Origin of the sequence: Bacillus cereus group sp. BfR-BA-01408 (genome assembly GCF_022663305.1) — a bacterium.
Lineage (GTDB): Bacteria > Bacillota > Bacilli > Bacillales > Bacillaceae_G > Bacillus_A > Bacillus_A pacificus.
Map to the genome: position 1 here is coordinate 115,344 of NZ_JAKUFF010000003.1, position 57,671 is coordinate 173,014.

Here is a 57,671-nt window from a genome sequence, read left to right on the forward strand (position 1 = left end):
AATTCCATCTAAATTATCAACCGTTTGCAGTATTGCCTGATGTTAATAAACTTGTTGACCATGCTGTAGATAATTCATTTCCTAGTGACCATACGATTCTCTTTTTTTCAATTTGTTTTTCGTTTTGGCTTGTTCGTAAAAAAACTGGATGGCTATGGCTTATACTTGCACTTTGTATAGCGATCTCTCGTATTTGGGTAGGGGTTCATTATCCTTTTGATGTTGCAGTAGGGGCTTTAATAGGGTGTATTTCAGCGGTAATTTCGTATTGGTTAGTACCGAAATTCTCTTTTATTAGGCAATTACTTACTCAATATGAAAGAGTAGAGAAACAAGTTTTACCATTCAAAAACAAATCAAAGGAACTTTGAGTATACAAGTATAAAAAAGACGTTATCCTTTCCTAAAATTCTACAGAAAGGATAACGTCTTTTTCGTTTTATCAATATTGCAAAATATTAGATTGATAATGATGTATCGGGACCCCATAGTTAAATATAAGTTTCTTCAACTCTATCCAACCATTCAAAAAGCTTATTTTTTTTAACCTTTTAAAATGACGTGATTTCTATGTTTATCGTGTAGAAATTGCACAATAAATATATTTTTCATGTTACATACATTAAATTAAACTTAACCTCCTTTTCTTTTTCTATAAGTCCCTTAAATGGACAAACTTCTTACCGATATTCAAAACCGTTTACGCTTTTGGATTGTTTTTTCGGTTTTTCTTGATTAGGCCAATTAATAACTACACATAAACTCCTTATATCTCTAGATAAACTACCGATTAGCTCCATATAGACTCTAGATAACATATATAGAATACAAGTTATCAAGGAGGTAAGAAAAAATGAATTTTATAAAACGTGCAATTCTCAGTATGAAAAAAAGAATAGGAACATCATTAATTTTGATGGCAGTTTTTCTAATTGTTACAAATTTGGTTCTTTCAGGGTTCACAATCCAAAATGCATCAAAAAAAGCAGCTGATGCTGCAAGAAAAAAACTAGGTGCAGATGTTACTTTAGGTCTTGATTTTGACAAATTAGGTCAAAAAGCTAGAGAAACTGGAGAAATGCCAAAACCGCCGCAGCTCAATATAAAAGAAACAGATCAATTAGCGAAGTCAAAATATGTAAAAGACTATAATTACATAACTAACACTTTCGGAATTTCTGATGGACTTAAACTAGTAGGAGCCTCAGATGAAGAAGAAGGGAAAGGTAAAGTGGGAATGGCAGCTGTACGAGGCGGTTCAAGCTCAGGTACAGAAATAGATATGAATGCATCTTTTACGATTGAGGGAGTTCGCAAGACAGCATTACAAGAAAGCTTTAAAAATGGAAAAAGTAAAATCATAGATGGAAAACCAATTACAGAACAGATGAAAGATCAGAATGTAGCTTTAATGGAAAAACGATTAGCGGAATTAAACAATTTGAAAGTAGGAGACAAAGTAAAAGTGCAATCAGGGGATAAGAAGGAAACCCTCGAGATTGAAATTATCGGTATTTACGAAACGAATGAGCAAGCAATGGGTCAACAGGCCCCTCCTATAATGGATCCAGCTAATAAACTATATATGCCGCATTCAACTATGAAAAAATTAGAAGTAGATCAGGGTATAAATAGTGTTCAAGTCGTTTATTTCTTGAATGACCCACAATACATTGATGCATTTAAAAAAGAAGCAAAAAAATCTAATATTGATTTTAATTATTTTAAATTAGATGCACATGATTCATTGTACAAACAGATGATTGGTCCTATCGAAAATATCTCTTCTACTTCTCAAATGATTATTTATATTGTATCGATTGCAGGTGCGATTATATTAGGGTTAATCATTATGCTATCAATTAAAGGGCGTCGTAAGGAAATGGGGATTTTGTTATCTATTGGAGAGAAAAAGTGGAAACTGATGGCGCAGTTCGTAGTAGAAGTAGTATGTATCGCTATTTTAGCATTTGGATTATCCATAACAACAGGAGCCAAAGTTTCTCAATTTATAGGGAATAATTTACTTTCGAGTGAAATTGCTACTGCGAGCGAAGAAACAGATACCCCGCAACATGGTACTGTAATGATGGCTGGGCCTGGTGGCACATTACAAAATCAAAAAGAAAATCCAATTGATAAAATTGATGTAAGTGTAACAGGAGAAGATGTAGGGAAAATGGGTGGAATTGGACTAGCTATTGCTATAATTGCAACACTTCTTCCGGCATTATCTATTCTACGTTTAAATCCAAAACAAATTCTTTTAAAAGATGAATAAGGAGGCGCGATATGGAAACGATTTTACAATTTAAAAACTTGGATTATTATTATGAAAGTAATGGAAAAAATGTAGCGATACTAGACAATGTTAACTTTTCTTTTCAAAAAGGTCATTTCTACACAATTTTAGGACCATCCGGATCTGGAAAAACCACAACTCTAAGCTTAGGTTGTGGACTGGATGTCCCTAAAAATGGTTACGTACTGTATAATGGCAAAGATATTCGAAAAATTGGTTTGGATCGATACCGTAATCAAAATGTATCTGTAATTTTCCAATCTTATAATTTGATTACCTATATGACTGCTCTTCAAAATGTCCTAACAGCAATGGAAATTACAGGTGTCAAAGTGAAAAATAAGATGGTAAGGGCATTAGAATTATTAGAGAAAGTAGGACTCACAGAAGTTGAAGCGAAACGAAACGTCCTGCAACTAAGTGGCGGGCAACAACAACGTGTAGCAATTGCTCGAGCGTTATCTTGTAATGTTGATTTACTTATTGCAGATGAACCGACAGGAAACCTCGACGAAGAAACGGCAATGGATATTATAGAACTGTTTCAAGAACTTGCACATAAAGAGAATAAATGTATTATTGTTGTAACGCATTCACAGGAAGTTGCTAAAAAATCAGATCGTGCAGTGTATTTAAGTAAGAAGAAGTTGGTCGTAAACCAAATCTAATACAAACATCTTAGCTTTTTAATTCACATAATTTTCAAATATCACTCATTTCAAAAGCTTATATTTGATATATAATAAAATCAAGCCATAATCAAAATGGTCTCCCTGTATTGAATGTTAAGATATTTTGTTGTTTCCTTTTTAACTAAATTTGAAAAAGAACTTGTAGGATATTCTACAGGTTCTTTTTGTTATGATCAGTTACCTATATTATTGAAGAATTACTGTCCCGTTTAACTGTTTATCTGCATAGTTATTGAAGAATTAAACCTATTATCATAATTAAACTAAATACTATCATCCAGCCAAATGCACAATAGCCGAAGAGTCTAATCCATTTAGGTAATTGATTCATGTTAATTTTATTTGTGGGAACTCCTTGCATAGAAAACATCATTTTTTGATCTCTATCTCTATTATTTTGTTGTTCATACATAACATCATCACCTTTCTAGAACTATTGTGTTTATAGTATACCTGCCTAAAAAAATTATGTATAGAATAGAAGGAGCTAGCTTACATCTAATGTGAAAAAAAGTTTAATTGTCCATGTCTCTAAGTGCTAACCATTTGGAATAAAGAAGTAATGTATCAGTTATACTATGTAATATTTCTTCATTACTAAATATGGTGGTAAGTATGAATAAGCAAACAATTACTTTATTTCAAGTTTCTATGATACTCATTGGTAGTATTGGGATAATTAATCATGTCATTATGATTCCTATGTTATTAGATACATCAGGTAGAGATTCGTGGATCTCTATCATATTAGTAAGCATCCTATACTTGCTTTGGATTTCAATAATATTCATCATATATAAAAACATAAAAAATGAACATTTGTTTTTGTGGCTAAAAAATAATTTCGGGAAATTCAGTGTATATCCAATCATATTCATAGTTGCACTTTATTTAATAACGATTGGTGTCGTTGCACTAAAAGAAACCTTAACCTTTTTCTCTTTTTATTTACCAGAAACACCTCACTTTGTATTAGGAATACTTTTTTCGTTGATTTGTCTCTATAATGCTACAAAAGGAATTCAATCTATTGCACTTACAACAGGTGTTTTGTTACCAATTGTATTTTTACTTGGTTTTTTTGTAATGTTTGCAAATGTTCCACATAAAGATTATTCTTTACTTCAGCCAATGATGGAAAATGGAATGAACCCAATATTTAGGGGAATGGTTTATCCTGCAGCAGGATTTCTAGAATTAATTTTTATTCTTTTTTTACAGCATCATATTTGTTCAAAAGTAAAATTATATCAATTGATTGCTTTAGGTATTGTTATTATTGGTATCACAATAGGCCCAGTTATGGCAGCTATTATAGAATTTGGTCCTTTCGCAGCAGCAAACCAACGATATCCAGCATTTGAAGAATGGAGACTTGTGTCAATAGGAAGGTACATTGAAAATTTAGACTTTCTCTCCGTGTATCAGTGGCTTGTAGGGATCTTTATTCGTCTATCGCTTGTTGTTTTTCTCATTCCAGATTTGTTATCAATTACAAATCGGAAAACAAGAAATCGGGTTATGTTTGCAATACTTTCATGTATTTTAGTAATAAGTATACTACCCATCAGTGACTCTAGTTTCTATTGGTTTGTATCTCAAATTGTTTTGCCAGTTTCAACATTAGGACTATTTTTGTTTTCTATATTACTAATGGTGTTTGTATGGGTTGTTAAATTTAAAAAAAGCTCTTGAAAGAGTATGAGTATATAATTTATATGAGGTTGCTGAGTTTGAAGGAGACAACGTAGATGAACAAACGAGTAGAATTAAACGAGAAGGTAATACTAGAGTGGTTTGAAGGATGCAACGATGTAAAAATAATAAAGCATAAATTGGATGAGGAAGAAAAAACGAGGTCAGTATTGTTTATGTATTGTCAAAACTTAATTGATAATACAAAATTAAAACAAGCCACATCATCTCAAGTTTGCAAAAAGCTTTTAATTAATTCTATAGAAGAATTTAACCTTTCAACATTAATTCCTCAGTTATCAGTAAAAAAATTAGATATAGTAAATTCGAATGAAACTATATCTAAGATTATATTTGAAGGTAACCTCCTCATTATTTTTGAAGAATATAAACAAGGGTATATAGTTGATATTGCCCAAATACCTACAAGATCAGTTGAGCAAACAAATACAGAGATGACCATTCGTGGTGGACGTGATGGATTTGTTGAAGAGTTAAACACAAATATAGGATTAATTAGAAAAAGGCTAAAAACAAGTTCTCTTAGTTATGAAGAATTTATTATTGGAGAAAGAACACAAACTAAAGTAGCCCTCTTGTATTTAAAAGATATTGCATCCCAAGATATCATTAATCAAGTTCGATTAAAATTAAGACAAATTAAAATAGATGGGATTGTTTCAAGTGCACAGATTGAAGAATTAATTACAAACAATCAATTTAGTGTATTTCCTTTAGTTGAATATACAGGACGTCCTGATTATGCTGTGAATTGTTTGTTGTATGGGCGTTTTATTTTATTAGTCGAAGGGTCACCGACAGCCACTATTGCTCCAGTTACGTTTCCTTTTTTTGTGAATACATCTGAAGATCAAGATTTTTTCTATATATTCGGTAGCTTTGTACGGCTTGTAAGTCTTTTGGGGATAGCAATTTCTATATTTCTTCCAGGAATTTGGATAGCATTAATTACATATCATCCAGATCAGATTCCCTATACGTTGTTAGCTACATTAAGCTTATCAAGAGAAGGGATTCCTTTTCCTGCTCCTTTAGAAGGGCTAATAATGATGACCTTATTTGAAGTTTTGAGGCAAGCAGGATTGCGTGTTCCTGCGGTATTTGGTCAAACATTATCTGTGGTAGGGGGATTGATTATTGGACAAGCCGCTATTAGTGCTGGAATTGTTTCAGCATCTATGGTCATTATAATAGCAATCTCGGTTGTTTCGACATTTGCTTTAACTAATCAGTCGGTAACAGGAATAATAAGTATATTGCGATATATAGTATTTGTAGTGTCTTCTTTATTAGGTATAGTAGGATTTATCTTCTGTGTTCTTGTGATGGCGATACATGTAGTGAATTTACGATCTTTTGGAGTCCCATTCTTTACACCATATTCACCCCCTGTATTTAAAAGTATGCTAGCAGCCACATTTAGAATTCCTTTCACGTATATGAAAAATAGACCTGAAGAATTGCATACGCAAGATAATACAAGGAAAAGAGAGAGTACAGATGAAGAAAAATAAAAGAATAGTTGTATTTCTTTTTATGATGTGTACGTTTCTAACAGGGTGTTGGGATCAAAGAGAGTTACATCACGTTCTATATATAAATAGTCTAGGTATCGATTTTAAAGATAATAATTATATCATCCGTCCGCAATTTATTAATTTCTCTAACATAGCTAAACAAGAAGGGAGCACTACCCGTAATTATAGCCAGGCCTATATTGGAAAGGGAAAAGGCTTTATTTTAGATGAGGCAGCATTTGATTTTTATAAGGGGGCTCAACAAGAAATATCATGGGAGCATCTCAAAACAATTGTTGTAACAGAGCGATTTTTAAAACATGGTGACATAAATCAATTTAATGATTTTTTCTCTCGTTTTTTTCAATTTCGAGATACTATGTGGATATTTGGAACTAAGGAACCTTTAGAAAATATATTAGCGAACAATAATATTTTAAATATTTCTCAATTATATACAATCATTAATTTACCAAAAGAGATAACCAAGCAATATACAATAATAGATCCTTTACCTTTATATAAATTTCAAAGAAATTATTATGAACCTGGGATGACAACTCGTATTCCTTTCTTAGCTACGACTAAAGCATATTGGAAAAAAGGGCATACATCATTTCCAATGTTAAAATTTAGTGGTTATGGTTTTATAAGTGATAAATCCTATATAAATCATTTAAACAGCCATGATATTGCTGGGATTCGCTGGACGGATGGAAATACGAAACGAGCTCCATTACTTTTAAAATTTAATCAGAAAATTATTGGACATATAGTATTGAAAAACCCGAAGATAGATACAAAACATTTTGTGAAAAATGGAAAGTTACGCATACTTATGAACATCCATTTCGATGCTGATATTTTTCAATTAATACACTCTATGCCTGTAAATGATATTAAAGAAATTGCAGAGGCCCAAGTTGAAAAAGAAATTAAAACAACGTACCGAAAAGGAATCGAAAGAGGGATTGACACGTATCAGTTATCACATTCTTTATATCGTCAGAATAATAAATTATGGAAAAAACACAAAAAAGAGGGAGGGGTATTTCTTCAAAATAAAGAATTAGATTTAAATGTCTCGATTAATATAGCTACAAATGGAAAATCTAAAAATAAGCGTAATATGATTGAGCATTAGAATGGTTGAAAGTGAAAGGAAACATAAAATATTAACTCTAAATAAGAGATTCGAACGTGAAAGACCATTCTGTATTTTCTTGTTTGGTTTGTTTCGATGGTTCGGATTGAATATTACTATTAGAACAGCCTATAAGCGTTACACATGAAAGTAATACTACAGGTAGTATCTTTTTATAATGTGCAATGTGAAAAAATTTCTTTGAAACTATCATATATTTTCAATTTCTTTCAAGAATATATGGATTTTGTATAGGTTATTACATACCTATACAATTAACAAATGCACTGGATAGCACTCCTCTTGTACAAAATGAGAGGACTACCAAGAACACCTTTTTTATACGTAATAGACAATCTTAGTAACACATTTGTTCCATTTATGATTAAGCTTTTTAATATATCTATTATCTTTGTTTTTAAGCATTGCAAACTCCATTTTTTTGAACTCCACTTAATTTAATATGGATTTAGAGTGAGTTTTTCTTGTAACGGGAATTTCAATTGGATAGCGCATATATAACAACCTCGTCTCGGATAGAATAAGGAATAACAACTACTGATTTCATTTTAAAGTTGGATGGTAGAAATAAAGAGCTTAAAAAACGAAAAGTCCCCCTAATTGATTCCTAATAAGATTATACTTGCTACAAAAACAAACAAACTCGCCCTACTAAGAGGGGAGTTTGTTTGTTTGTTTTTTAGATAAAGGAATGTTCATGCAAAATTGCACACTATGTTCCATATTTTTTATAGTATACTTTATATTTAGCGTTTCAAGAATTTGTTTAACAATATATAGTCCCAAACCACTTCCCCCAGTATTTCGATTCCTTGATTTTTCAATTCGATAAAATGGTTTGAAAATTTGTTGTATATCTTCATCTTTAATATTGACACCTGTATTTATAATTTGCATTTTGATTTGACCATGTTTAGAATCATTATTTAACTTGATATAGACTTTTTCATCATGTGGTGAATACATAACTGCATTATGGATAACATTTTTACATGCTTTTTCAAATAGAACACGATCTGTATAAACAGAAAAGTCAGAGTCAATTTCTTTTATTATTTGGATGCTTTTTTGAGAAGCGAAAAATTCGAGATCTTTTGTGATTGTACCTAATAACTTTGAAAGATTAACTTCTTCTATTTTTAGTTTAAAAGTGTGTTGTTCTAACTTTGACATACTTAAAATTTCACGAACTAATTGTTGCATACTTTCAATAATTTGATGATTTTTCTTTAAATATTGATCACGATTTTGATAAGGGCCAATATTGTATATCATCCCTTCTAAGTACCCTTTCATTACAGTAAGAGGGGACTTTAATTCATGTGCTACAATCGCAAAAAACTCTCTTCGTTTTGTTTCTATTTCTCTTTCTTTTTCAATATCATTTTTTAATTGTTTATTTGCTTTTTTTAAATCAAACATAGCTTGTTGTAAGTTAATAGACATGTCATTCAAACTATTAGATAATTCTCCCAACTCATCTGCAGAGCGAACCTCAATTTTTTCGGAGAAATCCAAATTTGCCATCTTTTGTGCACCCTCATTAATATAAATAAGTGGTTTTGTAATAAACCTGGAATAGAAATAAGCACTCCCTATACCAATTATGAGCACAATGATACTAATATAGGGGAGAAAACGCACTAATACCTGCGAAGCTTCATCAATTGGTTGAAATGTTGCGAACACTACAAGTGTTAAGCTACCATCTTGGAATTGAATTGGTTCCGTAACATTATATGAATTACTAATGGTACCTGCATTCTCAAATCGTGTGGCTTTAGTAACTACTGTTGTTTGTGTACCACTTTGAATAAAAGAAAATGAAGGCGAGTAAATAATTACTCCTTCTTTATTTTGAAGCGAAAGCATCGCGTTATTTTTTTTTGCGTATTCATCAAAAAGTGGTATCGCATCTTGAAACGTAAGATCTTTGGACTTATCAATTATTTCTTTTATCCCTGTTTGAAGTTGATCTGTTTTGTATTGCTCATAAAACGTAGGAAGAAAGAAGTATAAAGTTAAATAAATCAACACTGCAAAGGATAACAAAATGAGAGATGTAGTCATAAAGAGTTTATAAGTAATTCGCTTCATCTTCATGATTTTTAAAATTTTATTCATCAACTTTATAACCAATACCCTTTATTGTTTTAATGTAGGGGATAGCTAGTTTTTTACGTAGATTTTTAATATGTGTATCAATTATTCGTGTTTCTCCAAAATAATCGTATCCCCAAACTTTCTCTACGATATTTTCTCTTGTCAGTACTTTTCTCTCATTTTGAAATAGTAGTTGTAGAATTTCGAACTCTTTTGTCGTTAAGAAAATTTCAACATCATCTACATATACTCGATATGCATCAACATCAATGCGTACTTCTTTAAATATCAAATGATTATTTACATTGTTATCATAACTTCTTCTAAGTACAGCTTCGACTCGTCTAATCAAAACATGAAACGAAAAGGGTTTTGTTATATAATCATCAATCCCAAGATCGAACCCTTTCATTTGATCTTCCTCTTCTTCTAACGCAGTTAGCATAATAATTGGTATGTTTGACTGACTTCGAATCATTTTAGCAACTTCAAATCCATTAAGATTGGGCATCATTACATCTAGAAGAACTAAATCAAAGGATTGCTTATTAAATTGTGTCATACCCTCTAGTCCATCTGAAGCAACTACCACTGTATACTGTTGTGTCATTAAAAATTGTTTAATTAATTCCTGAATTTCCTGATCGTCCTCAACCACGAGGATATGATAGTTTTTCATAATATCACCTCTGGTAGTCATTATAGCCGTACTATCTGTAGTTTATGTGGAGATACAGTAGGAAACTTCATAGGACGTTTAACTTATTAACTCCATTTTCAAGATTGTGTATTCTCCGTAAAAAGGATTATTACCGATATTCCTTTTTTATGTAGGAATATTTGTGTGCTTGAAAAAACTTATCATATAAAAAGTTGAACGATTAATATTTACGAAAAACTAATGTATAATAATGTAAACTACATGTAGTTTTTTAACTGTTTGAAAATACACTTTCGATACTTTACTAGAAGGGAGAAAGGGAGATGAATTTAAATATAAAAGAAGCAAGCGAAATTCTAGAGCGTACGCCACAAACTTTGTAGTTTTTTTGCTAATTTAGTAAAGGCCTAAGGTGCGAACTAAGGATTATTTAAATCATGTGAGAAAGGTTGTGAAATTATATGATGGGTTATAAAGCTATGCTGTTTGATTTAGACGATACGTTACTTAATAGGGATAAGGCAGTAGATGCATTGTTTTTATTTGTTTTAGAAAAGTGTTATGAGGATGTTAGTGGTACAGTCAAAAACAATATGCTACAGAAATTTAAAGAATATGATAAAAGGGAATACGGCATGAGTGATAAAACGATAGTTTTAGAATCATTGTTTGATGAATTTCCGCCGAAGTATAGATTACCACGCAATTACATTGAAGATTTTTGGAATGAAAAATTCCCTAAATGTTTTTCAATAGACAAAAATACTATTCATTTCTTAAATCATATAAAGAAGCACTTTAAAGTTGGAATTATAACAAATGGCTCAAGTCAGAGGCAAAGGGCTAAAATAATTAACACGAATTTAAACAATTACTTTGATACGATCATTATTTCTGAAGAAGTAGGATTTAGTAAACCGGATAAACGTATATTTGAACTAGCATTAAATAAGCTTAATGTGCAACCAGAAGATGTATTATTTGTTGGAGATGACTTAGAAAAGGATATTGCTGGTCCTCAAAATGTAAATATAAAAGGGATATGGTTTAATCCTCATAGAATCACAAATAAGACTGAAATAAAACCGTATTCTGAGATTGACACTTTTGATAGTTTATTAGGTTATATTACTCCGCAATATTTTTATAATAAGTAAAAATATTGCGGAGTAATGAATTTTTATATTCTAAACAAATAATTAAGAAAGATTTCATTTACCGCATTGTAAGTAAAAACAAAGAAACACTTAAATCTCTACTTAAGGGAAGTGACTTTATAGAAACGCTCATTACCGGTAAATGTTTCAGAAATAAATAAATTAACAATATAAGTAAGGAATGTATTCTTAATCTCTCATTGCCCCCGCCTCTCGGGAAGTCATCGCTCCTTGTCCTGCTCTTACATCATTTTGAATTTCTTGTTTTACTTTTTGCGCATCAGTTGTAGCAAAATCTGATTTCATATTAGAAGCAGACCTTATAGCTTTTTTAGGATGTTGCATACAAACCCTCCTCAATTTAATACTTTACAAACTTATTATTTACAAAAATACACTCTTCATCCCACGAATAGTTGAACGCATTTTACTTAAATTAAAGTAATAATTATATCCTGTTATATCCCTTTTCACGTCACTCATGATTATAAAAATTCTATACAATATAGAAGAACTGATGTTTGTGTTAAACTAAGAAATGAATAAAGGGGGAGTTTTTTTGAACAATTTTAATGATACGATTCGAAATTTAAACAATATAGTTTACAAACCAAATAATTTAATGATTTCGAATGTAAAAGAAGAAAAGCAAAACGCAGAATATGCAGGATGTATATTTCACTTAAATAACAAAACCATTCGTTTTAGAAAATCCAAAATTACTCCTAATAAAATTGGTCAATTTGTTTCTTTTTGGGAGAAAGATGACAATATGCAAAATCAAGCGTTTTCTTATGATGCTTCTCCTGATTTATTAGTTATCACTTGTATAGATGATAATAAACTAGGACAATTTATTTTCCCTAAAGAGATTCTTCTTAAGGAAAAAATCTTGAGAACAGAAAACCAAAAAGGCAAGATGGCTATGAGGATTTACCCTATATGGGATAACCCTGTCAGCAATCAAGCTAAAAAGAGCCAACTGTGGCAAATTCAATATTTTGTTGATTTAAGCGATCATAATAATTTACCTATAGACGAACTGTTAAATTTGTATTCGTAGCTTCTTATCTTAAGTAATCTTGTGAGTTAGACTTTTTGTACCGGTACAGTTAAACGAAATGTACATTGTTTCAGTACCCCATCAAAATTACAATCAGCATATACTATTTTAACTTATACATTTTAAGGGGTGCTGACTATGACAAGTCTACAACATAAACTGTTTACAAGATTGAATCTCGCAAAGCGTACTGAAGTGAAATTTGAGGAATTAAATACAATTCTCTTTGCATTTGCACACACTATACCATTTGAGAATTTAGATGTAATAGCACGTAATACGAATGCAATTACTATGGAAAATTTACACAATAAAATTTTAACTCGTTCCCGCGGTGGGCTTTGTTATGAGTTAAATACTCTCTTTTACTACTTTTTAAAAAATTGTGGTTATGATGTACAACTCGCATTAGGTACCGTATATAAAAATGATAGAAACGCATGGGCACTTGAGGATGGACATATAACGATTATTCTAAATTATGATAAAGTACGATACGTAATTGATGTAGGTATTGCTTCATTAGTACCTCTAGTCCCGGTACCTTTTACTAGTGAGCCTGTTTCTTCTAAAAATGGTACGTATCGAGTGATACGAAAAGATACGAGTAAAGGGAATTACGTTCTAGAAAGAAAAGATACGAATGGTGAGTGGAAAGTGTGTCATGCTTTTTATAATCGTATCATTGATGAGGCAGTAGTAAATGATGTTCAAAAAAGAGTGATAGAAGATGAGAAATCTATTTTTAATAAAGGACCGATTGCAGTCAAATTGACGGACTCTGGCCATGTCTCTTTAACAAATACTAGTTTAACTGAAATGATTCATGGTGAAAAAACGAAACGTGAAATTACAGAAGATCAATATAAAGAGCTTTTATATACTTTATTTGCTATTGAGTTATGATAAAACAAATAGCTAGCCGGTTCTTATGAAGAATCGGTTATTTTAATTTAAAACAATTATTAAAGTTTGATTTTCTTAATAGATATAATACACTAGAACAGTATGAAAAAGTATAAACAACGAATTTTGAATGTAAAGGAAGATTTTCATGTCAATTATCGATAAATTGAAACTTAATAAGTATACGAATATGGTTGTTATTAATGAACCAAGTGATTACGAAGTTTTTACAGGAAAAGAAACTGTATTTTCAAAAGAACACGATGCCATTTTTATTTTTGTAGAAACACTGGATGAAATGGTGAAACAAACGAATTATATTATTAGTAATGAAGAATTATTAATTGAAAAAGGATACGTATTCTTCGCATATCCGAAAAAAGGTAATTCTCGCTACAGTACGTTTATTCACCGTGATGAGATGTTTCCAGCATTAAACGTTGGAGAAGATGGATATGTGGGAGAAAGCGATATTAAATTTGCGCGAATGGTAAGTATGGATGATGTTTTTACTGTTGTAGGTTTAAAGCGTGAGAAGAAAAAAGCGACAAAAACGCCTGCAATGAGCCAATGTGTAGCTGATTATGCAGATCGAATTCAAGATGTTGAAGCTTTATTAGCTAATCACCCAAATGAACTTAAGTTTTATCAAAGTTTAACACCTGGATACAAAAAAGATTGGGCACGTAATTTGTTTTCTGTAAAACAAGAAAAAACACGTGAAAAACGTCTTGAGAAAATGATTGAAATTCTTTCGCAAGGATATAAAACAATTGAATTATTTCGTAAAAAGAAAAAGTAAGACTAGGCAATTCACAATGATGCAACAATTAATTGCACTTGGCACATTGAAAAAAGGATTCCTTTCAGTATACTAAAGTATGTTCTTATATTTAAATAATTAGCAAAAGAGAAAAGGTGTTTGAAATGAAATCGTATATTGTAGTTGGAGCGGGTATTTTAGGAGCGTCTACTGCTTACCATCTTGCTAAGGCTGGCGCGAATGTTACTATCGTGGATCGTCAACAAGTAGGTCAAGCAACTGATGCTGCAGCAGGTATTGTCTGTCCATGGCTTTCGCAACGTCGTAATAAAGCATGGTATAAAATCGTTAAAGGCGGTGCACGTTACTATTCTTCGTTAATTCAGCAATTAGAAGATGACGGTGAAACGGACACAGGTTATAACCGTGTAGGTGCAATTAGTTTACATACTGATGAGAAAAAACTTGATCAAATGGAAGAACGAGCGTATAAACGTCGTGAAGATGCCCCAGAGATTGGTGAAATCACTCGCTTATCAGCTGAAGAAACAAAAAAATTATTCCCAGCATTATCAGAAGAATTTAGTTCTGTTCATATTAGTGGTGCTGCAAGAGTAAATGGAAGATTATTACGTAATGCATTAATAAGCGCTGCGAAAAAACATGGTGCAACTTTTATAAAAGGAGATGCAGTATTAGTCCGTGAAGGTAATCATATTACGGGAGTTATAGTAAACGATGAAACTATTTTAGCAGAAAAGGTTATTGTAACTGCAGGTGCATGGGCGAACGAAATCTTAAACCCTTTAGGAATTAATTTCTTAGTTACGTTCCAAAAAGGACAAATTGTTCACTTGCAAATGGAAAATACAGCAACAGAAAATATGCCAGTTGTTATGCCACCAAATGATCAATACATTTTAACATTTGACAATGGTCATGTCGTAATTGGTGCAACACATGAGAATGATACTGGTTTCGATCACCGTGTAACGGCTGGTGGTTTAAATGAAGTATTCCATAAAGCATTAACAGTTGCACCTGGCTTAGAAGATGCTACTATGCTTGAGACGAGAGTTGGATTTAGACCGTTTACTCCAGGATTCTTACCTGTTATCGGACCACTTCCTAACTTCGACGGTATTCTTGTTGCGAACGGATTAGGAGCTTCAGGTTTAACTGCTGGTCCATATTTAGGATCAGAACTCGCTAAATTAGCGCTAGGACAACCAATTGAATTAGATTTAAACGATTATGACGTTGCAGGCGCAATTGAATAACACCAGGTTGAAGAATTAGATAGTTTATGAAAAATAAAATTCTTCACAAATAGAGGGCTGACACCATAAACCTGCATTATTCATGTAGAATTATGATGTCGGCTCTTTATTCATATGTATTTAAAGCCTATTTTCGAGAGGAGGTTAAGCAATGAGAGCACCATATCAAGTATTAATATTTCCTTATATAAAAATTGATGACTCTATTCAATATGCGATTTTCAACCGAAGTGATTATGGTTATTGGCAAGGCATAGCTGGTGGTGGAGAAGACGGTGAGATTCCTATTGAATCAGCAAAACGTGAAGCGTTTGAAGAGGCTGGTATTACAAGAGAATGTTCATATATACAATTAGATTCTGTGTCTTCACTACCAGTAGAGGATGTAGTTGGAGGGTTCCTTTGGGGAGATGACGTTTATGTAATAAAAGAATTTTCGTTTGGAGTTAAAGTACCTACAAAAAACATCCCATTATCTAAAGAACACTTAAATTATAAATGGTTATGTTTTGAGGAAGCCGTAACGTATTTGAAGTGGGATAGCAATAAAACAGCATTGTGGGAATTAAACAAAAGACTATTAAAACAATAAAAGTGTTAGCTAACAAAGATAGTAGTGGAACAAGAATTGAACAATTTAAAAAAACAAATATAGATTTGGCATGACCAATGAACTGAGAGAACTTGCACTTAGAAAAGCCTTATACAGTTGCCTCTGAAAAAATAAAAATAGTTAGAAATATTTTTTATTGTATGGTTTTTGGCTCTGAATAGCGGAATACATATTAAGTATTCAACAGTTCAAATAAAATTCGCTTAGTGTATATTTTCGTTAAAATGTGGGTAAGCCCCTTTTAGCAAAACCGGAGTGGAAACGATGAGTATAAATAGTTTTGTGGGATTGATAAAGGATGAATTATTAAAAGAGGTAATCATAAGAAGTGAGGACGAATTCGAGCCTGTAGTAGTTAAAGATATTCCTAGACTTTGGAAGTGTTTAGGGAAAGGTAATTATGCTGCAGTATTCATGCACAGAGAATTCAAAGATTGGGTAGTGAAAGTTTACGCGCGAGAAGGAGAAGGAATTGAAAAAGAGTCAGAAGTATACCGCAGAATCGGAAATCATCCTTCTTATTCAAAGCTTATATATAAAGGAGAAAATTTCATAGTATTGAAACGTTTAAAAGAAATTACCTTATACGATGCTATTCATAAGGGAATTAAAATTCCTAAGCAGGTAATCCTTGATATAAATAAAGCTTTAGAGTATGCAAGGAAACAAGGATTAACTCCTTGTGATGTTCACGGGAAAAATGTGATGATGGAAAAAGGAAGGGGATATGTAGTCGATGTATCTGATTTCTTAAAAACAAAAGAAGATAGTAAGTGGAGAGACCTAGAAAAGGTATATTTTACATTTTATTTGCCTTTCATTTATAAATTGCCTTTCCCTGTTAAAATACCGTATTTTATGTTAAACATTGTTAGACGTTCGTATAGAAAATATAAGAAACTTAAAAAGAAATTCGAATTGTAAAAAGATCACATACTTATAAGTGGACCACTAGTAAACAAAAGGACCGTACATATTAGACATTTCTAAAATGTACGGTCCTAATCTTATATATTTTTTTATTAGTTATTTCACTATCAATTCCAAAACGGGATATTTTGAATAAATGAAACCGTCAAAATAAGTGTTGATGCGGAACCAGTAGTTAATAACATTACTATTTTTCGTCCATTCTGTTCTTTTGAAGGTTTTATAAGTTCTGTAATCAACACAATCCATATTATTATAGAAACTATAGAAATAATATTTATAGACATATGTAACACATCCCTTCGTGTTTTTACATAAACATTTCTTTTTTTATAAATCAAAAGCAGTGTAACAATAAAATATGTACAGCATTATAAATCAATATTTCCCTGTTAAACCACCTTTTTTAAATAGAAATACGACTGATAAAATAATAACAACAGCCTTCAAACTGCCCCAATATGGATAAATAGCATGATCTGTTAGATTAGCATGCTGAAAAATGTTCTCTAATCCAAAAATCCCAATAATGACCGCTAAAAGAAAAGCAGCTTTTCCAATAGTTGTATTACGATAGAGGGTAAATAAATATAGCGCAAATATAAGTGGTAAGATGATTTGTAGTAAAAGTGTCATAAGTAGCCCCCTAGTTTATTTATAATTACATTATATACAAAAATGTAATAAAAAGGAATGCTACTTATTTGATACTAATAAGATCACTCTAATCATACTCTTCTATTAAAAAGAATATAAAGGGGTGTAAAGTTAATTGACAAAAGTTAAGGTTCATTTACGACCCATTGTTCATAACATAAATTTACCGACTGTCATAAAAACAGCAATACTTCCAGGTGAATCAGTTGAAAGACTATTTATCGCAACCCAATTAGGAGAGGTTTTTTACATAGGAGATGGAGTCATAAAAACATTTTTAAATATTCGTCAACGTATTATTAAATTAGGTACATCTGAAGAAGGTGTTGCTAGTAGCGGCTATGATGAACGGGGATTGCTTGGACTTGCGTTTCATCCACAATTTTATCAAAACGGTTTATTTTATCTTCATTATTCAGTAGCTGGAACTCAAGGACCCGGTGCACTTTCTGAACAATTTAAATCGAATCCTTGTGACCCGAAAACTTTAAATTTAAAGTGGGTTAATAGAAATACGCAATATGATCATATTGATACAATTGAAGAATGGATTTTACAGTCAAACGGGCAACCTCAAAAACGTAGAACATTACTTCATATAAAACGCCCATTTTTTAATCATAATGGAGTAAATACTTTAAACTTTTCTCCAGAGACGGGGAAACTTGTATTTACAAATGGAGATGGTGGGTCGGGGTATGATCCGTTTAATTTAAGCCAAGATGATTTAGAAATAGCAGGTAAAATAATTGAAATCGATGTAAGTAGAGATACATTCATAAATAATCCTCCAGTAGTTACACGCTTTAATGAACTTCCTCTATCGATACAAGAAACACTTACAGTAATTGCGAAAGGCGTCCGTAATATAACCGGTATTTCATTCCAAAGGTTTTATAATCAATATATTAAATATGCAGGTAATGTCGGACAGGATATTGTAGAGTCTATTTTTTCATTTGTTCAATATAAACCAATTCCGGTTACCGAACTTATTAAAATGCATGTAATGAGGTTCACTTCTAATCAAGATGGATTTATTAATTTTGGTTGGAGAGGATGGGAAGGAGAATTACCTACTTCTTTTATACGGCACTGTGCTGATCATCCTACTTTAGATGAGAGAACAATGGTTTATTATGATGAAACAATAGAATTATCCGCAAAGCGTATGCAGCCACTCATTAGTTATTTTCATAAAGACCCGAGACCAGATAAGTTTGGAGGAACTTCACTTACAGGCGTTCAGCCATATATGGGAACTGCAATCCCAAATTTATATGGTAGCGTTGTATTTACTGATCTTGCTAAGAAAGAGGAATCTCGGCCGCCAGTTAAAGGTGTTTTAGCATATACTAGAGCCGGTATAGATGGTAAACATACTGACTTTCATGTTATTGAAACCAATTATGATTTTGGTACGCAAGCAGCTTATTATATGAGTTTAGGAACAAATTTGGATCAAACTAGGTTATATTTAGGAGTTTACGGTTCTATGAAAGTAACTGATTTTAACAAAGGTACCATATTTGAAATTATTCCTTAAAAAGATATACACTTATAGTTTATCCCCTAAAGGTCTTCTTTATAAACGTCTATTGTATTGTGATTAATAATAAGCAGAAAGCAAATCATAAACAACTAGTGTATGAATAATATAGAAAGTGATGAATGAGATATCTTTAGGGGGTATATTGATGAATCGGTTTGTACGTTATTGGTATCAACTTATGATAGAGAATGATGCGAACTTTGTTCATAAAAGAAAATTTTCCCTAGCAAATAAGCTAGTCATTACAGCTTTAATGAGTGCTTTAGCTACCATGTTTCAAGCAGCGGGGAATTTAATTCCTGGTATAGGGTTATTCATTAGTCCTTTTGCGACATTACCAATTTTTTTGGCTATTTGCTACTCTATTCGTGAGGGAGTACTTTCTTATATCCTTACTATTCTCTTATTATTTATTATTGAGCCAAGTGAACTAATTGTTTTCCCCTTTACTACAGGTTTATTAGGTATAGCTTTAGGGCTTTCCTTTATACAATTCAAGAGGAGAATTTGGGTTGTTTCCTTTTCTGCGATTTGTTTACTTATAGGAATTATGATAGTTCTCGATATTTTCCGTTTTCCCGTACTTGGTCCTACTATTCATACAACTATGGATATAAAATTTATTTCATCTATATTTATACTGAGCTTTCTATACTGCTGGATCTATGCAGGGCTTTGTAGCATATTGTTGAATAGAGTATATAAAGCATTGTTTTAACAATTGTATAGAATGGAGATTTAAAACATGCATAACGTTGCAATTAGGAGACCAAATTCGGATGATTTAGAGGAACTTCACTTGTTTTTCCGTATAGTTATTACGAATACATATAAAGACGAAGGATTATCACAACAATTGGATGACATAGAAAATGAAATTAACATGAAAAAGCAATATTTGAAAACAGATTTTGATAGTAACGGAGAAAAACGTTACTTTTTATTAGCAATTGACACAAATAACGATAAAATCATTGGAACAATTGAAGTTGGCCCAGCAAGTACATTGATTACTAGTTGTACAAATGGTGTACTTAAGGATTTGTATGAAATAGGAACTGTATTTATACTTCCGGATTATCAAAGAAAGGGTATCGGGAGTTTACTACTACATACAATGTTTCTTACGTTACTTAGCAGAGGAATAACAGAATTCTGTTTAGATAGTGGATACAGAAAAGCGCAAAGTATATGGACGAAGAAGTTTGGAGAGCCTAGTTATGTACTAAAAGATTATTGGGGAGAATCAAGTGATCATATGATTTGGAAGAAGAGTTTACACGATACACCTATAATATTTGAATTATAAAATGAAATATGCCTATGAACGTAGCTTTTCTTACATATGTATGCTATTATTTATCTTTATAATAAAAGAGGACGTGAATGAACTTGATTAAAATTAGTATCCCTGAAGTTGATGTTACAATTACTGAACGTAAACAAGTTATTAGAGGAGACGAGCCAAGAATTACGCCAATCAATGGTTTTATCGATTTCCACTTGTTCCCTAGAGATAAAGGCGGCATTTTTATGTTTTACAATATTAATGACGAACTACTTTTCGTAGGTAAAGCTCGTAAAATTAGACAACGTATTAAGAAGCATTTCGAAGACAATGTTTCACCAATTAAAAATCACCGTGATGAAGTATACCGCATTGATGCATGTATCGTAGAAGATCCAACAGAAAGAGAAATTTATGAAACATATATCATTAATGAATACAAAGCAAAATATAACGTTGATAAAGTATTCTATAAATAAGTAATAAAAAAAAACAATCCTAGTACATATACTGGGATTGTTTTTTATTTAAATTTATTCCTCATATTTTTCTCCTTTTTTTAAATGATTCGCAGCAATAAAGCAGCATACTCCTATACATATAAGTACAATTCCAATCGTTTTATGTTTTCCCAAAAAGAAAGGAATATCAGAAATAACATTTGTCATACATAACCCTACAAACACAAGGATCGGTCCTAGCCAAAGTAATACATTGCCGAATTTTGTGTGCTTCCACATAATAACCCTCCTCAATCCTCTTTACATATATATCCATAAAATAAAAGTAAATTCATAGAGAAATATAGTTTTTTTCATATCGAAAATTTAACCTTCATATATTGGTACAAGCAAACAAGAAAGGGGACCATCATGAATTGGTTAGAAGCTTTTATATTAGGGATTATACAAGGTTTAACAGAGTTTTTACCGATAAGTAGTACAGGTCATCTTTATTTAGGAAGACATTTGTTTCAATTAGATGAAGCAGGATTGTTTTTAGATACGATGCTGCATATTGGCACTTTACTTGCAGTGTTTATTTATTACAAAAAAGAATTTATATATTTAATCAAAAATCCATTTTCAAAACTAATGCTATTACTTATTGTCGGGACGATACCTGCGGTTGTAATTGGATTGTTATTTAAAGACTTTTTTGAGGATATTTCAAAAACAGGTATTACGATTGGTTGGGAGTTTTTAGTGACAGGGTTCTTTCTCTACATGGCAGATAAACAAAAGAATGGTCGTAAAAAAATGGACGACATTACATATAAAGATGCATTTATCATCGGTTCATTTCAAGCGGTTGCTATTTTCCCTGCAATTTCTCGTTCTGGTATGACAATCGTCGCTGCATTATGGAGAAAGTTAGACCGCGAAACCGCAGCTTACTTTTCTTTTTTATTATCAACACCAGCCATTGTCGGAGCAATCATTTTGCAATTTGTAGATGTTTTTCAAGGGAAAGCAGAATCTATTTCTAGTACATCTTTAATTGTTGGAACGTTATCAGCTGCGTTTTTCGGTTACATAGCTGTTTCGTGGATGATTCAGTATTTAAAACGTCACTCCTTAAAAGTATTCGCTTATTACGTCTGGGGATTAGGTATTTTAATTTTAACGTTACAAGTTACTCATGTGTTTTAATTATAATGATAAAGAAGTTAATGAGTTTAAGATCCTGTTTCATTCATATAAGGCAGGATTTCTTTTTATTAAGGGGGAAAACATGTTTAATAAGGCTATCGTTATTGGCGGAAGTATCGCGGGAAAGCTCGCAGCAAAAGCATTATCAACTGCTTTTAAAGAAGTAATCATTATAGAGGCCGGTGAAAAATGGGATGGAAAGTCCTCGAGAAAAAGAGTCCCACAAAGTAATCATCCTCATGTGTTATTAAAAGGTGGAGAAAAAGCCATTGAGGAATTGTTTCCTAATATTACGAATGAATTAATAGAAGCAGGTAGTGTCGTACATAACTTTACTCGTGATTTAAAATGGCATCAATTTGGTTTATGGAAACAGCCATTCAGAGGAGAAGTACATATGATTCAGCAAAGTCGTTCTATGCTCGAATCACATATTCAAAAACGCATTGAACAAATTTCAAATATTACTATTAAATATGAAACATTGGTTGAAGGGTTAGTAGTAAATGAAAAGCTTAATAAAGTGTGCGGAGTAAAAATGGAATGTTTAAATACAGGAAATCAAGAAGAAATTCATGCGGATATTATTGTTGATGCAAGTGGATTCGGTTCAAAAAGCATAGCGTGGTTACGAGAATACGAAATTGAAGTGCAAGAAGAGAAAGTACGTATTGATTTATTTTACGTAACGAGAATGTTTAAACTTAAAGAAAATGAGAAATTAGATTACTGTAATACACTAATGTCTCCAAGTTTCCCTGATAATCCGTATGGCGTTCTTATTCAAACGATTGAGGATCATCGTTATTTTGTTACTTTCAGTGGATATGCAAATGAAAAAGCACCACAAACAGATGGAGAATTTTATAATTTTGCTGAAAACTTATCAATCCCTCATGTTACAGATTTTCTTAACAAAGCTGTGGCAATTTCAGATATCAAAACGTATAAAATTCCTTATCAAGTACGTCGGAGATTTGATCTCACCACAAATATGCCAGAAGGATTATTAGTCGTTGGAGATGCACATTGTCGTTTCGACCCTGTTTTCGGTCAAGGTGTTTCAGTTGCCGCTATGGAAGCTCACCAGTTGCAATTACTTCTGCAAGGTAAAAAACAACTTGATAAAACATTTACACAACAATTTTATAAAAAGGCAGCTACTATAATAGAAACACCTTGGGATATGACAACAACGGAAATATCACGTCATCCTCAGCTAAAAAGAGAATTAACGATAAAGCAAAAATTTCAGCTATGGTATACGAAACAAATATATCAACTATCTGCAACTGATTCTGACGTTTATATTCGATTAGTAAAAGTGATGAATTTAATTCGTAGCCCATTTCACCTATTTCATCCAAAAGTGCTATTTGCTGTGTTACTGAAGCAAAAAAAATAGCAGGAAAATAGTTGATTAAAAAAGAATATATAACAGTTAGTAGATATAGAAGGGGTAATCGAGATGAAAATATACATAGAACAATTAAAGAAACACGATGCTAAAGATTTATTTACGTTTGAACTTACGAATAAGTCTTTTTTTGAAACAATGGTACCTAATCGTGGCTCGCAATATTTTGATTTTGAATATTTCCAAAAACTACTAGATGATTTATTAATAGAACAGGCGGATGGAGAATCTTATTTTTATTTAATTCGTAACGAAGAAAGTGAAATTGTAGGAAGAATAAATTTAGTAGATATAGATTCGGAAACTCGAATCAGTTCGTTAGGTTATCGGGTCGGAGAAAAGTTTACTAAAAAAGGAGTTGCAACAGCAGCCGTAAAATTAATTTTAGACGTAGCGAAAAATAATGAAATTAATGAGGTTCATGCTAAAACAACTACTAATAATCTTGCATCACAAATTGTATTAGAAAAAAGCGGGTTTTCTTCTTATCAAAACGAAGCAGATACAACATCTGTAGTATTAAATGGAGAACATGTGAATTTTGTACATTATATTTGGAGAAATACTTCGCGCTTATAATAAGGGGGACTTATTCATGAATGATTTACGTTATCCAATTGGGCAATTTACATATAAACGTCCTATAACGGAAGAAATGATTGATACATGGATTCAAGAAATTGAAGATTTACCTAATGAACTAACGAAGGCAATTAAAGATTTAGATCAGAAACAGTTAGACACACCGTACCGCGTTGGTGGATGGACAGTTCGTCAAGTAGTCCATCACGTTGTTGATAGCCATATGAATAGTTACATACGCTTTAAATTAGCACTAACAGAAAAGAATCCAACGATTAAACCATATAAAGAAGAAAAGTGGGCAGAATTACCTGATTCTAAATTACCAGTAGATGTTTCACTAGTAATGTTAGAGTCATTACATAAAAGATGGGTTAACCTTTTATATTCTTTAGAACTTGAAGATCTAGAAAAGACATTTAACCACCCAGAGACTGGTGAAACAAAACTTGCTGTTGCAATTGGACTATACGCATGGCACGGACGTCATCATACGGCTCATATAACTTCATTAAGAAAGCGACTAAATTGGTAGTAACGTGAAGATTACATTAGAGAAGGCGACAGAAAGTGATGCATCAGTTTTATTTCAAATGCAAATAGACTCATTTAGCCCTTTATTAAATAAATATAAAGACTATGAAACAAACCCAGCAAATGAATCTATTGAAAAAACTATTTTTAGAATAAATAATCCCAGCAGTAATTTTTATAAGATGATAATAGATTCGAAACTTGTTGGAGCGGTATGTATATCCCAAAAAGAACTACCTTATAAATTTTGGATTAGTCCGATGTTTATTCATCCAATCTATCAAGGGAAAAGAATCGCTCAGAAGGTACTAATTTTAATTGAAGGGATGTTTTCAAAAGCACAATGTTTTGAACTTGCTACGATTTTAGAAGAAGAAAGAAATTGTTTTCTATACGAAAAGATGGGATATAAAAGAACAGAAGAAACTAAGAAATTAAATGATAAAACTACACTTATTTATTACAAAAAAGAAAGGTAAAGCATTTGAAATACACTTTACCTTTTTCTGTTATTTGAGATTAAATATACAAAAATGATGTATATTCTTCCAAAATACTCGGGTTAGTAATTTTGAAATTGAATAAACATACAAAAAAGTGTTATTTGGTCGTATATGTTACTAACGCTTTTTGAATGCTTAAAACACTATCGTCACCTTTAAATTCTTTCGTAATTGGTGTACTCAAACTAGATACCCAAATTTTAAGTTCAGCATCTAAATCAAAATGCCCAGCTGTTTCAATGCTGAATTGTGTAATGCTTTTATAAGGGATAGAATGATACTCAGTTTTTTTACCTGATATCCCTTGTTTATCTACTAAAATAAGACGACGATTTGTGAATACGATTAAATCGCGAATTAATTTATAAGCATGTTCAACTTTCTCATCGTCTAACATAATCTTTTCTAAATCACGTTCTACACTTTCTGTACTCGTATTTGATGCATTTCCTAAAATACCGCTGAATAAACCCATAGGAAATTCCTCCTCCATTATTTGTGTAATGTGTTACTTATATTGTACCACGCTCTTGACTAAGAAATAATGACATTACTTTAGTAGTTTCTGGTTATTGTTGCAGCGCACTTATATCATCTTGTCTTAAAGTCTTGTACTAATATGTAAGTAAGAAAAAAGAAGCAGAGGGATATAGTATGAAGAATATTGGTTTAGTATTAGAAGGTGGAGGAATGAAAGGTTTATATACTGCAGGCGTACTCGAATATTTTATGGAAAAAAACTTATTTTTTCCTTATGTAGTTGGCGTATCCGCTGGAGCTTGTATGGGTGCAACTTATTTATCACGTCAAAAAGGGAGAAATAAAAAAGTAAATACAGAGCTAGTAGCAGATCATCGTTATATATCTTATCGAAATTTGATTCGAAAACGTGAATTATTTGGAATGGATTTTCTATTTGATGAAGTACCGAATAAAATTGTACCGTTTGATTTTCAAACTTTCTTAAACTCAAATGAACAGTTTGTTATAGGAACGACGGACTGCGAATCAGGACAAGCTATTTATTATAATAAAGCAGAACACGGAAATGATATTTTAAAAATCATTCGTGCATCTAGCTCAGTGCCGTTTATAGCGCCTGCTGTAGAATATGATAATCGAAAATTACTAGATGGAGGAATTATAGATCCTATACCAGTTTTAAAAGCTCAAACTGATGGTTATGAAAAGAACGTTGTAATTATGACAAAGCCAGAAGGATATGAGAAGCAGCGAAATAAATTTTCAGGGCTGGCTAAAATTTTATACAGGAAATATCCGAATATCGCAAAATCTTTAGTAGAACATTATTGTTTTTATAATGAGACGATATCTTATATGAATCAAAGAAAACAAAAAGACAACTTTTATGTCATTCAACCAAGTGTACAACTTCCTATAAGCAGTATAGAGAGAAATAAAGAAAAACTCGTTAATTTATATAATCTTGGGTATACAGATGCTCAATATCATTATGAAAACTTATTAAATTGGATAGAAAAATAAAGGGGTAAAAAGTTGAAGTTAGGAAAACAAATTATTTTTAAGGAATTGCAGAACATGCATAGTCCATTGCACAAGCCGTTTCCTTACCATGCTACAGCAAAATTGCAGCGAACTTTAAAAAGTAAATTTACCGAAGATGACTGTATAAACGCTGATTTTAACCATTATTGGATGCATACAGCAGCAACTTTAAATTCTGTACTAAATGAACAGAACATTACGTTTCAGCAAATCAAGTGGTTAAAGAAATCTTTTTTTGAGTGGTTTCCACAATATCGTTTTCTAGAAACAGAGATTATGAAGTATCCCATTTTGTATAGAGATTTCATGAATTATGAAAAGACCCGGAAGCTATTACTTTATTATCTTACTGAATAAAAATTTAAACATACAAGTCATGCTGCTTGTACGTTTTTTGTTCATAAAATATACAATATTTACAACTTGTCCATGTAGGTATTTTAACGAGAAAAAAGAAGTACATATAGAATATGTGCGAGGGAGGAGATAGAAGTTTGTTAGCTGTTTTCCTTTCAATTCATGTCCAACTCAAATATTTCGAGTAAAATTCGTTTCTTAATGGTATTATCAAATATCAGGAAAACTAATTTAGAAATGAAGAAGGGACAGGTTTAAAATGGAAAACGTATCAAATGTAGATAAAGTAGAATCAATACAGTCTTTACAGTCAACAATCCGTAAACTTGAAAATGCACTCTCTCAGATGACTCAAAAAGGTGCAAATACTACATTAGTGAAAAAACGACTTAAAGCTGTTTGCATAGGGTTAGTAGTGCTAGAAAACGTTTGGAATCAAGAAAGTCATCAGTATAGCCAAGAAGAGTTAGCAGACGCTCGTAACGTCCTTGCTGGTTTACTTCCATCAATTGAGAGAGCCTATGATAAGTCTAAAGCTGGTAGTCCGCAAAGAACACTTTTAACAAGAAGAATAAAAGCGTTGGAACTTTCTATTCAGGCAATTGATCATTTTTCTAATAAATAACGTCTCTAAACACATAAAACACATAATTTACGACTGCTTTAATATAGGAAGTGCAGTATAGCAGTCGTTTTCCTTCAAACCATTATCCATCCGGAAAAATTGAAACATATTCATTTCATAGTACGATTTTAAATAACACACGTAAAATTCATATTTATACGCCTCATGATTATTCTCACACTTCACATCTTCAAGAACTTCTCATTGTATTTGATGGGAATTCATTCATTAATGACCTTTCAATCACAAAAACACTTAATTATTTAATTTACGAAAAAGAAATCTCATCGTGTATTGCTGTTGCTATAGATCCTGTTGATCGATTAGAAGAGCTAACTTATAACGATAAAATGAACGCATTTTTAACGAAGGAATTACTTCTGTGGATTCAGGCTAAGTATCGTATGCATAAAGAAGCGAAACATACAACAATTGCAGGTTTCAGTCTTGGTGGCCTAGTAGCTTTTTATGCAGCACTTCAAAATCCGCATATTTTCGGGAATGTGTTGTCAATGTCTGGATCTGTACATTGGAAAAAGATGGTTATGAAAATCAAATTCCTTGGATTGAAAATCAAATTTCATCAATAGATTCTAATACGACTCATCTCTATTCTTACATAGCAGTAGGTGAACTTGAAAACGAACCTCTTTTAACGGCCAATAGGCGCCTATATAAAGCTTTAAAAGAAAATAGATACCAAAACCACTTATGAAGAGTTCCAAGGCGGACATGACGGTATTTGGTGGCGAGAAAATTTGTTTGACGGGTTGAAAGCTTTAAAACTTACAAAAAACACACTATAAAATAAAAAGGAGAGAGAATCTATGAATCAAGAAGAACTAGATAAGAAACTAAAAAAGCAAGAGATTTTAGTAAAAGATGAGAAAGTTTGGTCCTATACGTATGAGGATCATATTAGTTCTATCATTAAAGAAGCAGAAAAGAAAGGGTCTTTTGATAATATGCCTGGTAAAGGGAAACCTCTAAATCTAGATAAAGACCTTTCGTACAATCCTGAAAAGCAACTGTATAGAACGTTAAAGAATAATCATGTTTTACCAAGGTGGATTGAGCTTTCAAAAGAAATTGATGATTTAAAAGAAAAGCTAAAAGAAAATACAAATACTGCAGAAGCAGCGAATTTAATTCGAACTATTAATAAAAAGGTTTTAGAACATAATTTACTTTGTCCACCAAGTGCGCAAAAAACGAGGGTGAAAACGGACTTTTAACAATTTTTCATGAAGCTATCTCTTGCTATATAATTAAGTAAGGCATTTTTAATTCATTATGAAAGGGAGGCAAATGTAATGAAGAATACGTATCAACTTCAAATTCCGAAAGAACTAGAGCAGTATCGTACTATTTTAGAAGAAAGTGTAAAACCGTATATTAAAGTGTCTGGAACATTAGCAGAGACAACGCTTTTTGAGAGTAAGTTTGGTGGATATCCGTATTTACCTATAGATCAAGAGCACCCTAAAGATTCAAATGGACAACCTATGATGTTACTTGCTCAGCTAAACTTTGAAGAAATGCCGCATGTTGAATATATGCCTCAAGAGGGAATGTTACAGTTTTTCGTAAGTGCTGCTGATGAGCTTTACGGAGCAGATTTTGATCAGCCAACAACTCAAAAAGACTTTCGAATTATTTATCATTCTACAATTATAGAAGACTTAAATAAGGTTATTACTGATTTTAGTTATTTACACACTTTAGAATTAGAGGACTTTATTATACCTGAAGCAGCGAAATTAAAGTTTGAATTGGATTATCAACCCGTAACGTCAGGGGATTATCGATTCGAAAAGATTTTTAGTGAAGATATTGACTGGGAAGAAATTGTTGATGAAGAAAATAATACAGAATTAGGCGAACTGTATGATGATTTATGTAAAGATCAAGGACATAAAATTGGTGGATATCCATTTTTCACACAGACAGATCCGAGAGAATGGGAAGAAAAATACCAACAGCATGACATCTTATTACTGCAAATCGATACAGATGATTCATTAAATATTATGTGGGGAGATTCTGGTGTTGCAAATTTCTTTATAAAAAAAGAAGACTTGTTAAATCTAGATTTTTCCAACGTTATTTACAATTGGGATTGTTATTAAAAATATATAAATAAAATACTAGCAAGTTAAAAAATCTTCCTGAAGGTAAGGGAGATTTTTTTATGTTAAAAATAAACGTTATGTTAACTAGAATACAAAAAATGGGTATAACAAAAGTCAAGTGTAAATAACAGAAATAACAATAAATAATGTGAAGTTGTAAAACGTGTGTAAACAGCAATAAATTCATACAGTAAAACATAAAATATAATTATTAATTTATGTTTTGTTTAGAAATGATTTTTTTGTATAAAAATTTCTCGCTGATCAAAAATGATTTTAATTCGTTTAATCTAAATCGATTATTGATTCAGATTTGCTGCGATTGATTGTATAGCAAAATAAACGGTAAAAACTGTAGAAATCCGTTTAAATAAGATTTTATGTAAATCTCACTAAAAATCTCTGTTTCGTCTCATTAAGTATAGTTTACTTGGTTTTTGATACCTGATATTGCTTTGTTTCTGTAACTGCCTATAATATATATTATGTTAACTGGATAAAAGTAATAAACTTATTATATGTTAGTTTATATTGTTACGCTTCCCTTTTCATCGGATTCATTCTGTGTAATCGATTGTGTGCTTATTTGTTGTTGTTTTATGAGTTGTTGATGATAATGTCTCCAGATATAAATTATATTTAAGACAATAAAAAATACAATTCGTTTTAAATGAACACATTAAACGAATTGCATGGATATGATTCATAATAAGTTTTTAAAATTAGTTTGCTACAGCAATTGCTTCGATTTCAATTAATAAGTTATTGTTAATTAACTTTCTAACTTCGACAGCTGAACTTGCTGGTGGATTATTAGTGTCAATGTATCGATCTCGAATATCTCTAACAACGGCCATTTGAGAAATGTCTGTTAAGAAAAATGTTAATTTTACTACATCATTGAAATTTAAGTCTGACGCTTCTAATGCGATTTTAATATTTTCAAATACTTGTCGTGTTTGTGTAGCTAAATCATTACTTCCAACAATTTGGCCGTCTATATTAATTACTACTTGTCCAGATATGTAAATCGTTCGTTTAGCGTTACTAACTTCCACTACATGTGAGTATCCAAAAGTTGGTGGCATCGTTTCTGGATTGATAAATTTCTTTTGCATGGCTCTTCTCCTCTTTAAATATCTTGTTTTCTTTATATTAGATTTTAAATTCAGATTATCCCTTATTTACTATAATAATTATTTACCGTTCAGCTGCTACATTTGTAAAAGTATATTAGCACTTTAATTTAAAGTTATTGATGGATTATGTACGTTTGATTTTTTGGGGTGCTTGTTATAATTACACCTTGTTTTATTAATTCTTCAGTTACTTTTGTATAGAAAAAGTGATACCACCAGATAAAAAACTCTTCATAAGTAATTTCTTTTGAGTATCTACTGCTGGCAAAGTATTGTTTTAAAGGTTTATCGTTTTCGTTGAATAATAAGACTAAATCTTCACTGATTGTGTTTGCAATTTCGTTAAGTATAAATAAGTCTGTTGATTTAAATACAGGGATAACAGGTTGTGAATTTTGATATAAGCCTAATTTTTCGTAAACTACGTTTAAATGTAAGTCTTTTTGTCTATCTGCTGCTACGAAACCTTTTACTAATTGTTTTTTCTTATAATTAATATCGGTACTATTGTTTTGAAAATATTCTTTAAATGTTTCGTTATCTGCTGTTATTAAATTTAATGTTGAATATCGAGAATTTCCATAAAGACCAATTTGAACTTCTCCTAAATCTAAATACGTATTACCATACATCCCGAAAGCCTCTATATCTGTTAGTTCTTGTTCTTGAATAGCATAATAATATCGTTTCTTATTTCTTAAAGGTCGTTTCTTTTTTAAATAGGTTTCTTCAATGTAATTTATTTGTCCAAAATCTAATAACACACCACTATACAATAAAAGACTATAAGATTCTCTAGATAAATGATTAAACGTGTCGATTCTCTTTGAAATATCTTCAATATGACTTGAATAGTTTTCAAAGATCCTAAGTGTTGGTTTAATTAGAGGTTCACAAAGGTTATAAAGCTTTTCTCCTTCACAAGCTGTTATAATCATACACGTTGGATAGTACCTCCCTCCTGTTTGTTTCAATAGCCCCTCTACTTCTAATGAATTAATGCGCTCTTCAAATTCCTCATTCGTCCAACCTAGCACCATTTTCACAATATTTGACTCAAAACCAAGATGAACCAATACAAGTAAATATTGAAGTTTCGTTCCTTTTATTTTTATAGATGGCGAATTATCTCCAGATGAAATCATTTTAGTTTCATAAGCTGTATGTAATATATTCTCCGGACTATTATTAGTGGGCATTTCATATTCCCTCCCTTACGAGTAAATTCATTGTAAAATCTATGTATTTACTAAGTTCTATAAACGAAAGTAAGTATCCTCTAATCTCAAATTAAAAACCTTAGCATAGATATAGCTGAGTTATTTCAGATTTTGATAGTTTACATTTTGATTTCTTTTTTCTCTCTATTTGCACTTACATCCTCTCCTTTCTTTTACTAATTAGAGATATATTTTCTTCTTTAACACACAACGAAACGTATGTTCTTTGTTGCTTTTAAGAATGAATTTACTAAATTAAAACAATTTACATTTACTTAATATTGATTTTATCTGCCGCTAAATAACACTCATTTTATATATATGATTAATGAATTTGACGAATTTATGAAATGTACTTTATTTAAGATGAAAGATAAAATGATATAGTTTACACTACAAATAACTACAATAACAACATACGTATATTTATAGGTTTAATGACTGATTACTTTAAAATGAAAACAAAGTTGCGTCCTATAAAGAATTTACCTATTGTTTTATCAGATAAAAACAATAAGTCTTTAGAGAGTATTACATGGTTTGGCCATTCTGCTTCTCTTTTAAAAATAGAAGGTAAAACATTGTTATTAGACCCGATGTTTGGAGATGCCTCTTCCCCGTTTCCAGTGTTTAATAGTAAACGTTATAGTGGTTCTTTTTCTTTAGAACGTGAAGACCTGCAAGAAATTGATGCAATTATCATTTCTCATAATCACTATGATCATTTAAATTATAAAAGTATTATGCAATTAAAAGATCGTGTAAAGCATTTCTATGTTCCAACTGGAGTTGCACAATATCTTATTAAATGGGGTGTTTCACCTAGTAAAATTAGTGAGCATAATTGGTGGGATGAAATTATGCTTGATACTATTAAGTTAGTATGTGCCCCTGCAAGGCATTTCTCTGGACGAGGTATGACAGATAGAGATTGTTCGTTATGGTGTTCATGGGCTATCCTTGGTCAAGAAACTAAAGTTTTCTTTAGTGGTGATAGCGGTTATGCGCCTCACTTTAAGGAGATTGGTAATAAATACGGTCCATTCGATCTTACGTTAATGGAATGCGGGCAATATGATCCAAGGTGGTCTGCTATTCATATGTTGCCTGAAGAAACAGTACAAGCTCATATTGATGTAAAAGGAGAATTACTTCTTCCGATTCATTGGGGTGCTTTTACATTAGCATTACACGAATGGAGTGACCCGATAGAACGTGTTACGAAAGAAGCTAACCGTTTAGGAGTTAAAATTACAACACCTCAAATTGGCGAATCTATTACGTTAAAATCTACAGACTATCCTAGGTATGCTTGGTGGCAAAAAGTCTAATTATAATAAAAAGCGAATCTGTCTTATATAAAGGATTCGCTTTTTACTTATTGATTATAATGTATCGTTGACAAACTGATTAAACTTGTCTATTTCTTCAACGAATGGATTATGATTACTTTCTTCAAATTTAGTTAATGTTGCGTTCGGGATCAAATTTGCTATTTCACGAGAAAATATGTAGGGACATTGTGCATCATGCTTACCACAGTATATAAAACTTGGGATTTTTACGAATTTAAGTTTCTGACGAACATCATAATCTTTATATTCAACTTGTCTAAAATAATTTAGCCGATTGCCAACTGTCTTTCCGCTATTCGGCAGTTTTAATGCCTCTTCAAGCTTTTCTTCAGAATAAAAAGACATAAGTGCCCACTCTCTACTTAATGCTTTTCTTTCTTCTTGTACTGTACTATCATCATTTAATGCATTCATAATTGATACGATTCTATTAAATTTTACATTTTTACTACAGTATATACTATCTTTATGAGATGCATATTCCTTGCTCGCCGCTGCGCCACCAACAATTATTTTCGTTAAACTTTCTTGTGCTTCAGTCGCATATACAAGAGCTAACATCCCTCCTGTCGAATGACCAGCAAACCCCCATTTATTAATATATAAAGCTTCTCGAATCGCTTCTAAATCTTTAATCGTTTCGGTCATACTATATTCAGAATCATTTTTTGCCGAATCTGAATTGCCACACCCCTTTAAGTTAACTAAATATACGCTATAATGGTCAGTAAATGGGTTTGCAAAAGTATTTCCATTATCGTTATACTCGCTATACATATGTGTAACGCATAAAGGCGGACCTTCTCCCTTCACAAAATACTCAAAATTGCCTCTAGTAGTTTTGACAATATTTGTTTTCCACATATTGAATCTCCTGTCTAAAATTTTTTATCTGCTTTTTAGTTTTTTGGTACACTGGGCATTTCATTTTCTTCATTACACTCATCCCCATTTGAATTTTCTCCTTAGATACTCTTCGAATTATTTGAGTTATAATTATTTTGCTGTATATTGTAGATTACAATTCCTGCTTTTTACAATTGAATTATATTATTTATAGAACTTTCCTGTTTAGCCAATTTTTCATTCCTATAATCTATTAATTTATGATTAGATAAAACAAAATTGTGCTCTAATATGAATTCATTGTAGAGCACTTCAACTAAAAATTTAGGTATCATCTCTCCTACGCCGTAATTATAGTCACTAAGAATCCAAGAAACCTCTTTCCAATCTAAAATTCCTTCTGATACTTTTTTTGGAGTTTGATATGTAAATTCATTCATTAGCTCTATTAGATAAAGATACATGCCGCCAGAATATGAAGAATCTTTCCACTTAATAATGCCTTTAAATTGAATTTGGTCATACGTAACTTTTATATTAGTCTCTTCCTTTATTTCACGAATCGCATTTTCTAAAGGTGTTTCGCCCTTTTCTATCTTTCCTCCTACACCATTCCATAATCCTTTTACCGGATCATATTCTCTATTTAACATAAGTATCTCTTCATTTCTTTTTATAAAACATAAAGTGTGCTTGTACATAACGTGATTCCTTCCTCCGTTTTTAATAAGCTCTTACTGGAGATATAAGATGGATTGCTGCAGATTGTGTCCCTGCTTCAATTAATATCGGTCTCATAGAACCGCTGAAACTTAAAGTAACCGTTTCTTCTTTTATTGCCCTTAAAGCATCCAACATAAATCGTCCATCGAAAGATATATGTAATTGTTTTTCACCGTGAATTGCATCTACTTGTTGTGTTTCATATATTTTTCCAATCTGAGAAGCATTAGAAGAAACTTTAATTGTAGATTCGTTTACAATTTCTAAGTTAACATTGTTATTTGCCCATTCACTTGCTAATAAACTTGATCGATCTACACCTTGTAACATTCTTTGTCTATCTACGTTAATGACTGTTTGAAATTCATTTGGAATTAAACTAGATATATTAGGATATTTCCCTTCGATTAGTCTTGAATATAAAGTAGTTGTGCCGAATGTAAAAATAATGTGGCTTTCTGATAGATAAATAGAAACGAATTCTAAATTGCTGTTCATTAATTTTAAAAGTTCATTAATGGTTGCACTTGGTACAATACAATTCGCTTTCATATTAGTAGAAATTTGTGTTTCACGTATAGCTAGTCTATGAGAGTCAGTTGCAGCGCATATTAATTTATTGTAGTCTAACTCGATATGCACTCCGGTAAGAACGGGTCTAGATTCATTTTTCGCTACTGCAAAGACTGTTTGTTTAAACGCATCAATCAATTGTTTTGTTTCTATTTGTATTTCTGCATGATCCTCTATTTGTGGTACGTTAGGAAATTCACTCGCTGGAAAGCCATTTAAGTTTAATGTGATTTCTTCTGATTGTATGGTAATTGTTTGCTCATTCTTACTTCTTATTACTATATCGCTTGGCATTTTCTTTATAATTTCAATGAAGTATTTTGCAGGTACAACAATTGTCCCTGCTTGTAAGGTAGTCGTAATTTGTTCGTCATCCATGGAACTAGGGATGAATTTTTCGATGAAAATATTTGAATTACTTGCGATTAAAGTAATTCCAGATTGATTTGCAGTTATTTTTATACCGGATAGTATAGGAATTATAGCTTTTGTCGATATGGCTTTACTTACTTCTGAAAGTGCTTGAGTGAAATGTTTATGATTAACGATAAACTCCATTTTTTCCCCGCCTTATATGAAATGATATTTTTATGTTGCTTGATGAATGATTGTTCCATTAAAAATGTAAGGTACTGTTTCTTTCTTTTGTAAAATGTCTAGTAAATGTTCTGATATACGCAAATACGGTGCTGCTATATGAAGTTCCATCCAAGTAATCTCTTCGATTTCTTTTGTTCTTGATATATATGTCTCTCCGCCGATTATTTCGCCTAAAAAATTAAAGAAAATTGCATGATGTCCTCTCTCTTCAAAAAAAGCTTCGCTAATGTAACAAATACCATTTACAGTTATATGTAGACCGGTTTCTTCTTTCACTTCCCGAATTACTGCCTCTTCTAACGTTTCTCCCAATTTAACCGCGCCACCTGGTAGTGTGTAATAAGAACCATTCTTCCCTTTGTTTTTTACCATTAAGATCTTTTCGTTTGTTTTATCGTATAAAAGTGCATATGTAACATTTACTTTCTTCATCTAAGTCCACCTCTAATAATGGGAATTTTCTATCTTTGTTACATTCTACCATTTATTCGTTTTAAAATATAAAAAAGTTAATTGAGTATTTCATTTATCTGCTCTTAGCAAAGTTAACGTGAAAAAAGAGCCCTAGTAGGAGGACCCTTTTGTAGAATTAAGCTATTTTTCGATGTAGCTGCTTTATTTCCTTTTTCTTATCTGCTTTTGGTGGACGAATTAATATCGAAATAACGAAGGAAATAACGCTTAAAATACCGATTATAATAAAGGTCGGCTGAAATCCACCGAATAATGCTCCGATGAATGATCCTGCAAGCGCACCAAATCCGAACCCTTGGTATACAATCCCGTAATTTGTACTATGGTTTTTTAAACCGAAGTAATCCCCAACAATGGCTGGGAATATTGTAATATTACCACCAAAGCAAAAGGCTACGCTGGCTACACAAGCAAAATAAATCCCGTAATTTAATGGAATGAAACTTAATGTAAAGACTGACAATCCAATAATAATAAACGTTGCAGAGACAATTTTCATTCGGCCAATTTTATCTGATAGCGTTCCAAGAATGATTCTACCTACTGTATTAAAGATTGCAATCATTGCGACGGCATTAGCAGCAGTTGCAGCGCTAAGTCCAACGAGCTGTACCCCAATATCTTTTACCATACTGATTAAATATAGACCACCCATACACGACGTAAATAGCATAAAAAACAAAAGATATACTTGTTTCGTTCGCATCATTTCACGAGGCGTATAATCATTGTGTAATGTCTCAGTTACAGTATTACTTACTATTGCTTCATGTAAGAAGAACGATCCGATTAATACTAAAAGTAAAACGATGATACCCCAATATAAAAATGCTTGTGATACACCAAGGCTATCGATCAGACTTCCGTTTATATATCTAAAGATTAAGCTACCCATTCCATATGCAGAAACAGATATACCAGAAATAAGTCCTTTTCGATTTGGAAACCATTTAATTAAATTAGATAATGATGTGATATAAGCAGTTCCATCTGCATAACCAACTACTACACCAGCTAATAAATAAAGTAATGGTAAGGAAGAAACTTGTGAACTAAGTATTAAACCGAGTCCCAGCACAATCCCTGCAGTAGCGATGAGTTTTCGAAGCCCTAATTTTTGCTGTAACTTTCCTGCAAATAATGTTGAAAATGATAAAGAGAAGCTTGTAATGGAGAAAGTTATCGCAACGGCATTAAGGTTCCATCCAAACTTACTAACAAGGGGCTGATTAAATAAACTCCATGTGTAAATTGTTCCAAGGCCAATTTGAACAATGATTGTACCTAGAACAATTAGTAACGGATTTATAGAGGTTTGTTTCATACTAACTGTCCCCTTCTTTTATCGTGACATGAATTTTCACAGTTAGTATAACCATCATAAAAAAGCAAGATACTGCATGAAAAATGGAAATTGAATTCATGTACACAAAAAGACACTCCATAATGAAGTGTCTTTTTGCAGGTTATATTAGATTTACTTAAAGAAAGCTTTGTTAAGATAAGACATTTTCAAATGCTTATGTATATAGAGTACCAAAAGTTTTCAATCATGTGATGGGACTTAAGGTGTATTTTTGATTCATCATATGGTCGGATAAACGAAAAATTAATATTCAATTTCATCAAAATCTTTCGGCTGCGGTACCGTTTGCATATTAGCTGCATCTTTCGGATCGCTATAAATTGCATTTTGCTCTGTATTTACATCTTTAATGTTTTGCTTTTTGTTTTTATTCATTTTATCTTTCACTTTCTCTCACTCCTTTTCATTATAGGAGTAATTATGCCCTATTACCGTTACGAAATGTATCCGCGACTAAATTGCTGAATTCACGTAAATAATATAAATAATTATCACCGTCGTAGTTATATCTTTTATTATACATTTTTGCAACAACTACATTATATTCAGGTATTATTAATATAGTTGGCCCCGTAATTCCTAATATTTGATATGATCCTTTTGGTACGCGTTCACCAAGTTCACTCAACTGTGCAATTACAGCATGAAAGAAAAGTGCAAAATAATTTTCACACCTTTCTTTCATGTAAAATAGTTTTGATATTCTATACCTAAATGATCCACCAGTTCCAGCAATTAAAGCAACCGAAACATCCTGCACAACCTACGCATCCACCACATCTGCCGCCACAACCACCGCAGCGTCCGCATCCACCGCACCGACGTACATCGCCTTGGATGTAATAATATGGATATTGATTTTGTTGTTGATCCCAATAAACAACATTACCAGTTTGAAAATCATTAAGGTTTAATGATTGTAGTTCTTGTTGAAACTGATTCATTACGAAACCCTCCATTTATAAAAATAAATTCCGTCCAGATGTTAAAGTTCATCTATTTTTGCAAATAAAGTAGAAACAAGACTATAGACTAAATACGTACATCAACAAAATATGAACTTACTCTAGGTGATGTACCTTGTTTTTTAGCCTATTTTCTTACTTTCTTTTTTGGCAGACGGATTTACTATTGATAGAGGCGTTTAAAAATTGCTAATCCAACAGTTTAGTAGTTCATCACTTAATTTTCTTTCTAGTAACTCTTTAACTGAAGGTACTGGCATGATTTTATAAGTATGTAAAGCATCTTGATTATAATCAATCCAGTGAAACGCTAAATGAGATTCTTTAGATTTTGGTATGAAATCAATATGTAACTCTTGTGAATCTATCTCAAAAATATGATTGATTTCATGGTGAAGAACTTCTTGATCTTGCCATTGGTTTTCTATGACTCCTAAAAATTGTTTTATACTACAATTTACTCCGAGTTCTTCTTGTAGTTCTCTTATTAATGCATTTTCAGCTGATTCGCCAACTTCAACATGACCACCTGGTAAAAAATAATGATGGCCAATATATTCAGCTACTAACAATTTTTTATCCTTAATCATAACAGCTCGTACAATATGATGAAATTTATTTTTCAATTGCTATTCCTCCCATTCATTTACTTTATATTTGATTAAAATAGTCATTTAATATAGGAATAATATAAATCATAGGTGTTTCATACGGATGAATTTTGTTAATGACTTCAAGTGCATCCTTTACAAGATCCCGTTTGCACTTTATTTCAATTTTACATTCTTGGCCTTCACAAATCTGACCAATTTCCCCGTTAAAAGGCGATGCGTCTTTTAATGGTCTCCAGTATCCTTTCACAGAACTATAGGACAGACAATGATCATATTCTCCCGTTTTACAAGCACCAATTTTATTTAACTCATTCCTCAACATTTCAATGTATTCTTCAGGGATAAATACTTCAATTTTCACTTCAGTAAATTGCATAATTCATTTCACACCTTTATTACATAATAATTAAACGAATAAGCGATATACTTGCTCACCATCATAATCATGTCCCAATGATTGAAAACCATAACGTTCATATAGTTTCTTAGCAGAGATGTTATCTTTATGTACTGTTAATCTAATTTCTCTACACGCTTTAAATGTATTTTTTATTAAATAGATACTTTCCTGTAATGCCGCTTTTCCATAACCTTTACCTTGCTGCATTTGATCAATAATAAAACCGTTTATCCAATACATATCAGTTGTCTCTCTTACAACAGCATGCATAATAAAACCAACCATATGGTCGCCATCATATATCACAAATGGCATGTACTCTACATTGTCACCATCTGGTTTTATATATACTTTAGCAAGCGAAACTGCTACGGATGGAACAAATTTTAACTGATTTTCTTTAACTTGTAGCTTTAATGCTTCTTCCCAATTTTCTCTCGTAACACCCTTTAACTGGACATTCAATATTGTAAGCTCCCTTATATAGAGGATGTATGTTTATATTCAACGTAGTGAAATAATTCCCTTTTTCGACTACAACTTATAACATGATTTTTATAAAATCTTGAATGAATTTTTGTTCATCTATTTCTAGTGCTATACGGGCTCCTTCAGATATAGAGCTATGGCGAAAATCAGCAAATGTTTGTCCTTTCGTATCTCCGTATGTATCTACATTTACTGTACGATGCACAAATTCAAAAAAACTTGGATTTACTAATCCACTTATTGCAACCACATCATGTAGCAAAGGTCCTTCCATAGATGGATTAAGTTTTTGGTATGCGGATAGATAGTAATCATACATTGGTTTCATTATCATATGAAATGGATTCTTTGTATTAGCTTGAATATAGTTAAATACATTTGGTGTTAACACAGCTTTGTTTGTTACATTTAAAGGGAATATGAATAAATTCTTTGCTTGATGGAAAACAATTTTACTTGCTATAGGATCCCCATACACGTTTGCCTCTGCTAATGGCGTAACGTTTCCTACTTCTAAAAAAACACCACCCATGAAATAGATTCCTTTTACATTTAGCATTAAATCATTCCATAAATTAAAAGCAATTGCTAACGAGGTAGATCTTCCTACATCAACAATCGTTAAATCTTTTCCGTACTTTATAAGAATCGCAGCAATACTGCCGAAATTATATATTGGAATAGATAATATATTTTCTGGAACATGGATGGGCCCTAATCCTTCTGCTCCGTGAATTTCAGGATAGTACGTAGTGATTTCTTCTGTAAGTGGTTTTGTTGCACCACTAATGACAGGAATGTCTTGTCTATTTGCTAACTGTAAAATATACGCTGCATTATGTGCAGCATGTATATGCTCAACATTTCCGTATCCGGTTACAATACCGACAATTTCAATTTCGGGATGCAGTAAACCATACATAATGGCAAATGAGTCATCAATACCTGGGTCTCCGAAAAATAATACTTTTTCCAAGAAATACTCTCCCCTCACAAAAACATAGCATCATCAATAACTATGTATATGAAAAAAGCAAGTATATCTATGCGAATTTTTGAATGGATAATGTTTTACAAAATATTAAAAAGGAACTAGCGTATGCTAATTCCTTTCTTAAGTAACCATTCTCAAATTTAATTAATTATCGTATCCTTCATAAATTGCATCATTTATTTGATTTTGTATTTTTTTATCATCAGGTACAGGTTTCCACTAATTTCCTGTAATAAATAACATAGTTAATAAATTATAACTATCACTAAAATAGCTTTCTCTCTTATTCTTCATCCAATCCCAACCGCTATTTACCCACTTTTGATTATTGCTACTCGTTATACTTGCAGCTATAAACGGTGAAACAAATACAGCAGTTGAATAACTACCAATATTAGATCCGTTTAATTGATAACCATCCACAATTTTAGAAGGATTTCCATTCGTTTTATTTTGAATCCATGAAGAGACTTTATCAGAAATGACTTTACTTCGCTTCTCACCGTACATCGCATAGTCCATTACAATTCTCAATGGTACCCGACTAGCATTGTAATAATATGCATTTGTATATTCTGACTCATCTAAGAAGTCTTTAGGTGCGGGTTGTGGTGGTTTTTTTACAACGAAATCTGAAATAAGTCCTGTATTTGGAGAGTACTTATTACTAAATTGTGTATAAACATCGTACAAATTATTAATAACAGTAAGCCAAGTTTTATCACCTGTAAATTCATAAAATGCTCTATGTTGTCAGCTCCTTTTAAAATGCTTACTACATAAAATGTAACATACAATATTTAACTGAAATACAAAATATTATATTTATCAACATAAGAAAGAAACTATATAAAAAGTATCATAAAATCATTATTGAATTACATTATACGGATTGATTATTTGCTAGATTCCTATGTTTTTCTTTTCTTAATACTGGTATATGAACAATCAAAATTCCAAGTATAGTAATCCCCCCACCAATTATTGAAACAAAAGTCGGTACTTCTCCTAACCATATCCAAGCAACGAAACATGCAGTTACTGGCGTTAAATATAGAGAACTTGTTGCTTCAGCAGCACCAGAATGAGATATGATATAAGCCAATGCGATATATGGGAGTACTGTTGGAAATAAACCTAAATATATAACACTCATATTCACTTCAAGAGGAGCTGCTAGTATTTCTGTATACATTCCCGGGAAGAAAATAAGCATACATACCGTACTAGATAAAATTGTATATATCGTAAATGGTAAGAAGCCGTACTTTTTTAAGTAAGAAGTTTGGAAAACAAAATATAAGCTTTCTGAAATCGCTGCTAATAGTATAAAAAATCCCCCACTATTTAATTGAATAGCATCTCCTTGGCTAAATGATATGAGAGCAATTCCTATAAAACTAATTACACCACCGATCCATCCATTTAATTTCATTTTTTCATTCAAAAAAATAGAAGCAAGAATTGCCGTTACTATAGGTGTGACGGAAACGATTAAACTTGCCGATCCAGCATTTACTGTTTTTTCACCATAGTTTAATGCTATGTGATAAAAAGTAAATCCTAAAGCACCAAATATAAAAATTGCTGGGATATCCTTTAAATCCGGTATTCGTAACTTGTAAATAAAAGAAAACAACAGAAGTATAAATGAAGCGATTAATAAACGTAGTAAAGTCAGATGCTCAGGTGTATAAGATGAAAGCCCCATACGAATTGCCGGAAAAGCAGATCCCCATATAAGAATCGTAAAAACGTGAGCGCATATAATGCGTAAATCCCATTTTTTATTATGCATGTTGTCTCTCCCTCCCTAATAAACCAACCACTTTATAATTACCAATTATTTCTTTTCATCATATTTAATAGTTGATACAATGTCTTCAACCAGTTACTTATCGTAAAAACCAACCACTTGGCATTTTTTAAGTGAACGAGGGGAGTTTATTTATGACAAATAGTAAAAAACTGCCTAAGTATCGGCAGATAGTAGATTATATGAAAGAAAAAATTGAAAATGGAGAGTGGCCAATTGGAAGTAAGATCCCTAGTCAAAGGCAGTTAGCAAAATCATTTCAAGTAAATCGTAGCACTGTAATAACTGCACTAGATGAACTTATGGCTGATGGACTGATTCAAGGGAAAATTGGAGCAGGAACAATTGTAACGAATAATACATGGTCATTATTAGCAACGAATCCACCACCTGATTGGAGTGAATATGTAAAGGCCGGTATTCATAAACCAAGCAAGTTAATGGTACGAGAAATAAATGAGGCAGAAGCAAATAACAAACTTATCCATCTTAGTAAAGGCGAACTTGCTCCTCATCTTTTTCCGTTAGAAACGATGCAGTCCATTATGAAAAAAGTAAGTGAGGAATTAGATTATTTTGGATACGAAGAACAAAAAGGGTTTTATCCGTTACGTAAAGCAATAAGTAAATACGTAAAATCATTCGGAATACATACGTCACCGAGTTCTATATTAATCGTCTCTGGTGCATTACAAGCATTGCAATTAATATCAATTGGTCTTTTGCATAGAGAATCAACTGTTTTACTTGAACAACCTTCTTACTTATATTCACTTCATGTATTTCAATCAGTAAATATAAATTTATCTGGTATAGCTATGGATCATCACGGTGTTTTACCTAACGAATTATTAAAACGCATTAAATATAGTAAAAAGAAAAACATTTTATATTCTATCCCTAGTTTTCAAAACCCAACAGGGATATTAATGTCTAAAGAGCGAAGAAAAGAAATAATAAAAATATGTGAAAAGGAACAGTTACCTATTATTGAAGATGATATTTATCGCGAGTTATGGATTGATGAACCACCTCCAGTCCCTTTAAAGTCGATAGATAAACATGGACATGTATTATATGTTGGTAGCCTATCTAAAACACTTAGCCCAGGACTTAGAATTGGATGGATTATTGGACCTGAACCAGTTATTGATAGATTGTCAGATATAAAAATGCAAACAGACTATGGATCGAGTTCATTATCTCAAAGGGTTGCTGCCGAATGGATAAATAAAGGTTTTTATGAGGAACATGTTGCAAACGTAAGAATTCAACTAAAAGAACGAAGACAAATCATGATACGGGCTTTAAATAAGTATTGTGCAGATGTTGCAACGTGGGATATTCCTAGTGGTGGATTTTTTATATGGCTAAAGGTAGTACCTAGCATTCCGATGAAGAAATTATTTTCAGAGGCTCTATCAAAAGGGGTTCTATTAAACCCAGGACGTATCTATGAAGAAGAATCAGATCAGTACATACGTTTATCGTATGGATATGCTTCCCCTGAACAAATCACTAACGGGATTAAATTGTTGAGTGAATTAATTCGTAAGCTAATGGCATAACAAAAACTCCTCTTTTTCTATGGAGGAGTTTTTGTATATCTTATTTACCACAATCTCATTTCCTGTCCCAATAAAATAAGTTCGTCATAAGGATCTCCGACAATGTTTAATACTTGAGCAAAAGCAGGCTCTGTTTTTAAACCTTTCTCTTTTAAGCGAATAATTTCTTCCCTTATATGTGGATGCTGCATTAATAACATGTGTTCTACTATCATATGTCTATACGCATTTTGGTTACGCACTGGCTTAGGCTGGGCAAATAATTCAAAATCAAAACCTTCAAATTTAAAATTCACCTTTATCGATTCGGTATTTTTAATTTTTTTCTTTTTTATTTTGAATCCTTCATAAGAACCATATAAAGATCTCATTTCTTGTTCAAAAACATCAAAGTTATGTACTTCCATTACTATATCTAAGTCAGATTGAAGCGTATCAATTCTTATAGGTATAGTCCCGCAAAGAACGGGATTATATAAAGCTAAATCCTCCATGATGTTTAGTTTATTCAAAACATCATAAACCTTTTGTTGCTTGTCATTCCCTGATTGTAAATATGTAATAGATGTAAACATGGAAGTCTCTCCTTCATTTCACGTAATACGTGACTCACTAAATTCAAGAAAATTTGTTCTAAGAGTACCTTTATTTCAATATATTAAGACGAATAAACGATATGTTTCAACTTTTCTCCTATACTGCAATACTATAGAAATAAAAAAGGAGGAATTATTATGAGTATTTTCAATGTTCTTTTGACCATCCACATTTTATTTGGAACAATATGTTTAATTACCGGTATTGTGGCGATGGTTGCTCAAAAGAAGAAAGGGAAACATACGGAATGGGGCGAAATATATCATGCATCCTATGTTGTCATTACCCTCACTGCAATTATATTATCCATTATAAACTGGGATAAAATCGCATATTTATTTTATGTAGCAATTTTCTCTTATGCTTTTGCGATTTATGGCTACCTTGCACGAAAAAAACGCTGGAAAAATTGGATCCACCACCATATTAGAGGTATGTTAGGTTCTTATATAGGTGCGGTAACCGCACTTTTAGTAAACGTCGGTATTCATATTCCCATAATTAATTTACTGCCACCTATATGGTTTTGGTTTTTACCTACATTAATCGGTATTCCTCTCGTAGCCAGTGTATCAAAAAAATATAAAAAGCGTAGTTAAAATTCATTACATTTTCGTTACTTTCTGACTAAACTTATGAAAAATAATACCCAATGTCGTATTCTTTCGCGTTCGGTTCGTAAAACTAGCAAAAAAGAATCCAATATGCTTATTGGATTCTTCTTCACGTCTTTTTCATATTTCATTTCAATGTCGGCTCTATGTATTCAATGATATTACCATCTGGATGACGAATTATCATTTTCATACCTGTGGGTACTTGTATTGGTTCAGTAATCATTACACCGTTATAGTTTAAGATTAGTTCTTTTACTTCGTTGAGATCATCAATTACAATCGTTGCAGCAACATGATTCTTAATTGTTTCTTTTAATTCTTCAATTAAAAGTAAATTTGTAAATCTAATCACAGGCGTTCCGTTCATTTGAAATTCGTGTGGTTTTTCTTGCTTTAATAGTATTTTGTAAAATTCTAGATGAGTTTGTAAGTCTGAAACATAGAGGCGTGGGACAACAGCTAATATATTCATCCTACTTACACTCCTTTTTAGTTTAACTAGATTAATTTAATTATATATTACTCGAAAACCTATATAAACTATTACGTTAAAAACAGTTTCTTTTAATTAAAACTTTAATAATGAATGTAAACGATCCGGATAATTCGTAAACATCCCGTCAACTCCCCATAAAAGTAACTTTTTCATATCTTGTTCATTATCTACAGTAAATGGATGAACTTCTAATCCGTGTTTTTTTATTCTCTTTACATAAGCTGAATCAATATATTTATAGTTCATTCCAAGACCAATGCAATATGTTTTATACTTTTTTATCTCTAATTCAGTTAATTGAACTGCCTTCTTATAGGATAATAATTGCACCAGGGGCATATTAATATGTAAACTATGGAGCTTTTGCAAACTTTCTTCACTAAATGATTGAATAATAACTTTATCCTGTATTTCATAGTGATTAATAATTTCTAATAACTTTTCTTCCATTCCTGGATATTCATCAGGTGATTTGGTTTCAATATAATAGTTCGCGTCATGCCCAAACACTTCAATTACTTCTTCGAGTGTTGGAACTTTAGCATTTTCATATTCTTTCTTTGCTAAATTTGGATACTTTTTATTGTAAGTAGAGCCTGCATTTAGTTGCTTTATTTCTTCTAATGTATGTTCCTTAACTAGGCCTGTACCATTTGTAGTACGATTTAATGTTTCATCATGCATAGCTACTAAATATCCGTCTTTTGTCATTTGGAGATCTATTTCTATATAATCGCCTTTTAATTGTTGTCCCAATTTATACGCAGCAATTGTATGTTCCGGTGCATACGCCGAAGCCCCTCTATGTGCAATGTTTTTTATATGATTCGATTGATTAATAGCTTTTGTGTACTTACGTTCATTTACTTTATGAAAAACAAAAGTACCTATTACTATAAAGATGCAAAGTATTGTAACGATATATATCTTTTTCATAATGATGTATTAACTCCTACATGAAAGCAATTTGGCTTGGATAATTTATTCAAATAAATGTCGATTTTCAAATACAGTCATTTGTCCAACAGATTGAAAACCAGCCTTTTTATAAATATTAATCCCATCAGGTGAAGCTTGTAATACGCATTGAGCAACGTTTAATTCCTTTGCTTCTTGCAGCAAGTAATGAAACATAGTAGAACCAAATCCTTTTCCTCTCATTTCTTCTTTCGTTGCTATATCATAAATACCAATACTATCTTTTGTACATACTAATGAACCAACCGATATGACTTCATCTTTATAAAGTCCTAAGTATAGGTTCATATTCCCACTATTCCATAAGTCGAAAGAAGCAGTTTGATTGTAGAATGCTTGTACATGTATACCTTCCTCTGATGAACCAAACAAATTAGCTAACGTTTCTCCAAACTTTTTAATTTGTTCTGGTGAAGATGCTTTTTGTATTGTAAAACCTTCTGGCATGTTTATTGTCGGATGAATTGTATTTAATTCTGCGACCATTGCAATATTTTGTTCTGCTTCTTTTAAGTCCAGTTTTATTAATTCGCTTTTTATAGTCTGCTCGTACCTATCATCCCAAAACCAAACACTCATTGGAAATTTCTTTTGATTATAGTTGTTTACCTCTTTATATAATTTCTCGATCCCTTCTGTTACATTATTGTTTAGTAAAGTAATGATATTAAATGTATCTGCAGGTAAACCACAGTCGACAGCAATGTAATCCTTCGTTTCTTTCACATTCATTCCCTGTGCCTGCCGCGCAATATATGAAGTTTTATATGTAAAATTATCTATTAGTAACTGTTTAAAATTCATCCATTTTGCTCCTTTTATAAAATTTGTATTCGAATACTTCAGTATTAAATATAACATATAAGAAATGTACCTATTTCTATAAAAATATCTCTTCACATTACTCTTTGCGCCCTTAAAGAATAAAAAATGATATAACGTTGTCGGAATGAAAAAAGTGGTATATAATAAATATTATCATTACTAGTAATTATTTTAGGTATTCCTAGAATAAAGGAGCGATACATATGAAAATTACTATTTATTTCGGAAGTCATGAAGATCAAGATGTTCGTACTATGGACTGTCATTTAGATGTAGAAGATACAGAAGAGATTGTTTCTGTGTCATAATATAAATTGTATGGATGAACCCTCTTCCCTACAGCGTTTAAGGCACCTTTTGCAGGTGTCTTTTTTGTTGTTTTTTTCGTCAAAAACCCTTTACTTTAGAGCGTTTTAATAGTAAAATATAAATATACGAACAAACGTTCTTTTTATTTTAATTGTACATGAAGGGATGATTTTTACAATGGCTCAAGCAAAGCGCAGAGGAAGAAAAAAGCAAACACCTATCATTTCAAATACAGGCTTTATCGGCTCTGTCTTTATTGATACATTGGAGTTACAAAAGAAATCCTATTATTTCGCTCGTAAAAAACTTCAAATTGTTCATCACGTATTAGATGGTCTCTCTGGGGCAACAAGTTCTCTATTTAAGGAACATAACATTTCAGCATATATGTCATGTGTATATTTACATAAACAAAAGAAAATCGGCTTTGTTCTTTCAACGAAACCATTTGAACAAAGTGACGGTGTTGCTTATTTTGTAAATTATTTAATCGAAAAGAATTTTTACGGTAATCATGACGAAGACGTAGAATATCAAGAAGTATTTAATACAGGTTTTATCGGTGTAGTATTCGCCGATTTATGTAGTATAGATCGCTTTAATTTCGAGTTTGAGATGGGCATGTTAACGAAATTAATGAAAGATATGATTATTCCGGTTAAAGAACTCTTTTTACGACACAATGTACCAGCTTACATTTCCACTTCTCATTTAGAGGAACAAAACAAATTAGGTTTCGTTCTATCTGTAAAACCATATGATGAACGTGCAGAAGCAGATTTATATTTTGAAGCGTACTTAAAAGAACGCGGGTTATTTATTGGTGATGAAGAAGACGATATTGATAAGATTGTTATTAGAAAAACAGCTGAATTACGATAGACAAGCGCAGGATGATGATCCTGCGCTTTTTCCATATTATTTAATTACGTTCAACACTATACCCTTTTGAATGAATTTCTAAATTCAATTTATTTGAGTAAACCTGATTCAAAATAAGAAATACGATCCCTCCTCCAATTGGAAGCGTGTAGGCTGGAATATGATTTAATAATAGACCTGATAATGCCAGTGCTATCGGCTGCATCATTTTACCTATGCTTAATCCAATACTAAGCACTCTGCCCCTATATTCAACTGGAATCTCTCTTTGCATAAAATAAATTAAAGGGATATCAATTAATGCTATCATTAGCCCTAAAAAGAACATAATAACGCAATACGTAATAACGAATACAAAATCATTCACTTCGAAGCTTTTGAATAAAACTGGAATCCCTGAAATAATCATAATAACTGACAACATAGAACTTAGCTTTTTCAAAAGATAGGAGTAAGAAAAACGATCAGTTATCTTTTTTACTACCATTGCACCAATTATCATCCCTACTGGAAAAGTCCCTTGAATCATACCAAATTGTTTAGAGCTAAGATTGAGAACTGTATTAATAATGTATGGCAATGGAACAGTTACAGCAAACCCTAAGAAGAAATTAAGTGAAATTAAAATACAAAACGTATTTTTTAAGCTTTCCCGCTCCATTAAGTAAGAGTATCCCTCCTTTATATCTTTAATAAATTTAATTTTTCTAATTGAACATTCCTCATTTATGTATTGCTCACACAATTTAAAGTTTATAAACAATATGGATATAGCCGAAAGGATAAATGAAATACCGTTAATAATTATAAAAGTTTTCATATCAAAGACTGCAAAAACAATGCCTCCTAACATAGGTCCTAGAATTAAAGATATAGAGTCGATAATTTTACTTATAGAGTTAAGACTCATTAGTCTCTCTTTAGAGACGATATTTGGTTTTGCAGCCTCTAACCCTATTCCAAAAAATGTTGTAAATACTGTCATAAGAAAGGTAGTAGTATAAACGATGAATAAGTTTAAACCATAATAGCTGCTTAATATATAAACAGTTATTAATAAGCATCCGCTTAGTACGTCCATACAAACGACGAGTTTCTTTTTATCAACCTTATCAGCAATTACACCGGCAAATGGATTCATAACAATCATTGGAATTGTTCCTAATATGAGCGTAATCGCGAAATTTAACGCTGATCCAGTTATTTGTAAAACATACAATCCTAATGCAAAACTATAAATAGAGCTACCGAATAGTGATACTGTTTTTGCAATTGAATATAAACAAATATTTCTTAGCTCTTGGTTTCTTTTTTTATTTTCCATATGTAATCGTAAACTTGCCATAACTTTTCCCCCTGCCTAATTTTGTGTTACGTACATTGTAAGTTCTCGGGTCAACCCAATCGCAATATGTACGATTTGAAAAGTTTGAAGGGAAAATAAATAAAAGATGGGGTTAACCCCATCTTTTTCCGAAAAATGAATATGTATAAATTTCTTCTCCTTGAACAAAGAAATCCTCGTATTTTCCGCCCCGTTCCAAATAATTTGACGTTCGTTCATCAATGGATTGAAACCTTAGATTATGAATTTCTTTCATTACTTTTGAAAGTTTAAAATTCTCTCGAAATCTAGTTGTAATTTGGCTATTTATACTAAATTTATTAAATAAAATAAATGAGCTTAATAAATAACAATCGTGTTTAAAAAGCGAATTTAATTCGTGTAATAAAAAAGCCTCATGTTCAAAACTATAATTACTTGTACCAGACTGATCAATTACAATATCAACAGAATCTTTTTGAATAGGGATATTTAAAAAATCAGCACAGATAAATAAAATGTTTCTTTTAGGATTTCTTTTTTCAATTACATCTTTTAAAAATAAAAGTTTATTCAAATCTCGATCAACAGCAATATATAAACAATCTTCCGGTAGTTCTTCATAACTATTCCGTAAAAAGAATCCGAGGCCGGATCCTAAATCCAGTAGTATCTTATTATTTAAATCTAGCTGCATTAGTTTCTTTTTCGCCCATTCTCCTCCCTTCTGTATATTTTCTAAAAAAGCAGTATCCGTTTCATGAATATAATCCGAAATAGTATCATCAAGTGACGTCAGCTCATTTGCTTTAAATGATTTACCAACAGTTATAATTCCTGAAGTAATATTGTATTCTTTACCACAATTACAAATTAACTTCCCCTCTGTAATTTGATTGTTAGTAATTATTCCATCTTGAAGAATTAGTTTTTTGCTACACTTATAACATGTAAGTAAATGTAGTACACTTAAATCTATCCCTATAATTGAATTAGAAGTTTCATTTGTTAATAATAAATCATGTAACACTCCCTTTAATTTATCCCGTTTCTCCTCTAAAAGTTCTATTTCCTGTTCCATCTTGTCATATTTCAGTTTAAATAAAGATTGGTAAAAAGTATCTTTTTCGTAATTCATAGATTTCGCTAAATTTTTATAAAAAAATAGTTCTTTAATTTCATTCAAACTAAATCCTAAATCTTTGTAATATAAAATGAGTTCTAAATCTGTTTGACAATACTCATCAAAAAAATAGTGCCCTCCCTTTTTTTCAGGAATAATGAGACTGAGATCCATATAATGTCTAATTGTATCAATACTTATGTTATTTACTTCTCCAAACTTACCGATTTTCATAATATCCCTACCATCGAAATATTCTCTTATACAGATTTCTGTTTTTAGCTTTAAAAATCCTTTCACCTTTTTCATTAACATTATTTACGGAATGAAAAAATGGTACTATTTATATTGGTGTGCCTAATAATGTTTGAAAGTAAAACAAAACCGATTACTTTTTTTAAAAGATTCATTGTATAGTGCAGATGTACGAATGGCTCGTGGAGAATATTATATATTCTGTCGAGAAGTATAGAGGGCTTGAATTAATATGATTCTCTGTGTTGGTTAAGCAAAATAAACAGACTAATTAGCACTAGTATCTAGGATTTATTTAGGGCTAGTACCACCAGTAATTTAATATTTTGAAGTATCCCCAAAACGATAAGAATGACCTTCTTTTTATAAATGACACAAATTTTTCGTTCTGGGGTACTATAAATTTTTAGTTTTATAACAATGTGGCGATATCCTTATCTAAAATCGAGTTTTATAAGGTACTTTTAATTAACCTTTATTCCAAAACTATATATAATTTAATCACTATCGGTACTAATGTCGGATCTTAGGTTAGAAAATAACTGGTAGACTTGCAAGGGAACGAATTTTACTATGGTTATAAATCAATTGATCTGCTTCGATTGCTAGGCGGAGATTAGGTAGCCTCTTTAACAAAGTGTCTAATGCAATTTGTCCTTCTAAACGCGCCAATGGAGCTCCCAAACATTGATGTATACCAGCCCCAAAGGCTAAATGGTTATTCTCCTCCCGTGAAATATTCAATTCCTCTGGATAAGGAAATATGTTCGGATCAATATTTGCAGCAGTCAGGGAGAGTAGAACCAATTCACCTTTACGTATTCTATTTCCATGTATTGTCACATCTTCACTAGCAAAACGGCTACTAAACATAATTGGACCAGCATAGCGTAAAAGTTCGTCGACAGCGGAAGCCAGCAGAGAAGGATCTTGCCTTAGTAAATTCATTTGTTCAGGATGTTGAAGTAACGCTAGTACACCATTACTAATTAGATTAACTGTCGTTTCATGTCCAGCGATAATAAGAAGCCAAATTGTCGAAAGAAGCTCGTTCTTACTCAACTTGTCTTCTTGCTCTTTTGCTTGAACTAGCGCGCTTATCAAATCATCACTAGGATTTAGGTGTTTTTCGTTAAACAATATTTCAATATAATTAATAAACTTTTCAAGTGTTGCTGTCACTGTAGTCCCTTGACCAGGATCCACTGAGGCCTTCATCAGTTCTTGTGTCCATGCGCGAAACTGATTTCGATCAGTGGCGGGAATCCCAAGCATCTCTGAAATGACAATAATGGGTAGTGGGTAAGCAAAGTCTGCAATAATTTCCATCTTTCTTTGTTCCTGTACAACATCCAACAATTCGTCGGCAATTTGCTGAATACGAGGACGAAGGTCTTCAATCATACGTGGTGTGAAGGATTTAGAGACTAGCCGACGTAGGCGAGTATGATCAGGAGGATCTACCGTAAGCATATTCGGCATATTCATAAGCCATTCAAATAGTTTACTCACTGCTGTATTCTCCTCAATGGGATTCTGCTTATAATGAGGCGGTGTGAATTTTCGTAAATCTTTGATAAAACGGGAATCTTTTAAAATAGCAACCACATCATCATAGTGAAATACAACCCATGCCCCTCCCATTCCATAAAAGTCATCAATGTGAAAGAAACGCTCTTTTTGCTCCATAAGGTTTTTATAGAACATAATGGGATTACGCATAGTTTCCGGCGAGTTCAAATCGTTAAAAGTTAGTTTTTTCATTAATTTCCCCCCCTATCAGTATAACTATTGAATGACCTAACATTAATCCTACTCTTTACCGTACTATTCTATGCCCCTTCATGTTACAAAAATGATATATCTAATATATAGAACGCTTCTGTTGCAATATTTCTCAAGAAATTAATATACTAAAGATATATGACTAAATATTATGCAGATATTAGGAATCGCCACACATCGTTAGCAAGCTAAGATTTTGAAGTAACTCCACAAAAAAAGTTCCGGAAGTCAAAACTCTACTATTTAAAATATTTACATTCTCCCTTATTATAGCAACGTTGGTACTAATCCAAGTTGACAGACATATGATGCGATTCCTATGATAAACCTCAATTTGGTGAACAAATATGATTGCGGATACAAAGATTTAAACTAACTTTAATCAGGGACAATACACAATTGCCATCAACTTAAGAAATTGGTAACTCCCCAAAACGAAGAACATGAGTTGAGTTCTCATAAATAACTATAAAACAATAAAATTTTCGTTTTGGGGGCACTTCAAAATGTTAAGTTGATGGGCATGTGGTGCTACCCCATGTAGCGTCTGCAATGGAATACTAGAGGTTGTCCTATTTATTAAAAAATTTTAAAATGCGATCATTTATATATTGAGGATTCTCCATAGACATTAAATGGCCTACATCTTTCACTAATTCTACAGTTAAATTGGGTGATGAATTTTCAGCACATTTGAAAGCTTCTATTGGATTATACATTACTTCATTCTCTCCTAACATTAACAGCATTGGCGTTGGAATTTTGGCTAACTCTTGATTTTTAAAAATATATGGAAATCCTTGTTCTGTTGGAGTTTCATTTTTCACAGAATGATTCCGCATCATTCCTGCTATCAATTGTTCTTGAATAAAAGGATGAATAGTGTATCGCTTATTAAAAATCCAATCTAAAAATTTCTCGACCCCTTCCCTACTATTCATCATTCCTGAAGCATAGGAAAAAAACAAAGGATGAAAAGGAATATACGTTGCTGCAGGACTCATTATTACAGCCTTATTTACCATCTCTGGAAAAAATGTCAAGAAATTAACGGTATGCAAAGCACCATATGACAATCCTACAATATTCGTACTACTAATTTCTAATGTATGTAATACTTCTTTTAACCATAGTGCGTAACTTAAACGATTTGTAAAGTCTTTTTTAGGAATACTTTTATTTTTATCTCCTAAAATATCAACACACATAATTCTGAATTGTTTACTCCATTGCAAAATATTTGAATACCACATTGTCGAACTCATTTTTGCCCCATGGAGTAATACGAGAGGTTGTGCTAATTTATTACCACTTTCAATAATATGAGTCTTTCCTTGGGATGTTTGTACAAAGTAAGATGAAAAATTAGTTGGCCATAATTTTAGACTTTTTTCATAAGATTGTAGATAGTTAGTTTCTTGATATTTTTGTTCTAAATTCTTCATTTTTGTTCCCTCCATATAACTCATTTTTATAGTTCACTTTTAAAGTCACAGTAGTTTTGCTTTACCTAACACCCATTTTAAATTTAAAGGTTTCAATTTTATCGACTGCCTTGTTATATTCTCTATCGCTTTTTTAATATTTTCCGATTCTATAGCTGTTTTTTGTATAAATATCATTTGATAACACCTGCATTGCTGTATTACTTAATATTTCTGGAGTAAGCAAATTATAATTTAGCTGGACTCCGGCTTCTAATTCTTCTATTTATTCTTTGAGCAACTATAGGCTGACCTCCCATAACTGGAATAACTAGCATGGGAACACCAAAATATAAGTTTTCACTGGAACTATTCATTCCTCCACGTGTAATAAATAGATCAGTATGTTGGAGAATATCTAATTGAGGAACGTAATTATATAACTTAAAATTAGAAGGATTATTTTCTAATTTCTAATTGACTAACATCATTTTGTTACCCTACAACTAATATGACAGTAACCAGGATACCTCAAAATGTTGCAAAACATGTTTGATAAAAGTTGGGTTGCTGGTTAAATACTGTTCCCATAGAAATAAAAATTAACTTTTCTCTTCTCCTGTTCTAAGGAAAAAGAATCTCCATCTTTACGCTGTGCAATAGAAGGCCCGACAAATATATAAGAATCATCAAATTCCTCTACATTCCCTAAAAATCAAATAACTATTCCTTTATTGCTAGTGTCAATTTTGTACGGATATTTGAAGTGAAAATAAAAGTTTCCTCTTTGAATAAATTTTTACTAAATCCCCCTTCTACCCAAGAGTTTTTCTTCTTTTATTTTAATAAAATCACTTGTACTATTAAATGGAAGAAACAATTAAGAAACAAAGTTGATATAAAAAATCACGTAATACACTCTCTCTATTTCTCTCATGTATAATAAAAAAACACTAAGAGTAGCAAGGGCTGAATTATGCGCAGATATTAATATTTTTAATCTATTCATCATCAATATAATGAAGGTAAAAGTATTGATTTGAGAATATACACACAAAGATTACATTTAAGAAAGATGGAAGAACCCAATTCATTAAATTTATCACTTTAGCCAAAAAGACTCCTTCCTCAAGGAACGCGAAGTAAGTAGGTGGGATAAGAATGTCAGTTGGTATAGCCCAACATGTTTGCTATCATTTACTTGTACAGATTGCTCTTTAAAAAACGAAGATATGAGGTTGGTTGCAGAAAAACGTTGCAACCGTAAAATCTTCAACGTTCTATCACCCCACGCTGGTCGAAGTTGCGAAAACTCAGCTAAAGTAGGAGTGTGGTAAGTCGTTCTATAGAATTGTGCTCTTGGTTTAACAAATGATTTTTTGTAAATAATATGTTTGTTAAAAAATTTATTAAGGGGGACTTGTATGCCACAGGATCGAAAAGCAGAAGTTCAAAAACATGCATATGAAAGAAAAGAGATTATGCCAGATAATTCACAATCTCTACCGCGTCACATGCAAAAAGAGCTACCTCACGAATTTTCTGTAAATCCTCTGTTTGCCCGCGAAGGAGAATCCGTCGTTCCGCGTTTTCATATATCTGATGAAGGTATGTTACCAGAAACAGCGTATCAAATCGTCCATGATGAAATTACTCTTGATGGCAACGCCCGCCTAAATCTTGCAACATTCGTTAGCACATGGATGGAGCCTGCCGCAGAGCAACTATATGCAAAATCATTCGACAAGAACATGATTGATAAGGACGAATATCCACAGACAGCTGAAATTGAGGAGCGGTGTGTGCGTATCTTAGCCAACCTCTGGCATTCGCCAAGCCCCCTTACGACTATGGGCGTTTCAACAACTGGATCGTCAGAAGCATGTATGCTCGGTGGGCTTGCTCTAAAGCGACGCTGGCAAAATGCACGTAAAAGTGAAGGGAAGCCGTTGGATCGTCCCAATATTGTGTTTAGTTCGGCTGTTCAGGTCGTTTGGGAAAAATTCGCGAACTATTGGGAGGTTGAACCACGCTATGTAAAGGTTAGCCCAGAACATCCCCAATTGGATCCTCAGGGGGTTCTCGCAGCCGTGGATGAAAATACGATTGGTGTGGTACCGATTCTCGGTGAAACTTATACCGGTCTTTACGAACCGGTTGCCGAAATTGCAAAAGCGTTAGATGATTTACAGGCGAGAACGGGTCTTGACATTCCCATGC

General features: G+C 32.0%; 62 protein-coding genes and 6 pseudogenes (2 of these 68 cut by a window edge). 34 read left to right on the forward strand and 34 right to left on the reverse strand.

Annotated features, from left to right (window positions below; translation table 11 throughout):
- The 3 genes from MR083_RS03135 to MR083_RS03145 form a co-directional block, all read left to right on the forward strand.
- Positions 1-371, forward strand: the 3' portion of a protein-coding gene (locus MR083_RS03135) for an undecaprenyl-diphosphatase (protein WP_000010575.1). The gene continues 229 nt to the left of window position 1, outside the view; the window shows 371 of its 600 coding nt (coding positions 230-600); the start codon falls outside the window, past its left edge; the stop codon is at positions 369-371.
- A 482-nt stretch (positions 372-853) separates the two neighbouring features.
- Entirely contained in the window at positions 854-2,281 is a 1,428-nt protein-coding gene (locus tag MR083_RS03140) for an ABC transporter permease (protein WP_001009339.1), read from the forward strand.
- 11 nt (positions 2,282-2,292) lie between these two features.
- The gene (locus MR083_RS03145) at positions 2,293-2,970 is read left to right on the forward strand and encodes an ABC transporter ATP-binding protein (protein ID WP_000447846.1); all 678 of its coding nucleotides are present in this window, start codon (positions 2,293-2,295) and stop codon (positions 2,968-2,970) included.
- Positions 2,971-3,223: 253 nt separating this feature from the next.
- On the opposite strand, the gene MR083_RS03150 is transcribed toward MR083_RS03145, so the two are convergent.
- Positions 3,224-3,406: a hypothetical protein gene (locus MR083_RS03150; RefSeq protein WP_242268499.1), complete on the reverse strand. Its 183-nt coding sequence runs from the start codon at positions 3,404-3,406 to the stop codon at positions 3,224-3,226.
- Between the two features lie 203 nt (positions 3,407-3,609).
- Here MR083_RS03150 and gerXB point away from each other — a divergent pair, with 203 nt between their 5' ends.
- From gerXB to gerXC, 3 genes are read left to right on the forward strand one after another with little or no spacing between them, the layout of a single operon-like run.
- Positions 3,610-4,689 carry a spore germination protein GerXB gene (gene gerXB, locus MR083_RS03155; protein WP_001041866.1) on the forward strand — a complete coding sequence of 360 codons (1,080 nt, stop codon included), beginning with the start codon at positions 3,610-3,612 and terminating at the stop codon, positions 4,687-4,689.
- A gap of 56 nt (positions 4,690-4,745) precedes the next feature.
- Positions 4,746-6,224 carry a spore germination protein GerXA gene (gerXA, locus tag MR083_RS03160; protein ID WP_048532586.1) on the forward strand — a complete coding sequence of 493 codons (1,479 nt, stop codon included), beginning with the start codon at positions 4,746-4,748 and terminating at the stop codon, positions 6,222-6,224.
- The gene (gene gerXC, locus MR083_RS03165; RefSeq protein ID WP_000739712.1) at positions 6,211-7,371 is read left to right on the forward strand and encodes a spore germination protein GerXC; all 1,161 of its coding nucleotides are present in this window, start codon (positions 6,211-6,213) and stop codon (positions 7,369-7,371) included. The genes gerXA and gerXC overlap by 14 nt, the downstream gene beginning before the upstream one ends.
- A 70-nt stretch (positions 7,372-7,441) precedes the next feature.
- Here gerXC and MR083_RS03170 read toward each other — a convergent pair.
- The 3 genes and pseudogenes from MR083_RS03170 to MR083_RS03180 all read right to left on the reverse strand — a co-directional run.
- Positions 7,442-7,585 (reverse strand): annotated as a pseudogene (locus tag MR083_RS03170) (class A beta-lactamase); the annotation flags it as partial.
- A 458-nt stretch (positions 7,586-8,043) separates the two neighbouring features.
- The gene (locus MR083_RS03175) at positions 8,044-9,516 is read right to left on the reverse strand and encodes a sensor histidine kinase (RefSeq protein ID WP_046647281.1); all 1,473 of its coding nucleotides are present in this window, start codon (positions 9,514-9,516) and stop codon (positions 8,044-8,046) included.
- Complete coding sequence (locus MR083_RS03180; protein WP_000800744.1) at positions 9,509-10,174, reverse strand: response regulator transcription factor; 666 nt, start codon at positions 10,172-10,174, stop codon at positions 9,509-9,511. The genes MR083_RS03175 and MR083_RS03180 overlap by 8 nt, the downstream gene beginning before the upstream one ends.
- A 446-nt stretch (positions 10,175-10,620) precedes the next feature.
- On the opposite strand from MR083_RS03180, the gene MR083_RS03185 reads away from it, so the two are divergent.
- Positions 10,621-11,313: an HAD family hydrolase gene (locus tag MR083_RS03185; protein WP_242268570.1), complete on the forward strand. Its 693-nt coding sequence runs from the start codon at positions 10,621-10,623 to the stop codon at positions 11,311-11,313.
- Positions 11,314-11,502: 189 nt separating this feature from the next.
- On the opposite strand, the gene MR083_RS03190 is transcribed toward MR083_RS03185, so the two are convergent.
- On the reverse strand, positions 11,503-11,658 hold the full coding sequence (locus MR083_RS03190; RefSeq protein WP_242268501.1) for a hypothetical protein: 156 nt from the start codon (positions 11,656-11,658) through the stop codon (positions 11,503-11,505).
- 193 nt (positions 11,659-11,851) lie between these two features.
- Between MR083_RS03190 and MR083_RS03195 the strand changes: the two genes are divergently transcribed.
- The 6 genes from MR083_RS03195 (at position 11,852) to MR083_RS03220 (ending at position 16,862) form a co-directional block, all read left to right on the forward strand.
- Entirely contained in the window at positions 11,852-12,376 is a 525-nt protein-coding gene (locus MR083_RS03195; protein WP_242268503.1) for a MepB family protein, read from the forward strand.
- Positions 12,377-12,514: 138 nt separating this feature from the next.
- On the forward strand, positions 12,515-13,282 hold the full coding sequence (locus MR083_RS03200; protein ID WP_242268505.1) for an arylamine N-acetyltransferase family protein: 768 nt from the start codon (positions 12,515-12,517) through the stop codon (positions 13,280-13,282).
- A gap of 148 nt (positions 13,283-13,430) precedes the next feature.
- Complete coding sequence (locus MR083_RS03205; RefSeq protein ID WP_000022238.1) at positions 13,431-14,084, forward strand: YdeI/OmpD-associated family protein; 654 nt, start codon at positions 13,431-13,433, stop codon at positions 14,082-14,084.
- A gap of 125 nt (positions 14,085-14,209) precedes the next feature.
- Entirely contained in the window at positions 14,210-15,325 is a 1,116-nt protein-coding gene (locus tag MR083_RS03210) for an NAD(P)/FAD-dependent oxidoreductase (RefSeq protein WP_000844363.1), read from the forward strand.
- 151 nt (positions 15,326-15,476) lie between these two features.
- Positions 15,477-15,917, forward strand: coding sequence for an NUDIX hydrolase (locus tag MR083_RS03215; protein WP_242268507.1), 441 nt, complete (start codon positions 15,477-15,479; stop codon positions 15,915-15,917).
- A 285-nt stretch (positions 15,918-16,202) separates the two neighbouring features.
- On the forward strand, positions 16,203-16,862 hold the full coding sequence (locus MR083_RS03220; RefSeq protein ID WP_242268510.1) for a protein kinase family protein: 660 nt from the start codon (positions 16,203-16,205) through the stop codon (positions 16,860-16,862).
- Between the two features lie 113 nt (positions 16,863-16,975).
- On the opposite strand, the gene MR083_RS03225 is transcribed toward MR083_RS03220, so the two are convergent.
- Both MR083_RS03225 and MR083_RS03230 read right to left on the reverse strand, forming a co-directional pair.
- Positions 16,976-17,155 carry a hypothetical protein gene (locus tag MR083_RS03225; RefSeq protein ID WP_242268512.1) on the reverse strand — a complete coding sequence of 60 codons (180 nt, stop codon included), beginning with the start codon at positions 17,153-17,155 and terminating at the stop codon, positions 16,976-16,978.
- Positions 17,156-17,246: 91 nt separating this feature from the next.
- Positions 17,247-17,504, reverse strand: a complete 258-nt coding sequence (locus MR083_RS03230; protein WP_000173557.1) for a hypothetical protein — start codon at positions 17,502-17,504, stop codon at positions 17,247-17,249.
- A gap of 136 nt (positions 17,505-17,640) precedes the next feature.
- Here MR083_RS03230 and MR083_RS03235 point away from each other — a divergent pair, with 136 nt between their 5' ends.
- The 4 genes from MR083_RS03235 (at position 17,641) to MR083_RS03250 (ending at position 20,844) form a co-directional block, all read left to right on the forward strand.
- Positions 17,641-19,071, forward strand: a complete 1,431-nt coding sequence (locus tag MR083_RS03235; RefSeq protein ID WP_242268514.1) for a PQQ-dependent sugar dehydrogenase — start codon at positions 17,641-17,643, stop codon at positions 19,069-19,071.
- 151 nt (positions 19,072-19,222) lie between these two features.
- Positions 19,223-19,795, forward strand: a complete 573-nt coding sequence (locus tag MR083_RS03240) for a YybS family protein (RefSeq protein WP_242268515.1) — start codon at positions 19,223-19,225, stop codon at positions 19,793-19,795.
- A gap of 27 nt (positions 19,796-19,822) precedes the next feature.
- On the forward strand, positions 19,823-20,386 hold the full coding sequence (locus tag MR083_RS03245) for a GNAT family N-acetyltransferase (RefSeq protein WP_242268517.1): 564 nt from the start codon (positions 19,823-19,825) through the stop codon (positions 20,384-20,386).
- Between the two features lie 77 nt (positions 20,387-20,463).
- Positions 20,464-20,844, forward strand: a complete 381-nt coding sequence (locus tag MR083_RS03250) for a nucleotide excision repair endonuclease (RefSeq protein WP_001048949.1) — start codon at positions 20,464-20,466, stop codon at positions 20,842-20,844.
- Positions 20,845-20,898: 54 nt separating this feature from the next.
- On the opposite strand, the gene MR083_RS03255 is transcribed toward MR083_RS03250, so the two are convergent.
- A complete protein-coding gene (locus MR083_RS03255; protein WP_242268519.1) occupies positions 20,899-21,105 on the reverse strand; it encodes a hypothetical protein in 207 nt (68 codons plus the stop codon).
- Between the two features lie 132 nt (positions 21,106-21,237).
- On the opposite strand from MR083_RS03255, the gene MR083_RS03260 reads away from it, so the two are divergent.
- The 5 genes and pseudogenes from MR083_RS03260 to MR083_RS03280 all read left to right on the forward strand — a co-directional run.
- On the forward strand, positions 21,238-22,017 hold the full coding sequence (locus MR083_RS03260) for an undecaprenyl-diphosphate phosphatase (RefSeq protein ID WP_242268521.1): 780 nt from the start codon (positions 21,238-21,240) through the stop codon (positions 22,015-22,017).
- Positions 22,018-22,099: 82 nt separating this feature from the next.
- Complete coding sequence (locus tag MR083_RS03265) at positions 22,100-23,422, forward strand: FAD-dependent oxidoreductase (protein ID WP_242268523.1); 1,323 nt, start codon at positions 22,100-22,102, stop codon at positions 23,420-23,422.
- Positions 23,423-23,485: 63 nt separating this feature from the next.
- Complete coding sequence (locus MR083_RS03270) at positions 23,486-24,013, forward strand: GNAT family N-acetyltransferase (protein ID WP_208735767.1); 528 nt, start codon at positions 23,486-23,488, stop codon at positions 24,011-24,013.
- 16 nt (positions 24,014-24,029) lie between these two features.
- Positions 24,030-24,551 (forward strand): YfiT family bacillithiol transferase, encoded by a 522-nt coding sequence (locus MR083_RS03275; protein ID WP_000999078.1) that lies wholly within the window; start codon positions 24,030-24,032, stop codon positions 24,549-24,551.
- Positions 24,552-24,555: 4 nt separating this feature from the next.
- Positions 24,556-25,029 (forward strand): annotated as a pseudogene (locus MR083_RS03280) (GNAT family N-acetyltransferase); the annotation flags it as partial.
- Positions 25,030-25,150: 121 nt separating this feature from the next.
- On the opposite strand, the gene MR083_RS03285 reads toward MR083_RS03280, so the two are convergent.
- The gene (locus tag MR083_RS03285) at positions 25,151-25,528 is read right to left on the reverse strand and encodes a PH domain-containing protein (RefSeq protein ID WP_000522480.1); all 378 of its coding nucleotides are present in this window, start codon (positions 25,526-25,528) and stop codon (positions 25,151-25,153) included.
- A gap of 179 nt (positions 25,529-25,707) precedes the next feature.
- Between MR083_RS03285 and MR083_RS03290 the strand changes: the two genes are divergently transcribed.
- The 6 genes and pseudogenes from MR083_RS03290 to MR083_RS03315 all read left to right on the forward strand — a co-directional run bounded on the left by MR083_RS03290 (position 25,708) and on the right by MR083_RS03315 (position 29,691).
- Positions 25,708-26,559 (forward strand): patatin-like phospholipase family protein, encoded by an 852-nt coding sequence (locus MR083_RS03290; protein WP_242268525.1) that lies wholly within the window; start codon positions 25,708-25,710, stop codon positions 26,557-26,559.
- A 12-nt stretch (positions 26,560-26,571) separates the two neighbouring features.
- Positions 26,572-26,937 (forward strand): YxiJ-like family protein, encoded by a 366-nt coding sequence (locus tag MR083_RS03295; RefSeq protein ID WP_242268527.1) that lies wholly within the window; start codon positions 26,572-26,574, stop codon positions 26,935-26,937.
- Positions 26,938-27,196: 259 nt separating this feature from the next.
- Positions 27,197-27,562 (forward strand): hypothetical protein, encoded by a 366-nt coding sequence (locus tag MR083_RS03300; protein ID WP_016717624.1) that lies wholly within the window; start codon positions 27,197-27,199, stop codon positions 27,560-27,562.
- Between the two features lie 47 nt (positions 27,563-27,609).
- A pseudogene (locus tag MR083_RS03305) lies at positions 27,610-28,368 on the forward strand (alpha/beta hydrolase); the annotation flags it as partial.
- A gap of 21 nt (positions 28,369-28,389) precedes the next feature.
- The gene (locus tag MR083_RS03310) at positions 28,390-28,797 is read left to right on the forward strand and encodes a DnaJ family domain-containing protein (RefSeq protein WP_001070913.1); all 408 of its coding nucleotides are present in this window, start codon (positions 28,390-28,392) and stop codon (positions 28,795-28,797) included.
- A gap of 78 nt (positions 28,798-28,875) precedes the next feature.
- The gene (locus MR083_RS03315; protein ID WP_061529226.1) at positions 28,876-29,691 is read left to right on the forward strand and encodes a YwqG family protein; all 816 of its coding nucleotides are present in this window, start codon (positions 28,876-28,878) and stop codon (positions 29,689-29,691) included.
- 725 nt (positions 29,692-30,416) lie between these two features.
- On the opposite strand, the gene MR083_RS03320 is transcribed toward MR083_RS03315, so the two are convergent.
- Positions 30,417-30,812 carry a RidA family protein gene (locus tag MR083_RS03320; RefSeq protein ID WP_242268528.1) on the reverse strand — a complete coding sequence of 132 codons (396 nt, stop codon included), beginning with the start codon at positions 30,810-30,812 and terminating at the stop codon, positions 30,417-30,419.
- Between the two features lie 134 nt (positions 30,813-30,946).
- Positions 30,947-32,032: a hypothetical protein gene (locus MR083_RS03325; protein ID WP_242268530.1), complete on the reverse strand. Its 1,086-nt coding sequence runs from the start codon at positions 32,030-32,032 to the stop codon at positions 30,947-30,949.
- A gap of 404 nt (positions 32,033-32,436) precedes the next feature.
- On the opposite strand from MR083_RS03325, the gene MR083_RS03330 reads away from it, so the two are divergent.
- The gene (locus tag MR083_RS03330; RefSeq protein WP_242268572.1) at positions 32,437-33,384 is read left to right on the forward strand and encodes an MBL fold metallo-hydrolase; all 948 of its coding nucleotides are present in this window, start codon (positions 32,437-32,439) and stop codon (positions 33,382-33,384) included.
- Between the two features lie 54 nt (positions 33,385-33,438).
- On the opposite strand, the gene MR083_RS03335 is transcribed toward MR083_RS03330, so the two are convergent.
- The 14 genes and pseudogenes from MR083_RS03335 to MR083_RS03400 all read right to left on the reverse strand — a co-directional run bounded on the left by MR083_RS03335 (position 33,439) and on the right by MR083_RS03400 (position 43,250).
- Entirely contained in the window at positions 33,439-34,272 is an 834-nt protein-coding gene (locus MR083_RS03335) for an alpha/beta fold hydrolase (protein WP_000266022.1), read from the reverse strand.
- Between the two features lie 170 nt (positions 34,273-34,442).
- Positions 34,443-34,955, reverse strand: coding sequence for an NUDIX hydrolase (locus MR083_RS03340; protein WP_000276527.1), 513 nt, complete (start codon positions 34,953-34,955; stop codon positions 34,443-34,445).
- Between the two features lie 22 nt (positions 34,956-34,977).
- Positions 34,978-36,108, reverse strand: coding sequence for a DNA polymerase III subunit beta (gene dnaN, locus MR083_RS03345; RefSeq protein ID WP_242268532.1), 1,131 nt, complete (start codon positions 36,106-36,108; stop codon positions 34,978-34,980).
- 30 nt (positions 36,109-36,138) lie between these two features.
- Complete coding sequence (locus MR083_RS03350; protein ID WP_046647262.1) at positions 36,139-36,582, reverse strand: NUDIX hydrolase; 444 nt, start codon at positions 36,580-36,582, stop codon at positions 36,139-36,141.
- A 157-nt stretch (positions 36,583-36,739) separates the two neighbouring features.
- The gene (locus tag MR083_RS03355) at positions 36,740-37,948 is read right to left on the reverse strand and encodes an L-lactate MFS transporter (RefSeq protein ID WP_242268534.1); all 1,209 of its coding nucleotides are present in this window, start codon (positions 37,946-37,948) and stop codon (positions 36,740-36,742) included.
- A gap of 285 nt (positions 37,949-38,233) precedes the next feature.
- On the reverse strand, positions 38,234-38,377 hold the full coding sequence (locus MR083_RS03360; RefSeq protein ID WP_000653369.1) for a hypothetical protein: 144 nt from the start codon (positions 38,375-38,377) through the stop codon (positions 38,234-38,236).
- Between the two features lie 31 nt (positions 38,378-38,408).
- Positions 38,409-38,627: pseudogene (locus MR083_RS03365) on the reverse strand (hypothetical protein); the annotation flags it as partial.
- Between the two features lie 73 nt (positions 38,628-38,700).
- The gene (locus tag MR083_RS03370) at positions 38,701-38,934 is read right to left on the reverse strand and encodes a heterocycloanthracin/sonorensin family bacteriocin (protein ID WP_242268536.1); all 234 of its coding nucleotides are present in this window, start codon (positions 38,932-38,934) and stop codon (positions 38,701-38,703) included.
- A 200-nt stretch (positions 38,935-39,134) separates the two neighbouring features.
- Entirely contained in the window at positions 39,135-39,581 is a 447-nt protein-coding gene (locus MR083_RS03375) for an NUDIX domain-containing protein (RefSeq protein WP_242268538.1), read from the reverse strand.
- Between the two features lie 25 nt (positions 39,582-39,606).
- Positions 39,607-39,945 (reverse strand): divalent cation tolerance protein CutA, encoded by a 339-nt coding sequence (gene cutA / locus MR083_RS03380; protein WP_016717611.1) that lies wholly within the window; start codon positions 39,943-39,945, stop codon positions 39,607-39,609.
- A gap of 30 nt (positions 39,946-39,975) precedes the next feature.
- Positions 39,976-40,434 carry a GNAT family N-acetyltransferase gene (locus MR083_RS03385; protein ID WP_242268540.1) on the reverse strand — a complete coding sequence of 153 codons (459 nt, stop codon included), beginning with the start codon at positions 40,432-40,434 and terminating at the stop codon, positions 39,976-39,978.
- A 76-nt stretch (positions 40,435-40,510) separates the two neighbouring features.
- Positions 40,511-41,434, reverse strand: coding sequence for a nucleoside hydrolase (locus MR083_RS03390; RefSeq protein ID WP_242268542.1), 924 nt, complete (start codon positions 41,432-41,434; stop codon positions 40,511-40,513).
- Between the two features lie 162 nt (positions 41,435-41,596).
- Positions 41,597-42,199: pseudogene (locus MR083_RS03395) on the reverse strand (glycosyl hydrolase family 8); the annotation flags it as partial.
- Between the two features lie 136 nt (positions 42,200-42,335).
- Entirely contained in the window at positions 42,336-43,250 is a 915-nt protein-coding gene (locus tag MR083_RS03400) for a DMT family transporter (RefSeq protein WP_242268544.1), read from the reverse strand.
- A 152-nt stretch (positions 43,251-43,402) separates the two neighbouring features.
- On the opposite strand from MR083_RS03400, the gene norG reads away from it, so the two are divergent.
- Positions 43,403-44,836 carry an efflux pump transcription regulator NorG gene (gene norG, locus MR083_RS03405; RefSeq protein ID WP_242268546.1) on the forward strand — a complete coding sequence of 478 codons (1,434 nt, stop codon included), beginning with the start codon at positions 43,403-43,405 and terminating at the stop codon, positions 44,834-44,836.
- Between the two features lie 44 nt (positions 44,837-44,880).
- Here norG and MR083_RS03410 read toward each other — a convergent pair whose 3' ends face one another.
- Positions 44,881-45,411, reverse strand: coding sequence for a DUF4269 domain-containing protein (locus MR083_RS03410; RefSeq protein WP_000495174.1), 531 nt, complete (start codon positions 45,409-45,411; stop codon positions 44,881-44,883).
- Between the two features lie 159 nt (positions 45,412-45,570).
- On the opposite strand from MR083_RS03410, the gene MR083_RS03415 reads away from it, so the two are divergent.
- The gene (locus tag MR083_RS03415) at positions 45,571-46,032 is read left to right on the forward strand and encodes a DUF2306 domain-containing protein (RefSeq protein WP_000021776.1); all 462 of its coding nucleotides are present in this window, start codon (positions 45,571-45,573) and stop codon (positions 46,030-46,032) included.
- 142 nt (positions 46,033-46,174) lie between these two features.
- Here the strand turns inward: MR083_RS03415 and MR083_RS03420 are convergent, their stop codons facing one another.
- The 3 genes from MR083_RS03420 to MR083_RS03430 all read right to left on the reverse strand — a co-directional run bounded on the left by MR083_RS03420 (position 46,175) and on the right by MR083_RS03430 (position 48,328).
- Positions 46,175-46,522 (reverse strand): VOC family protein, encoded by a 348-nt coding sequence (locus MR083_RS03420; protein ID WP_242268548.1) that lies wholly within the window; start codon positions 46,520-46,522, stop codon positions 46,175-46,177.
- A 96-nt stretch (positions 46,523-46,618) separates the two neighbouring features.
- Entirely contained in the window at positions 46,619-47,482 is an 864-nt protein-coding gene (locus MR083_RS03425) for a glycerophosphodiester phosphodiesterase (protein WP_242268549.1), read from the reverse strand.
- Positions 47,483-47,527: 45 nt separating this feature from the next.
- Positions 47,528-48,328, reverse strand: a complete 801-nt coding sequence (locus tag MR083_RS03430) for a GNAT family N-acetyltransferase (protein ID WP_242268550.1) — start codon at positions 48,326-48,328, stop codon at positions 47,528-47,530.
- Positions 48,329-48,823: 495 nt separating this feature from the next.
- Between MR083_RS03430 and MR083_RS03435 the strand changes: the two genes are divergently transcribed.
- Positions 48,824-49,540, forward strand: coding sequence for a hypothetical protein (locus MR083_RS03435; RefSeq protein ID WP_002021581.1), 717 nt, complete (start codon positions 48,824-48,826; stop codon positions 49,538-49,540).
- A gap of 40 nt (positions 49,541-49,580) precedes the next feature.
- Here the strand turns inward: MR083_RS03435 and MR083_RS03440 are convergent, their stop codons facing one another.
- Together MR083_RS03440 and MR083_RS03445 are read right to left on the reverse strand one after the other, a co-directional pair.
- On the reverse strand, positions 49,581-50,885 hold the full coding sequence (locus tag MR083_RS03440) for an MFS transporter (protein ID WP_242268551.1): 1,305 nt from the start codon (positions 50,883-50,885) through the stop codon (positions 49,581-49,583).
- Between the two features lie 112 nt (positions 50,886-50,997).
- The gene (locus MR083_RS03445; RefSeq protein WP_242268552.1) at positions 50,998-52,221 is read right to left on the reverse strand and encodes a methyltransferase domain-containing protein; all 1,224 of its coding nucleotides are present in this window, start codon (positions 52,219-52,221) and stop codon (positions 50,998-51,000) included.
- A gap of 126 nt (positions 52,222-52,347) precedes the next feature.
- On the opposite strand from MR083_RS03445, the pseudogene MR083_RS28320 reads away from it, so the two are divergent.
- Positions 52,348-52,459, forward strand: a pseudogene (locus MR083_RS28320) (DUF4318 domain-containing protein); the annotation flags it as partial.
- Positions 52,460-52,773: 314 nt separating this feature from the next.
- Here MR083_RS28320 and MR083_RS03450 read toward each other — a convergent pair.
- The 3 genes from MR083_RS03450 to MR083_RS28135 form a co-directional block, all read right to left on the reverse strand.
- Positions 52,774-54,006 carry a cytochrome P450 family protein gene (locus tag MR083_RS03450; RefSeq protein WP_000736948.1) on the reverse strand — a complete coding sequence of 411 codons (1,233 nt, stop codon included), beginning with the start codon at positions 54,004-54,006 and terminating at the stop codon, positions 52,774-52,776.
- Between the two features lie 593 nt (positions 54,007-54,599).
- Entirely contained in the window at positions 54,600-55,472 is an 873-nt protein-coding gene (locus tag MR083_RS03455; RefSeq protein WP_242268553.1) for an alpha/beta fold hydrolase, read from the reverse strand.
- Positions 55,473-55,699: 227 nt separating this feature from the next.
- A complete protein-coding gene (locus MR083_RS28135) occupies positions 55,700-55,867 on the reverse strand; it encodes a glycosyltransferase (protein WP_318825955.1) in 168 nt (55 codons plus the stop codon).
- Positions 55,868-56,875: 1,008 nt separating this feature from the next.
- Between MR083_RS28135 and MR083_RS03465 the strand changes: the two genes are divergently transcribed.
- On the forward strand, positions 56,876-57,671 hold the 5' portion of the coding sequence (locus MR083_RS03465) for a glutamate decarboxylase (RefSeq protein ID WP_001135422.1). 674 nt of this gene lie beyond the right edge of the window; 796 of the gene's 1,470 nt are visible here — the first part of the coding sequence; it begins with the start codon at positions 56,876-56,878; its stop codon lies beyond the right edge, outside the window.

What these genes read in the sequence shown, in the direction of transcription:
- MR083_RS03140 (WP_001009339.1), top strand. Translation starts at nt 854, where the DNA reads ATGAATTTTATAAAACGTGCAATTCTCAGTATGAAAAAAAGAATAGGA.
- MR083_RS03145 (WP_000447846.1), top strand. Translation starts at nt 2,293, where the DNA reads ATGGAAACGATTTTACAATTTAAAAACTTGGATTATTATTATGAAAGT.
- MR083_RS03150 (WP_242268499.1), bottom strand. Translation starts at nt 3,406, where the DNA reads ATGTATGAACAACAAAATAATAGAGATAGAGATCAAAAAATGATGTTT.
- gerXB (WP_001041866.1), top strand. Translation starts at nt 3,610, where the DNA reads ATGAATAAGCAAACAATTACTTTATTTCAAGTTTCTATGATACTCATT.
- gerXA (WP_048532586.1), top strand. Translation starts at nt 4,746, where the DNA reads ATGAACAAACGAGTAGAATTAAACGAGAAGGTAATACTAGAGTGGTTT.
- gerXC (WP_000739712.1), top strand. Translation starts at nt 6,211, where the DNA reads ATGAAGAAAAATAAAAGAATAGTTGTATTTCTTTTTATGATGTGTACG.
- MR083_RS03175 (WP_046647281.1), bottom strand. Translation starts at nt 9,516, where the DNA reads ATGAATAAAATTTTAAAAATCATGAAGATGAAGCGAATTACTTATAAA.
- MR083_RS03180 (WP_000800744.1), bottom strand. Translation starts at nt 10,174, where the DNA reads ATGAAAAACTATCATATCCTCGTGGTTGAGGACGATCAGGAAATTCAG.
- MR083_RS03185 (WP_242268570.1), top strand. Translation starts at nt 10,621, where the DNA reads ATGGGTTATAAAGCTATGCTGTTTGATTTAGACGATACGTTACTTAAT.
- MR083_RS03190 (WP_242268501.1), bottom strand. Translation starts at nt 11,658, where the DNA reads ATGCAACATCCTAAAAAAGCTATAAGGTCTGCTTCTAATATGAAATCA.
- MR083_RS03195 (WP_242268503.1), top strand. Translation starts at nt 11,852, where the DNA reads ATGAATAAAGGGGGAGTTTTTTTGAACAATTTTAATGATACGATTCGA.
- MR083_RS03200 (WP_242268505.1), top strand. Translation starts at nt 12,515, where the DNA reads ATGACAAGTCTACAACATAAACTGTTTACAAGATTGAATCTCGCAAAG.
- MR083_RS03205 (WP_000022238.1), top strand. Translation starts at nt 13,431, where the DNA reads ATGTCAATTATCGATAAATTGAAACTTAATAAGTATACGAATATGGTT.
- MR083_RS03210 (WP_000844363.1), top strand. Translation starts at nt 14,210, where the DNA reads ATGAAATCGTATATTGTAGTTGGAGCGGGTATTTTAGGAGCGTCTACT.
- MR083_RS03215 (WP_242268507.1), top strand. Translation starts at nt 15,477, where the DNA reads ATGAGAGCACCATATCAAGTATTAATATTTCCTTATATAAAAATTGAT.
- MR083_RS03220 (WP_242268510.1), top strand. Translation starts at nt 16,203, where the DNA reads ATGAGTATAAATAGTTTTGTGGGATTGATAAAGGATGAATTATTAAAA.
- MR083_RS03225 (WP_242268512.1), bottom strand. Translation starts at nt 17,155, where the DNA reads ATGTCTATAAATATTATTTCTATAGTTTCTATAATAATATGGATTGTG.
- MR083_RS03230 (WP_000173557.1), bottom strand. Translation starts at nt 17,504, where the DNA reads ATGACACTTTTACTACAAATCATCTTACCACTTATATTTGCGCTATAT.
- MR083_RS03240 (WP_242268515.1), top strand. Translation starts at nt 19,223, where the DNA reads ATGAATCGGTTTGTACGTTATTGGTATCAACTTATGATAGAGAATGAT.
- MR083_RS03245 (WP_242268517.1), top strand. Translation starts at nt 19,823, where the DNA reads ATGCATAACGTTGCAATTAGGAGACCAAATTCGGATGATTTAGAGGAA.
- MR083_RS03250 (WP_001048949.1), top strand. Translation starts at nt 20,464, where the DNA reads ATGAACTTGATTAAAATTAGTATCCCTGAAGTTGATGTTACAATTACT.
- MR083_RS03255 (WP_242268519.1), bottom strand. Translation starts at nt 21,105, where the DNA reads ATGTGGAAGCACACAAAATTCGGCAATGTATTACTTTGGCTAGGACCG.
- MR083_RS03260 (WP_242268521.1), top strand. Translation starts at nt 21,238, where the DNA reads ATGAATTGGTTAGAAGCTTTTATATTAGGGATTATACAAGGTTTAACA.
- MR083_RS03265 (WP_242268523.1), top strand. Translation starts at nt 22,100, where the DNA reads ATGTTTAATAAGGCTATCGTTATTGGCGGAAGTATCGCGGGAAAGCTC.
- MR083_RS03270 (WP_208735767.1), top strand. Translation starts at nt 23,486, where the DNA reads ATGAAAATATACATAGAACAATTAAAGAAACACGATGCTAAAGATTTA.
- MR083_RS03275 (WP_000999078.1), top strand. Translation starts at nt 24,030, where the DNA reads ATGAATGATTTACGTTATCCAATTGGGCAATTTACATATAAACGTCCT.
- MR083_RS03285 (WP_000522480.1), bottom strand. Translation starts at nt 25,528, where the DNA reads ATGGGTTTATTCAGCGGTATTTTAGGAAATGCATCAAATACGAGTACA.
- MR083_RS03290 (WP_242268525.1), top strand. Translation starts at nt 25,708, where the DNA reads ATGAAGAATATTGGTTTAGTATTAGAAGGTGGAGGAATGAAAGGTTTA.
- MR083_RS03300 (WP_016717624.1), top strand. Translation starts at nt 27,197, where the DNA reads ATGGAAAACGTATCAAATGTAGATAAAGTAGAATCAATACAGTCTTTA.
- MR083_RS03310 (WP_001070913.1), top strand. Translation starts at nt 28,390, where the DNA reads ATGAATCAAGAAGAACTAGATAAGAAACTAAAAAAGCAAGAGATTTTA.
- MR083_RS03315 (WP_061529226.1), top strand. Translation starts at nt 28,876, where the DNA reads ATGAAGAATACGTATCAACTTCAAATTCCGAAAGAACTAGAGCAGTAT.
- MR083_RS03320 (WP_242268528.1), bottom strand. Translation starts at nt 30,812, where the DNA reads ATGCAAAAGAAATTTATCAATCCAGAAACGATGCCACCAACTTTTGGA.
- MR083_RS03325 (WP_242268530.1), bottom strand. Translation starts at nt 32,032, where the DNA reads ATGCCCACTAATAATAGTCCGGAGAATATATTACATACAGCTTATGAA.
- MR083_RS03335 (WP_000266022.1), bottom strand. Translation starts at nt 34,272, where the DNA reads ATGTGGAAAACAAATATTGTCAAAACTACTAGAGGCAATTTTGAGTAT.
- MR083_RS03340 (WP_000276527.1), bottom strand. Translation starts at nt 34,955, where the DNA reads ATGTACAAGCACACTTTATGTTTTATAAAAAGAAATGAAGAGATACTT.
- dnaN (WP_242268532.1), bottom strand. Translation starts at nt 36,108, where the DNA reads ATGGAGTTTATCGTTAATCATAAACATTTCACTCAAGCACTTTCAGAA.
- MR083_RS03350 (WP_046647262.1), bottom strand. Translation starts at nt 36,582, where the DNA reads ATGAAGAAAGTAAATGTTACATATGCACTTTTATACGATAAAACAAAC.
- MR083_RS03355 (WP_242268534.1), bottom strand. Translation starts at nt 37,948, where the DNA reads ATGAAACAAACCTCTATAAATCCGTTACTAATTGTTCTAGGTACAATC.
- MR083_RS03370 (WP_242268536.1), bottom strand. Translation starts at nt 38,934, where the DNA reads ATGAATCAGTTTCAACAAGAACTACAATCATTAAACCTTAATGATTTT.
- cutA (WP_016717611.1), bottom strand. Translation starts at nt 39,945, where the DNA reads ATGCAATTTACTGAAGTGAAAATTGAAGTATTTATCCCTGAAGAATAC.
- MR083_RS03400 (WP_242268544.1), bottom strand. Translation starts at nt 43,250, where the DNA reads ATGCATAATAAAAAATGGGATTTACGCATTATATGCGCTCACGTTTTT.
- norG (WP_242268546.1), top strand. Translation starts at nt 43,403, where the DNA reads ATGACAAATAGTAAAAAACTGCCTAAGTATCGGCAGATAGTAGATTAT.
- MR083_RS03410 (WP_000495174.1), bottom strand. Translation starts at nt 45,411, where the DNA reads ATGTTTACATCTATTACATATTTACAATCAGGGAATGACAAGCAACAA.
- MR083_RS03415 (WP_000021776.1), top strand. Translation starts at nt 45,571, where the DNA reads ATGAGTATTTTCAATGTTCTTTTGACCATCCACATTTTATTTGGAACA.
- MR083_RS03420 (WP_242268548.1), bottom strand. Translation starts at nt 46,522, where the DNA reads ATGAATATATTAGCTGTTGTCCCACGCCTCTATGTTTCAGACTTACAA.
- MR083_RS03425 (WP_242268549.1), bottom strand. Translation starts at nt 47,482, where the DNA reads ATGAAAAAGATATATATCGTTACAATACTTTGCATCTTTATAGTAATA.
- MR083_RS03430 (WP_242268550.1), bottom strand. Translation starts at nt 48,328, where the DNA reads ATGAATTTTAAACAGTTACTAATAGATAATTTTACATATAAAACTTCA.
- MR083_RS03435 (WP_002021581.1), top strand. Translation starts at nt 48,824, where the DNA reads ATGATTTTTACAATGGCTCAAGCAAAGCGCAGAGGAAGAAAAAAGCAA.
- MR083_RS03440 (WP_242268551.1), bottom strand. Translation starts at nt 50,885, where the DNA reads ATGGCAAGTTTACGATTACATATGGAAAATAAAAAAAGAAACCAAGAG.
- MR083_RS03445 (WP_242268552.1), bottom strand. Translation starts at nt 52,221, where the DNA reads ATGAAAATCGGTAAGTTTGGAGAAGTAAATAACATAAGTATTGATACA.
- MR083_RS03450 (WP_000736948.1), bottom strand. Translation starts at nt 54,006, where the DNA reads ATGAAAAAACTAACTTTTAACGATTTGAACTCGCCGGAAACTATGCGT.
- MR083_RS03455 (WP_242268553.1), bottom strand. Translation starts at nt 55,472, where the DNA reads ATGAAGAATTTAGAACAAAAATATCAAGAAACTAACTATCTACAATCT.